Source organism: Xanthomonas pisi DSM 18956 (genome assembly GCF_001010415.1).
GTDB lineage: Bacteria > Pseudomonadota > Gammaproteobacteria > Xanthomonadales > Xanthomonadaceae > Xanthomonas > Xanthomonas pisi.
In genome coordinates this window covers 115344-173014 of the sequence record NZ_JPLE01000017.1, presented here as the reverse complement: position 1 = coordinate 173014, position 57671 = coordinate 115344, and the positions used below count along the sequence as shown (strand labels likewise).

Below are 57671 nucleotides of genomic sequence, written 5' to 3'. Positions count from 1 at the left end.
CATCCATGCGCTGTATCTGGCGCGGCACTCGTCCGGTAACCGGATCGAAAGCAATACGTTCATCGACGTCAACGGCGATGCAGTGCGTACGCGCGATGCGTCCGATCGGACCTATGTCAGCGGCAACCACTTCCTCAGGGCCGGCAAGTACGCGGCGTTTTCGGACTGGTTCAAGGCCGATGGAGAGTGCCCCTCGCAGGGCGGCCAGTTCGTTGGCAATACCGTGGGCATCGGGTATTACCGCGCCATCGCTGCGACCAGGACCACCGGCGCAGACGATGCGTGTGGCGCGCTGAAACGACCGCGCATTGCAGAGCGCGGCACGCTGAAATCCGATTGATGGCGCCGTGGCGGCAGGGCCAGTGTGCGTGTTCTTGCACTCGGTGTCCGCGCCTCGGGTGGTCTTGCCGGGTCTGGCGAGCGATCAGTGAGCTGCGGCGGACGAGGCGTTCGACGTGTTGAACGTGTCTGACTACGCAGCCGATGCCGACGGCAGCAACAAGGTCACGCACAGGCCGCCTTGCTCGCGGTTGTGCAGCGAAATACGCCCGCCATGCGCTTCGGCGATCTCGCGGGTGAGCGCAAGCCCCAGCCCGGTTCCGTTGCGTTTGGTCGAATAGAATGGCATCAGTGCGTTGTGCAGCACCGCTTCGTTCATGCCATTGCCGCGGTCGAGCACCTCGATTCGCAGCCACTGCGGCAAGCGTGTCACGCGTACTGCAACCTCGTTATTGGGCGGCTGCGCTTCGCTGCAGGCCTCGTGCGCGTTCTTGAGCAGATTGAGCATGGCCTGTTCGACCTGCGCTGCATCGATGCGGCTGCTGACATTGCTGATCTCGCCTTGCAACTGGAACGGGATCTGTTGGCGCAGTCGTTCGAGAAACGGCGCCCATTCGATGGTCTGCAACTGCGGCTGCGGCAATTTGGCAAAGCGCGCGTAGCCGCGAATAAAGCCTTCCAGATGACGCGCGCGTTCTTCGATGGTTTCGAAGACCGTGCCCAGACGGTCGGTGCGCTCGCGGCGCAGCAGCTCGGCGCCGGAATGCGCCAGTGAGGCGATCGGTGCGAGCGAGTTGTTCAATTCGTGGCTGATCACACGGATCACCTTTTTCCAGGTCTGCACTTCCTGCCGTCGCAACTCGGTGGTCAGGGTGCGGATCAGCAACAACTCGTGGCTACGGCCATTGAGGTGGAAGCTGCGCCGCGACAGGTGATAGATCTGCTCGTCGTCCTCCTCATCACCGTCCTCGCGCACCGCGAACAGGCAGTCGCCGCCGCGCGCCAGCGCATCGCGCAGTTCGCCTGGCATGCGTTCGAGCACATCGTCCAGATGCTGGCCTTCGAGCTTGCGTCCGTCATGCAATAGCTTGCGCGCGGCGTTGTTGGAGAACCCGATGCGGCGTAGGCCATCGCCGCCGGCCACCACCAGCAGCATCGCCACAGGGGTGTTCTGCAGCATGGTGTCGAGCATCAACTCGCGTTGCACCAGGTCGCGTCGCTGCGCGCGCAGCACATCGCCCAGTTCTGAATGTGCCTGCACCAGTTGCGCCAATTCGTCGGTGCCGCGCCAGTACACGCCGAAGTTGTACTCGCCATCGCGGTAGCTGCTGGTGGTGCCGGCCAGCGCACGGAACAGCGAGCGCATCGGTGCGGTGGCACGGTTGAGGCTGAACCACATCGCGGCCAGCACAACGACGACCGACATTGCAGCGACCTGCCAGCCGTGGTCCAGCCAGTACGCCATGAACCACGGCAGGGCGGCGGCCAGTGCAAGTACCGGCAACAGCCTGAGAAACAGGGTGAACGTGAAGGAGCGATGCCACATGCGCGGAGTCATTCCGATCTGATGCCGTAACGGTCCATACGCCGGTAGAGCGCCTGTCGGCTCATTCCCAGTTCGGCGGCGGCCTGTGCGATCACGCCTTGCGCGCGCGCCAAGGCCTGTTCGATGCGTGCGCGATCCGGCTCGCCGGCGACAGCCGCCGCCGGCCGCGGCGCGGGGGCGCGCGGAAGGTTCAGATCGCTGGCTTCGATACGCGCGCCTTGTGCGAGCAGCGCCGCACGTTGCAGCACGTTGCGCAGCTCGCGCACATTGCCCGGCCAGGCGTGTCGCTGCAGCGCATCGCGCGCCTGTGCAGACAGGGGCTTGCCGCCCGCCAGGAAGTGATCGGCCAATGGCGCGATATCGCCCGGACGCTCGGCCAGGGCAGGCAGCGCGATTTCCACCGTGTTGAGACGGTAGTACAGATCCTCGCGGAAGCTGCCGTCGCGGATCATCGATGGCAGGTCGGCATTGGTGGCGCTGATCACGCGCACCTTGGCGTGACGCTCGCGGTTGGAGCCCAGCCGCTCGTAGCGACCGGTTTCCAGCACGCGCAGCAGTTTCATCTGGCCCGCCAGCGGCAGGTTGCCGATTTCGTCCAGGAACAGGGTGCCGCCATCGGCCGCTTCGAACTTGCCTTCGCGCGCCTTGTTGGCACCGGTGTAGGCGCCCGCTTCGGCACCGAACAATTCCGCCTCGATCAATTCACCCGGCAGGGCGCCGCAGTTGAGCGCGATGAAGGGGCCACGCTTGTTGGCCGAATTGGCCTGGATGATCTCGGCGATCTTCTCCTTGCCGCTGCCGTTGGGGCCGGTGATCAGGACCGGCAACTCCGAGCGTGCGACCTGACAGGCGAGCGCGATGGCCCGTTCGCTGGCAGGGTCGGCGAACACCGCACCGCGCAGATCGTAGCGCTGTGTCAGTTGCTCGCGACCACGGTGCTCGCGTTCGCGGCGGCGCGCGAGCTCGCGCCGCGCTTCGGACAGTTCCAGCAGGTTGTTGACCGTGGTGAGCAGCTTGGTGTCGTCCCACGGTTTGGCGATGTAATCGGCGGCGCCGGCCTTGACCAGACCCACCGCGCTGCCCAGGTGGGTCCATGCGGTGAGCAGGATCACCGGCAGGTCGGGGTGGCGCTGGCGGATCTGGGTGAACAGCGCCTCGCCTTCTTCGCCGGAGGTGGTGTCGGCAGTGAAGTTCATGTCCTGGATCACCAGGTCGAACACCTGCTCGTCCAGCAGCGTCAATCCGGCCTGCGGCGACGACGCATGCCGCGCGTCGATGTCGTGCAGGGAAAACAGCACCTCCAGCGCGGTGGCCACGGCGGTGTTGTCGTCGATGATCAGGATTTGCGGCATCGCGGTGCTCGGAAGGCGAAAGGTGTCGGGGGAGAAAGCGCTCGCCACAGCATACGGCGCAAGCCGGTGTCGATGGCAACGGACATTGCGGCTGCGCAGTGCTCCGGCGTAGTGGGTGCTCGTGCGACAGGCCAGCATGTACTCCGGTCGCAAGCGAGGGCTACCGCACCCGTTGTGGCGAGGCGGGTGGCGCAGGCGCCAATGGCGGAACCAGCGGCGCATACGTCGGTGCGGTCCAGGTCAGGCCCATCCGTGCCTGCCCGCGTGCCACCTGGACCTGCACTGGTCGGCCGGCCGCAGCGCGCAGGACGTGCAGCAGATCTTCCACGGTTGCGATGCTACGGCCATCGGCTGCGCGCAGCTGGTCGCCCTTGCGCAGCTGCAGTGCCGGTATGTCGCTGGCCTGCGTGACCAGCACGCCGGCGGCTGTGGCGGTCAGCACCAGCGTCTGTGCGTTGTGGCGCCAGCGCAGTTGATGATCGTCGATGCGCAGCACGGTGCGCTCGGTCACCTCGCTAGTGGTCTGCGTGGCAGCGCGCGCGCAGGCGCTACTGCCGGCATGCAGCGTACCGATCATCGCAGCGATGGCGAATACACCGGCGACGCTGCGGGGATGGACGATCGAACGCATAGGGAGAAGGTCCTTGGGAGGGAAGCATCGCGGTTTGTCGGCATGCGCAGCGGACCAGCGCCCGGCAGCGCCGGCCCCCAGGGTGTGGTGGGCTTGAGGCAGCGTCCCATGGCCAGCTCAGGCGCTGCGCGTGGCGACTGCCGGCGGTACCAGCGCCGCGCGACGTGCGGGCCAGAACACCGCGATCTGGCCCAGCATCCACAGCGTGAGCGCGCCGATCGGCAGGTAGATCACCGGCAGGCGCGGCAATTCGTAGCGGGCCATCAGCCAGATATTGATCGAGTAAGCCAGCAGCATGCCCAGCACGATACCGACCGAGGCGAGCAGAAAGTTCTCGATCTGGAAATAGCGCAGGATCTGGCCGCGTGTGGCGCCCAGTGCGCGGCGAATGCCGATCTGCTTGGTACGCTGCTGCACCCAGAAGCTGGCCAAGCCGACGATGCCCAGTGCGGTGACGATCAGTAGCGCGATGCACACTGCGCCAAGCAGCCAGATCATTGCGCGATCGTTCTGGAAATACTCGTTGCGAATTTCCTCGTAGGTCTGCTGCTTCAGCACCAGCCGGCTGTTGTCCAGCTTCATCAAGGCCGCAACTGCCGCCTGCAGCACTTCCTGCCGCCGCAACGGATCGGTCACGCGCAGGATGTACTGGCCCTCGTTATAAGGAGGACGGATCGGCAGCATCATCGAATAATCCTTTTGATCCAGCCCATTGACGTTGTTCGGGCGCGCCAGTGTCTGCACGATCCCAACGACCCGTAACGGGACGTCACCGGAGTAGATGGTCTTGCCGAGCGCACTGTGGTCCGGGAACATCTTGTCTGCAGCAGCTTGCGTCAAAATGATAGCGGCGCCTTTCTTGCGGACGTTGTCGTCGTTGTCTGCCTTTTCCTGGCTGATGTATTCGTCGGGGGTGAAGTCGCGTCCGGCAATCAGCTGAAGGCCAAGTGTTTTGATGCCACCGTCGCTGACCAGATACTGCGCGGCGTTGAGCGTCGGGCGCTCCTGTTCTGCGGTCAAGGTCAGTCCGGTGTTGGACGAGTAGCTGACGAACGGAACCTGATTGGTGATGGCCGCGCTGCGCACACCGGGAACAGCGCGCAGTGCCGCAAGGTCCTCCTGGGTACGGACGTCTGCATTTGTCTGCGTCCCGATGCCGTCCAGCCTGATGCTGAGCAATTCCTGTTCTGCGATGCCGCTGGCGCGGTGGAGGGTTTCCACACGGTTGCCGATCAGGAACAGCGAATTGCAGATGATGGCGCAGGCCAGGGCGATCTCCAGCACGATCAGTGCGGCTGCGGTCTTGTGGCGGCGGAGGGTGGAAACGATAGGGCGGATGTCCATGGGGCTGACCTTCGATGGATGGGCGTGGCGCTCCGCATTGCGGAGGGCAAAAGGATCAGGAAGATTTGAGCTGTAACGCGGGGGCGACCTGGATGGCGCGCCACGACGGCAATATTCCGGCGATCAGGCTCGCGGCGAGGGCGATCGCGAACGTCAGCAGCAACATGCTGATGTCCAGGTGCGCCAGTGCCGCATAGTCCACCGGCTGCTGGCGTACGGCCCACAACCCCAGCCACGCCAACGCCAGTCCGCAGATGCCGCCGACCAGGCCGATGGTTCCCGCCTCCACCAGGCATTGCGCAAAGATCGCGCCTCGCGATGCTCCGAGTGCACGCCGCACCCCGATCTCTCCGCTGCGGCGCAGGAACTTCGCCAACAGCAGCCCCACGGTGTTGAGCAGACACACCAGCAGAAAGCCCATCGCCAGCCAAAGCTGCAGGCGGACATCGCTGGGAACGACCTTGTTGTGATCCAGCCACTCCATCACATTGCGCAGGCGCACATTGTTCGGCCGCGTGAAACGTCCGGAGGCGCGTTGCTGATCGGAGTAGTTCTCCAGGTAGGCCTTGTAGTCGCTTGCCTGCTTGGCGCTCTCAAGCTCCACCCAATACTGCACCCAGCTGCAGGGCGCATTGAGTGCGGTGGAATCGCCGCCCTCGACCTTGCCGTAGCAGTTGGTTCCGCCGGCGTGGGTCATCTTCAGGTCCATCGCAACGCTGAAGGGCGCGTAGAGTTGTTCGTTGGAACCATAGGTATCGGTGATGTCGTAAAAACGTGGATTGATCTTCCATGTATCCAGGACGCCGACGATCCGGAAGGTGTTCTTGTCGACGCGCAGGTCGCGTCCGACGCTATTACCTCCGTCAAACAGCTTGTCGTTCAGCGACTTGCTGATTACCACAACGCGTTCATGTCGCTCGTCGCTGGCACTTGACCAGCCCTGGCCGTAAAGAAACGGTGTGTCGAACATTGGGAAGAAATCTGCTGACGTGAAACGCGATTCCAGCTTGAACGGGCTCAGCCCACTTCGCTGTGGTTCGATCGCCACGTTCCCGCCTGTCATCATCGCCTGGCGCATGGCGCGCTTTTCGCGCAGCAGTGTTTCAGCGTCGAAGCGAGTGGACTGGTAATCGGGTTCTTCTCCGGGCTGGAATCCGGATTTCGGTTCGGCGTCGACCTGCACATAAAACAACCGGTCGCTCTTCTGTGGAATCGGATCGCCCGATAGCACATAGAACACCGTCAACGTGGTCATGCTGGCGCCGATGCCGAGCGCGATGGCCAGCACCATCAACGCGGTGAGTACCTTGTTGCGACGGAAGCTGCGTAACGCAAGATTGAAGTAGTAGCCGAACATGGAGGCGCCTCTTACTCGGCCAGGGTGGGTGCGCTGTCGCGCGAGCGCATCAGGGCGGGATTGCGTTCCAGGTCGGTGGCCTGGCCGTCGACGATATGCACGTTGCGCTGCGCGCGTGCGGCCAGTTCCGGGTCGTGGGTGACCATCACGATGGTGGTGCCCTGGCTGTTGATTTCCTCCAGCAGTTCCATCACCCCGCGTGCCATCTGCGAGTCGAGGTTGCCGGTGGGTTCGTCGGCCAGCAGCAAACGTGGACTGCCAGCCAATGCACGCGCAATGGCGGCGCGCTGCTGTTGACCGCCGGACAATTCGGTGGGGTAGTGCTTCAGGCGCGAGCCCAGGCCGACCTTGGTCAGTGCCTCTTCGATGCGCTGCTTGCGCTCGGCTGCGGCCATGCCGCGATAGCGCAGCGGCACATCGACGTTGTCGAACAGGTTGAGGTCGGGAATCAGATTGAAGCCCTGGAAGATGAAACCGATCTTCCGGTTGCGCAGGCGCGAACGCGCATCGTCGGACAGATGGCTGACGTCCTCGCCGTCGAGCAGGTACTGCCCGCTGGTGAAGGTCTCCAGCAGTCCGGCCAGGTTGAGGAAGGTGGTCTTGCCCGAGCCGGAGGGGCCGGTGACCGCGACGAATTCGCCCTCGCGTACATGCAGGTCCAGCGAGCGCAGCGCGTGCGTTTCTACCTGTTCGGTGCGGAAGACCTTGGAGACCGATTGCATCTTGAGCATTGCCGATTCCTTTGCGAGAGAGGTGTGCGAAAGAGAGTGAGCGTGACGACTGCAACGTGGCGCGCAGTCGTCGGGAGCGTGGAAGCTGCGGAGCTATCGTCTCTAGTGAACGGTGACGCGCGGTGCATCGCCAAAGTTGTCTGCGCCGGACACCACCACGCGGTCGCCGACCTGCAGCCCGGACAGCACCTGCACCTCGCCCAGACTGCTGACGCCCATGCGCACGGGGCGGCGCACCGCGGTGTTGCCGTCCATCACGTAGGCGTAGCTGCCGCCGGATTGTTCGACGAACGGGCCGCGTTCGACCTTGAGCACATTGCGACGCGTGTCCATCACCACACGTGCGCTCATGCGTTGGCTCTGGCGCAGACCCGGCGGCTGCTTGTCGGTGAAGCGGATGCGCGCGGTGACTTCGCCGTTGACCACTTCCGGCGACACCGCCGAGATGGCACCCGGGAACGGTTCGCCGCTGCCGCTGGTGAGCTGGGCCGGCATGCCGATCGCCAGATCGCGCGCAAAGCTTTCCGGTACCTTGATTTCGACTTCGAATTTGGACAGATCCACCACGCCCAGGATCGGCGCGTTCGCCGCGACCTGGGTGTGCTGCACCGCCTGCACCTGGCCGACCTGGCCGTCGAACGGTGCCAGCAGGGTGAGCGCATCCACCTGGCGCTGCACCTCGGCCACCACCGCACGCTGGCGGTCGGCCAGCAGGCGCTTGTTGCGCGAATCCAGGTCTGCACCCTGGCTCTTCAACGACGCGTCGCGCTCGGCGTGTTGCAGGTCGATGTCGGTCTTCTTCAGGGTGTCCTGCGCCTTGGCCAGTTCTACCTGCGGCACTGCGCCGCCATCAAAGCCGCGCTGGTAGCGCTCCAGGTCGCGTGCGGCGGCCTGCTTGTCGATCTTGGCCTGGTCGGTGAGCTTGCTGGCGGTGGCACGCGCCAGGGTCGCATCCAGGGCGGCGCGGCTGGATTCGGCTTCCAGGCCGGCCAGGGTGGCCTGTTCCTGCGCCAGCTTGCTGCGCAGCTCCGGGCTGTCGATGCGCGCCAGCTCCTGGCCCTGCTTGACCACGTCGCCGGCCACCACGCTCAGCGTCACCGTACCGGCCGAGATGGCGTACAGCACGGGGCTGTTGGCGGCGATGACGCGGCCGTCGGCGGCGATGTCGCGTACCAGGTCGCCCTGGCTCACCGTGGCGATCCGTACCCGGCTGGCATCGAAGGAGCGGCTGCCGGCGCTCCACGCACTGATCGCCCAACCGATCCCGGCCAGCACCGCCACGGTGGCGACGCCGGGCCACAGCCAGCGACGCCACGGCGCGTTGCCGGCGGGTGTACGGAGAACCTGGTCCTGGGCAGAAGTGTCACGAATCATGGTCGGCGTGCTCGGTGGCGTCATGCTGACAAAGCAGGCCGCGTGCCAACTTCCAAGTGGCTGATATCAAAGGTATTTGGGCCGATGTGGCGAGTGTCCGCAGTGTCCGCGGACACCCGCGCGGACACGCTGTCCGGGCACGGTCATGCAGTGGACAAGAGCGGACACGCTAAAATGCCGGTCTTCTTTCCTAATGAGCTGTCCCTATGTGCGGCATTGTCGGAGCGATCGCCGGGCGCGATGTGGTCCCGGTCCTGATCGAAGGACTCAAGCGTCTGGAATATCGAGGCTATGACTCTTCCGGCATTGCGGTGCTCGACGGCGACCGGGTCCGCCGCGTGCGTCGCACCGGCCGCGTGGCCGAGATGGCGCAGGCGGCGCAGGCCGAACAGTTCGGCGCGACCCTGGGCATCGGCCACACGCGCTGGGCCACCCACGGCGGCGTCACCGAAGCCAACGCGCACCCGCATATCAGCGCGGGCGTGGCGCTGGTGCATAACGGCATCATCGAAAACCACGAGCAGCAGCGCGAGAAGCTGCGTGCACTCGGCTACACCTTCGAGTCGCAGACCGACACCGAAGTGATCGCCCATCTGATCCATCATCATCTAGCCGACGCCGGCGATCTGCTCGGCGCGCTGCAGCGCACGGTCAAGGAGCTCACCGGCGCCTACGCGCTGGCGGTGATGAGCCAGGCCGAGCCGGAGCGTTTCGTCTGCGCGCGCATGGGCTGCCCGCTGCTGATCGGGGTGGGCGAGGGCGAAAACTTCGTCGCCTCCGATGTGTCGGCCATCGTGCAGGCGACCCGCCAGGTGATCTTCCTGGAAGAGGGCGATACTGCCGAGCTGCGCCGCGATGGCGTGCGCATCTTCGATGCCTACGACGCCCCGGTCGAGCGCCCGCTGCACCTGTCCGATGTCTCGCTGGCGTCGCTGGAGCTTGGGCCGTTCCGCCATTTCATGCAGAAGGAAATCCACGAGCAGCCACGCGCGCTGGCCGACACCATCGAAGCGGCGATCGACGCGAAGGGTTTCCCGGCATCGCTGTTCGGTGCCAATGCAGAAGCGGTGTTGCGCGACATCGAAGGCGTGCAAATCCTGGCCTGCGGCACCAGCTACTACGCCGGCATGACCGCGCGTTACTGGATCGAGGCGATTGCCGGGCTGCCGTGCAGCGTGGAGATCGCTAGCGAATACCGCTACCGCGCCGCGTACGCCAACCCCAGGCACCTGATCGTCACCATTTCGCAATCCGGCGAAACCCTGGACACGATGGAGGCGCTGAAATACGCCAAATCGCTTGGCCACCTGCATACGCTGTCGATCTGCAACGTGCCCGAAAGCGCAATCCCGCGCGCCAGCGAACTGGTCTGCTACACCCGCGCCGGTGCCGAAATCGGCGTGGCCTCGACCAAGGCATTCACGACCCAGCTGGCGGTGCTGTTCCAGCTGACCATGGTGCTGGGCAAGTTGCAGGGCCGCATCGGCGAGGCCGAAGAGGCCGACTATCTGGAGCAGCTGCGCTTCCTGCCGGGCAGCGTGCAGCATGCGCTGAATCTCGAGCCGCAGATCATGGCCTGGGCCGAGCGGTTTTCGCCGAAGGAAAACGCCCTGTTCCTCGGTCGCGGCCTGCATTATCCGATCGCGCTGGAAGGTGCGCTCAAGCTCAAGGAAATCTCGTATATCCACGCCGAAGCGTATCCGGCCGGCGAGTTGAAGCACGGCCCGCTGGCGCTGGTGGACGCAACGATGCCGGTGGTGGTGATCGCACCGAACGACCGGCTGCTGGAAAAGGTCAAATCCAATATGCAGGAGGTGCGCGCCCGCGGCGGCGAGCTGTTCGTGTTCGCCGACCAGGACAGCCATTTCAGCGAATCCGAAGGCGTGCACGTGATCCGCACCCCGCGTCATGCCGGCGTGCTGTCGCCGGTGATCCACACCATCCCGGTGCAGCTGCTGGCATATCACACCGCATTGGCGCGCGGCACCGACGTCGACAAGCCGCGCAACCTGGCCAAGTCGGTGACGGTGGAGTAAGGCCAGCGCTGCGTGCGTGCAGCGCCGGCGTCCATCCAGGAGTCGGCGCTAGCGGTTGAGTACTGCGCAGGTGCTGGCGTCAGTGCTTGTGCAAAGCATGTTGCCGTTGTCAGGGCGGGGCGCATTGATCAAGCGCTGCGGTTCGCCTCCGCCTGCAGTGCGATTGGCGCGGATCAGCGAGTCTTTGACGTTGTCATTCTGGATTCGAAACGCCGGGACGATGTTGTTCTCCAGCAGCGAATTGCTCACCCGATCCCACAGCCCAACGCTGCCGCTCGCACCGGTGGCAAACCGGTTGTTGCGGATGATGGCAGTACTGAGAACGGAGCCGGTGTACGTGCGGTTCTGCAGGCCGCCCTGGCTGATCATCAGATCGCTGCCTTGGACGCTGAACGTTGCGGTCGGGTCTTTCGACGACAATGGATTCGTCGTCGCCTCGACGGTGATCTCATTGCTAAGCATTTGCGAATGCCAGCCGGGTAGCAGCGCCTGGGCAGCGGTGTAAAAACCGTTCGGCTGCACCAGGCTCCCGCCGAAGCGATTAAAACGGTTGTACGCGTGGATCACATCAGCGGAGGGATAGAAGTTGGTGACGGGGCCGGACCCGTTGTAATCGTTGTTGACGAACAGCATCCTGCCATTGGTCGTCACGATGCTCAGATCCGATTGCTGATCCGGGGTGATCTGCCAGGCGCTGTCTACTGTGACTGTGTTGCCGAGAGTCACTGGGTTGCCTGTCAGGTAGCGCTGCTGTCCGGCGCCCTTCCCGGCGACGATCATCGCTGAGTTGCCGTCGGCATCGCAGCGGTACGGCAAATCGATGGCTTGCCTTGCCAATGTCAGTTGCCTCCCCGAGACCGCAGCAGCCTTCCCGAAGTAGTTGCCCGTGCCTTCGTCCATCGTGAGCTGCCACGGTGCGGGCTCGGCGTCGACTGGGTATTGATTGGCGTTGTTGGCGTAATACACATCCCGGCTTGGCGCGCTGAATCCCAGTTCCGACGGTGTACCGTAATAGGGCGCCCCTGCGGAAATGTTCCTGTTGTGGGCGATGAGCGCGTTCTGCGCGTCGTGGTTGAACGCCAGTGCCGTCTCGTGCCAACGCAAGGTATTGCCCTGCACTGTCACGCCATAAACATTGCCGTCCATGAAAATCGGTTTGCTGCTGGTGATATCGTTGCCGGTGATCTGCAAGTTGGATGTGTCGGTGGCCTTGATGCCGGTCGTGTGCGGATCGGTTGCTGTCCGATCTGACGGCCTGCCGAGTGTGATGATGGAGTCGCGTACGAAGGGAATCGAATGCAGGTCTTCTACGGACATGTGTTCGAACAGGATTGCACTGCCTTCGCGCAGCTTTGGCGCGTTGATGGAGAGATCGCGGATGCCGTACACGCCAGCGGCATAATTGATCGGGCGGCCACATTTAGGTTGTTTGGCCGGGTTGTAGGCAGTGGAGCCACCCTTGAAGATCACCGCCGGTGCATCCTTGCTGCCTTCCACCTGCGGAAAGTTCAGCACGGTTGCCTGCTTGCCCGCACCTGCGATGACCGTGTGGTTGGGGATGTTGTCGAAGCCTCGGCCGGACAAGGTGTAGCTGCCCGAAGGAATGGACACCACGCCACCGTTTGCATTGGCCGCGCAGGCGAATGCGGTCGCAAAGCTGGCGTCGTCCGAAGCGCCGTTGCCGATGGGCGGCGCGACGTTGCATCGGGTTTGCGGCCAATTGGTTGCATATCCGATGTTGATACTGGTGATCGTTGTGCGTGGCGCCGTGCGATCCGGCCCGCTGCCGAAATTCTGATAGCGGCTCCACGCGCTTGGGCCACCGGAGCCATTGTGTAGATACAGCTCATAATCGCCTGGCGGCACGTCGGCGGGAACGGCAAAACTCTGCACATACATGCCTTCCTTCGGATTGGAGAGATCTGCGCTCAGGATTCGCTGCACGCTTCCGTTTCTGACCAATGCGATCCGTACCGGTTGGCTCGATGCCGACATCCTGCCCAGTGCCGTGCCGAAGACGTTGAGCCTGCCGCCTGGAGAGGCACCACCGCCGACGTTGCCTTGCACGAACCAGATATCCGGTGCATTCACCAGCGTCGTTGCACCGGTTCCGCTGCCGGTGACGATCCGATACGCATAGACGCCGCGCGCACCATCAGGCAGCTGAAACTTGAGTGATTGCTCGGTGGCCTGGCTCGGCACCACGTTGATCCAACCACTATTGGTGCTGTCGGCGACATCCAACGGGCTGCCGACTGCGCCATCGTCGAGCCGGGTAAGGCGCACTGTGGCGGTTGGGCTGAGATTGCCGCCGCTCACGACGACCGTCTCGTTGCGGTCGACCGGCTGCGATGCCCAGAATGTCATTGCTGTACCTGGCGGCACCTCGTCCGCCCGTGGATAGGCAAGCGATGCAGGAGAAGCCACGCGTCCTGGCGCGTGGTTGGTGCGCAGATCAGGTCGTTGAGATGCGCTGCCATCAGTACTGGAAACGCAAAGCGTGACTGCGATAAAGACCGTAAATGTTGAGGTTTTTACACCCATGTCGGATCACTCCTGATGCGGAAGCGAAGGGCTTCCGGAACGTGCGACCACCACGCGATGCGTTGCGCAAGGATCGTGCAAGACGGTTCAACGGTGGTTGCTGGATGACGACAGCGGTGCATCGCACACGCGCACCCGCCTGCTCAAACCGCAGAGCCAGGGTGCTCAGTGGCGTGGGGCTCGCCGGGCAGCGGCCATCCTAGAGATGCGCAGCTGTTTGAATGCGAACAGATGTCACACAGTCGTGCTCGCTTGGTCTCAATGTCTCGCTGCGGGAGCCATGTCACTTTTTGAGAAGGGTGTCGGCGATGTGAGGAGTCGCGCGCCGCAGCATCGCGCTGCGGAATCGTTCGCTTCCATCTGCTCTCGCGACGCAGTCACCCTGCGATGCGATCGGCAAGGCAGCGATTGTCAGTGGAGCGAGCATTGCAATGGTTGCGCTGTGGTCGCCAGGCGCAGACATCTCAGTTGTTGCGAGTAGCGCGGGTCGACTCGCGGAACGACCCCACTGCCTGCTGGCCGGCAGCAGCTTCGTCAGCGGTTTCTGGCGCTCGACCACAGCCTCTGCCAACGCTTTGGCCCAGCTTATGCATACGCTTCTTGCGAGGATCCACACCACGCAGGAGGACGTATGTACGAGTCTTTCAAACAGGGGGCGCCGGCGGAATTGTGGCAGGCGTTGGTGCGCGAGGCGGGGCAGCGGATCGCACGTCCGCTGGACGAGTCGCGCGAGCATTATCTGGTGTTCGTGTTGCTGCGCTTTCAGCGCGATGCGCATCTGTTGTCGCGCACCCAGGCGCTGGCGTGGCTGCATGCGCAGGATCAGATCGGCAGCGTGCGGGCTGATGCGTTGCGCGATGTCGGCGATGGCTGCCTGCTGATTGCCGGGCTATTCCCCGGCGTGGCGCAGCGCCGTCGTCTCAGCGTTGACTACTTCATCGACCTGGGGCGCGGCGCGTATGCGGAGGTGGCCGACACGCGCTGCAGCGATGCGAGCTTGTTCGCACAGCTGGCCGACAGCTATCGCGAGTTGGTCCGCATCCTGGCCGCATTGCGCACGCCCCGCGATTGGCAGCCTGGGGCGGGCGGGATCTTGCATGCCTGATAGCAGCTAAAGCGACAGCGCAGCCGCCACGCGCGTGCGGCCGGTGCCCGGTGCGGCATCGCCGCCCGTGCACTCAGACGATGAGCGCGCCCCGTCCGCGTCCACCTGACGGCATGCGCGCGACGTATCGTCAGCCGGCCTGAACAATGCGCCCTGGCAGGGGCTGTCCCGACACGCGTCGGGCCCGCCCCGACTGCCATCGCCCGCGTCTGCGCGCACACTAGCCCCGCAGGCAGATCCGCCGGGTGAGTGCCATTACCCGACGATCGGGACCCTGCATTGTTGATCGTTGCAGCGTCGGTTCACTGCGGCGCATCGCGCGCGCAGCATGGGGGACATGCTGCGCGTCGCAACCATCCAGAGGGACATGGATTCATGAAGACGTGTATCGCGGTGGTGCTGTTGGCACTGCCCGGGCTTGCTGTTGCACAAGACCTGCCGCCGGGCTATGCCGGTCAGGGCGGAATGACGCTGCAGGAGATCGACCCCGCCATCTATGCGTATCACTACGACCACGGATTCGTGGGCGAAGATGCGCTGGGCTGGGATCCTGCATTGCAGTTCGCCTGGTCGCGGATCGCCGCTGCCGAGGTTTGCGCACAGCAACCGCCATCGGATGCACTGATCGCCAAGCTGGTGGAGCAGTACGGCAAGGATGCCGTGGTGCACCAGACAAACGGTATCGGTTTCCATGCAGCGCAGATGCGTGCCGCCAGCACGTTCTGTACCCCGACGCGTCATGCAGACGCAGTCGCGGTACTGCCTGCGTTTGCGGGCGGCGACTTTTCTACTGCAACCGCCTATGCCGCCGCTGCCGAGGCGGGGACGGTGGTGGTAGCAGCAGAGAATCAGCCTATGGCCATGAGTGGTGGGGATGCAGCGACCGCGCCATCGCTATCTGCGGACTGGGCATTGATGCTGCCGCTACAGCCGCGCATGATCGTCGCAGCCAATGGTCAGCCTGCCGGCGATGAGATGTTGCACGTGATCCGGCGAGGTCATACCGGCGCGGTCATCGCGGGGCAGGTTGCTGGAAATGTAATTACCGGTGTCCTCCTGGGCAGGATGGGTGGATTCACCTTTGACAAACGCCAGTTGACGGGTGAGGAGATCAAAAGCATCGGCAACCCGGGGTATGCGCTACAGCGCGATGCGATCAACATGCAGTTGAAGCGCTATTTCACCGCCAAGCCCGGCGCGATGCCGATCGATGCTTTTCCGTTGCAGGTGCTCATGTCCGAATGGCGGCTCGTCTACCAGAGCCTGAGCGACGAAGAAACCCCGTACGAACTGCGCTATCGGGTCGGAATTGGCGGTGAATCAAGCGGATTTTTGAAGCGCAAGGCCAGTCCGTACAGCCTGTCGTGCCAGCCTACCCCGCGCACCGCGTCGCTGGAAGAATGGCAAGCAAACGACTACGCTTTGGTCAAAGAGGCTGCGCAGGCCTATAGCGACGAATGTGCTGCAAAACTCGCCGAGCAGTTGCCGCAGTGGTTCCCGGATAGAGCGACTGTTACTGCTTCCAACTGATTGTCGGGTCGTGTGACGTCAGGCATCCGAGCGCTACGGCGATCCATAAAAATCGTCATCAGCGTATCCTTGAACCAGAACGGGCACTGATCCATCGATCAGTGCCCGTTCCGTCTTTCCGGATTGCGGATGCATCAGCCTACTTGGCGTGCCTGGCTACGTTGCTGTTCTTGCTGATCCTGGACCTGCGTTTGCGACTGCGCGTCCTGCCGTACGGCATTGCTGCTTTGCTCCAATGGGCGTTCTGCAGCGCCTGCCTTGTCGGTATAGATCCGCTGGTGCGCCGGGTCGTTTGGCTGACCCTGTACCGCGAACAGTCCGTTGCCGTCCTTGCTCTGCATCACCGCGTCGATGCGTTGCAGACCGCTGACCTTGGCTTCGAACGCCAAGGAACCCGCCGCATTCTCCAACGCGCGACGGTCGGCGAATGCATGCGGACCCAACTGTTCCAGCTTGCTCACCGCCTGGTTGTACAACGGATTATCGGGATTGGTTTTTTCCGACAGCAACGGCGTCTTCTCGGCCTGCTTCAGTGCCTTGAGCGTATCGCCGCCAACGACGCCATCATCCTGCAGTCCGTGTGCACGCTGGAAGGCTTTGACCGCCTCACCCGTTCGCTGGCCATAGGCGCCGTCGGCGCTGAGTTCATTGCCCCTTGCGTCCTTGTAGCCCAACTGCTGCAAGGTCTGCTGCAACTTCAGAACTTCAGCGCCATGCGACTTTTCGCGTAGCACCCCAGATGTTTCTGCCGCAGCCTGCACAGGCGCAGGTTTGTGTGCGTTGCCGTCGTGAGACTGCTGCTTGCTTTGGCTGCGGTCCTGCAGCAACTCGCGCGCCTCGGAAAGCGGGTCGCTGGCATAGAGCTTGACGCCCTTGGCGTGCTTGCGTTCAAGGTAGGCGTCCAGCGAGCTGAGCTCGACACCCTCGCCGCCCCGCGATTGGCTGATCTTGAGCTCGCCATCCTTGGGGTCCCGCACCACCATGGTGATGTGGTCGATGCCCTTGTAGCGCCCCTTGTCCCAACCCAGTGAGCCATTGTCCTCGCCGATGATCATGCCTTCCTTGAGCTTGTCGGCAGTGACGTCCTTGCCCTCGATCAGGACACCAGAACGCTGCTCCGATTTGCGCAGTAACTCAGATGCACTGGTTAAGTTGGGATTGAATTTTTGCTTGTCGGTAAATACTGCTTTGCCGGCCCCCTGATTGATCTCGTCCATGGTGGCGTTCTGCATTTCCACGACCCAACCAGAACAATCGACCTTGCCTTGATTTGGGTCCTTGGAGCCAAAACCGTACTTGACATGGTCATATTTGACGGTGAGATCGTAGGCGGCATTGAGCGCAATGCCCTGTCCATCAGGCTTCTGTTGTTGCGCGGATACCGACTGTGTCGGCGATTGCACCTGCCGATTTTCCGAAACGGGAGCAATGCCTTTTTCAGGAATGCGGATACGGTCCATCTTCGTATCCCAATACTGGACAAACGTTTGCGCCATGTCTTTGTCGGACATACGCTGGAACGTCGCAGCATCCACGCCGGTCAGGGACTTCAGTTCTTTCTCGCCAACATTGTTGAGGATGTTGGCGCGTGTGCTCCCTAGCCCGAAAGATCCCGTGGCGATTGCGGTCTGAAGAGAGCGGTAACCGCTCGCGCCCTGCTGATGGGCCATATACATGTCCAGGCCATCAGGCGCCGATTTACCCGACAGGTAAGGCCGGCCATCGCGTTCGTGTCGGTCGACCAGGGTTGCGCGGTTATCCAGGTACAGCCGCGCGGCTGCATCCGTATTGACCACCGCGTCCAGCTCGCGTCCAGCAATACCGTACTCGCCGGCGGTTCGGGGGGTGAACTGGAATAGTCCTTTTGCACCACTGGCCCCGCGGCTGGCCAACTCGTTGAAGTTGCCGCCGGTCTCTACGTGGGCAAAACGCAGGAAGTCGTCACGTGGGATATTCCGCTCGATCGCTTCGCGTTCGATGATATCGAGCACTTGGGCTCGTGAGTAGTTCGTCGGCATCGCTCAAGATCCTTGATTGAGTGCTGCAGCCACGCGGCTGCAGCGGTAAGCCGCCCGAACCAATTCCTTTGGTCCTGTATTAAGGGGTCGGCAGATACGATTTCTGGGCAGCATCGTACCGGTATACAACCGTTTCGTCACCCCCGCTCGTCGGCGGGCCGGCCGAAACGGTTACTCGCAGCTTGGGCAGGCCGGCTTGCGGAACAAATTCAAGCGTACTGCTGTTCTTGATACAGGGGATTTTCCCAGGCGCGTCCTCGCTACAATCGGCACTATTGTCCTCACCGGCCGGAACGTTGCCGAGATAGGTCCAATGTGTGTCGTCGACGTCCTCGGTTTCCTTCGGGTTGAATACGAGTACGTCGTAGTAAAGGATTCTTACGCCCGACTGCAGACTCCACGTCGGCACGGTCAGGACCAGCCGGCCATCGTCGGTGACAACGGTCTGTGGCTTGCGTGTCGTGTCGACCGTGTTGCCTTTTTCCATTCCGCCGAATTCGCCGATGTACAGCTCTGCGCCGAAAAATTTCCAGGGCGACTTGCTGCCCGGTTCGCTGGTGACGAAGGTGGAGTGGGCCAAGGTCACCTTGGTTTCCGGTGCGGGATAGTGGTTCTCGCGCTCGGCCCCGAACAGCTGGGGGGTCTTCCAGGCAAAGCCGGTGTAGTAACGCGTACCCTCAAGTTGGAACTGCAAGCCGTACCAGAAATGGATCCAGCTGCCATTGGCAATCTCGTAAGACAATGCCCCGTCGCCATCGACGTTGCTGATGAAATACAGCACGCTATCCGGACGGGGCGGCTGGAGCTGTTGGGTGGAACCCTGGGTTGCATCCTGCATGGGAGAAGCGTCCTTGTCTGAGGGTTTGGGGGTGGCGCTGGTCGGGGCGGCGGTTGTCTTCGGAGCTCTGGCGTCCGTTGCCGCCGGTTTGCAGGCGGCGAGCATCGCTAATGCAAGGATCAGCGGAATCTTCCTGACGAGCATTGGGGTGCATCCATTGCGGAGGGCGGCGAAAGTCTACTCCAGCGCGGCGATGTGTCCAGTCGTCGCGCCGGGTCTTGCAGAGCCAGGCTATCTACCGGGCTTGGGGCTTCCAGGCGAGGGGGCGGGGGCTTCGAGTCTGCATTCCTCCTGTTGCATCCCGCATCCGCTGAAGCTTCAGCGTTATCTGGTGGACTGTCTGCTCACGCCAAAGGCGTATTGGAAATGATCTCCACCCAATAGCCGTCCGGGTCCTTGATGAAGGCCAGGTGCTTCATGCGGCCGTCTTCCAGGCGTTTTTGGTAGGTCACGCCGAGGCTGTCGAAGCGTGCGCAGGCGGCGTGGATGTCCGGTACCGAGACGCAGATATGGCCGAAGCCGCGTGGGTCGCTGTTGCCGTCGTGATAGACCGGACCGTCCTGGGTTTCGGTGCCGTGGTTATGGGTGAGTTCCAGCACGCCGGGGATGCCGGCCATCCACAGACGGCGCGCTGCGTCGTCGTCTGGAATCGCGGTGTCCAGCGGCAGCAATGCGAGAAAGTACAGGCTGAATTCCGCCTCGGCGAAGTGGCGCGCATCCAGCAGGCGGAAGCCGAGCACACGCGTGTAGAAATCCAGCGAGCGCTGCGCATCCTTGATGCGCAGCATGGTGTGGTTGAACACGAAACCGCTGGTTTCGGCGGGCGCGGTGCTGGCGCCGGGAACGTGATTGAGATCGGTCAAAGCCATGTTGGGTTCCTCGTAGAACGTCTTGGGGGGACAGGTCGGCGCTGTCGTGGACGCCGATGTTAGCCAGACCATGGTGGTCGGCGTGTCTGCATCGTGCGTGCCGGTGATCTGGACGCCGCGCTGGCGGTCAGCGGTTCATGTCTGCGTCTGCGTGCATGTCGGCCGTGCACTTTGGGATGGGCCGCCACACCGATGCGCGGTGCTGCGGCCAGTTCAAAACCAGATGCGCACGCCGGCGATGAAGCGGCTGTCGCGTGCCGGTTCGTCGTCCAGCGTCGCGCGCGGGGTCCGGTCGCCGAAGCTGCGGTGATGCACCCAGCCGATATAGGGCGCAAACCGGCGCGTGATTTCGTAGCGGATTCGCACGCCTGCTTCGAGCTGGTCCAGCCCGCGGTCGATGCCGCGTTGCCTGTCCTCGCTCAGTGCGATGTCTGCTTCCATGCGCGGTTGCAGGATCAGGCGGTTGGTCAGCAGGACGTCGTATTCGCCTTCCAGTCGCACGACCGCGCGACCGCCGCTACCGACAAAGAGAGTGGCCTCGGTTTCGAACTTGTACGGCGCCAGGCCTTGTACGCCGAACGCTGCCCAACTGCGATGATCGGTGCCGATGTCCTGACGCACGCCCACCAGGACATCCCACCATGGCGAGACGGCATGGCCGTAGAACGCTTCGACCGATGCGTCTTGCGTACGCCCCCGCTGGCGCTCGCCTTCGCTGCGTAACCACACTCGGTCGATATCTCCGCCGATCCACGCGCGCGCCTCCCATTGCTGGCCGCTGGCGCGATCGGTGTCGAAGGCCTCCAGCCGATCGAGCAGCACGTAGCGGTTGACTCCCGTCCCATGCATCGCGTGGCTGTGCAGCGGTGCGAACGCCGCGGCAATGTCCTCGGCGGTTGGCTCTGGGATCGGTTCGCGTGGCAGTGCGGCGCGATGTGGGGAAGCATGCGTTTGCATCGGCATGTCGGCTGCTGCGTCGTGATGCATCCGGGCATGGTCCATGGGTGGGTGCTCCATCGGCGCCTGCTGCGCAGGGCCTGCCGTCATCGATGCGTGATCCATCGCCGCGTGATCCATCGATCCATGGTCCATGCCCGCGTGCGACATGGTGCTGTCAACCGTGGGCGGCGCGAGGTCGGATTCTCGTGTCTCGGCATGGCGCAGTACCGATGCCTCCGTGTGCGTAGCAGGTTTCGCGGCGTCGCGAGCAGGGGCTTCTGCCGGCGTTGGCGTCTGGTCGGCGTGCTGCATGTGCGCGTGGGGCATCTCCATCCCAGGCATGCTGTCCTGTGCAGTTGCCGACGCCGCATCCGGCGCTGCCGCCCTTGGCAAATCTACATCGCCAGCGTTAGAGGTCGTCTGCATCGCATGCGCATGCGCATCGTGCGCCGCGTCGCTACCCGCCGCATCCACGTGCTCCTGCGCAGCCAATGACGCACTCAACACCCACATGCTCACTAACAATGGGCGTAGACCTAACGCGCTCATGCTTCCACCCGCACTTCGCGCATCATGCCTGCTTCCATGTGGTACAGCAGGTGACAGTGGTAGGCCCAACGGCCGAGCGCATCCGCACGCACGCGATAGGTGCGGCGCGTGCCGGGCGGCATGTCGATGGTGTGTTTGCGGACCTGGAAATTGCCGTCGGCATCTTCCAGGTCGCTCCACATGCCGTGCAGGTGGATGGGGTGCTGCATCATGGTGTCGTTGACCAGCACGATGCGTAGCCGCTCGCCGTAGCGCAGCCGCAGTGGGTCGGCCGAGGCGAAGGCGATGCCGTCGAAGGACCAGGCGAATTTTTCCATGTGGCCGGTCAGATGCAGCTCGATCTCGCGACCGGGCGCGCGACCATCCGGATCCTCGAACAGGCTGTGCAGGTCGCCATAACACAGCACGCGACGTCCGTTGTCGCGCAGGCCCACGCCGGGGTCGTGCAGGCGCGGTGCGGTTGCATTGCTGCGCATGTCGATCAAGGCATTGCCATCTTCGCTGGCGTGGTGGTGGGGTGTCTTGTCCGCTGCGCTGTCTTGCGCGTGCTGGGCCGGCATCGGCATCGCATGTGCGGCATGGGGGTCGCCCTGCATCGCTGCGCCGGCGTGCATGGCGTGATCGGCATGCGCCATGCCATCGCCATGTCCCATGTCCTGCATGGTCAGGATCGCGCGTGGGTCCAGTGCGGGAATCGGCGCTCGCAGGCCATGGCGTACGGCCAGCGTGCCGCAGGCGAATCCGGTGCGGCCCATGTCCTGCGCAAACAGCGTGAATGCGTCCTGCCCGGTGGGCTCGACGAGCACATCGAAGGTTTCTGCCGCGGCAATCCGTAGTTCGTCCACGCTGACCGGATGCACGTACTGGCCGTCGGCGGCGACAACGGTCATGCGCAGGCCGGGGATGCGGATGTCGAAGTAGGTCATCGACGAGCCATTGATGAAACGCAGCAACACCTTTTCGCCGGGAGTGAATACCCCGGTCCAGTTGCCGGCCGGCGCCACGCCGTTAAGCAGGTAGGTGTAGGTGTTGGCGTTGACGTCCGACAGGTCGGTGGGCGTCATGCGCATGCGGCCCCACATGCCACGGTCGGCCAGTGTCGCGCGCAGGCCGTCTTCGCGCGCATCGCGCAGGAAGTCGCCCACCGTGCGCTGCGCATAGTTGTCATGGCTGGGCATCTGTTTCAGGCGGCGGAACAACGCCGCCGGGTCGAGATCGGTCCAGTCCGACAACAGCACCACATGCTCACGATCGTGGCGGTACGGCGGCGGTGTCAGCGGGTCGATGACGATGGCGCCATACAGGCCGGCCTGCTCCTGGAACATCGAGTGGCTGTGGTACCAGTAAGTGCCGGATTGGCGCAGTGCGAAGCGGTAGTGATACTCCTGGCCCGGCGCGATGCCATCGAAGCTCATGCCGGGCACGCCGTCCATGTTGGCCGGCAGCAGCAGGCCGTGCCAGTGCACCGAGGTGGGCTGGTCGGTCAGCGCGTTGCGCACGCGCACGCTCACCGTATCGCCCTCGCGCCAGCGCAGCGTGGGCGCAGGCAGGCTCTGGTTGACGGCGATGGCAGGGCGCGTGCGCCCGGTGAAATTGACCGGCAGGCGGCCGATCTGCAGCGACTGGCTGCTACCGCGAAGGACCGGCGTGGTCACCGCGCCGGCCGCACGCGCGTCGGCACGCCACAGCCCGGCACCGGCGGCAAGACCGCCCAGGGCCAGGCTCTGCACGAAACGGCGCCGGCCTGGGGCGGGCGGGGAGGTTGGATCGAACACAGGGGAATCGGAAGACATGTCACCTCCGGCGCGTCTGCAACAGCAGGCAGACGCAGCGCATCGCTGGGAAATCCCGCGTGCAGGGACGCGGGGCGAAGCATGCATGGGAAGGGCCGACAGGCACGGCGCGCGCGCATTGGGCGAGGCATGCGGTGCGCCTGCTGCGCGGGCGCGCGCAGTGACCACCGATGCCGTGCATCGGCGACCCCGCCTGGTGGAGCGCGTCGTGTCGTGTCGGCCGTTAGCCGATGGGAGGTCGAACCGGTTGCTCGTGTGCCGGGCTGCCGCGGCCTGCGTCCAGGGCGGCAGGCACCGCGGAACGACCGGGCATTCCCGTCGGCACCGCAGGCAGGGTCAGCAAGGCCAGGTTGCAGTGTTGCAGGCAGTCGCAGCTGCCCAGCTTGCAGCAGTCGCTGGCGTGCGCGTGCGGGTGTCTGGTCGTGTCGGGCAACCGCGCCGCATCGGCCGCTGGCATGGCCTCATGGCACGGCATCGCAGCCGCCACGTGCGCCTGCACGGTGTGCGTGGCCGCCTGCGGCATGACCCTGTCCGGCATCGCCATGCCCACCGACGCCCACGCGCCGGTGGCCGTATTGGCGACCAGGCACAGGCACAGCAGCAGGCGGAGCAGGCAAGGCAACACGGGCGGTCGGGTTGGTAGATGACGCTGCGAGCATACCACCGGCCTGCAACTGTCCGCCGACTGACCGCCGGCCCCGGCGGTGCGCCTGGCAGCGGTAGAATTGGCGCTTCTTTCGCTTCACGCCCGTGCCCATGTCGCAGCGCCAGTGGGTGGCCGCCGCCATCCAGAAGATCGAGGCCGATTTCAATCGTTCGGCCGACACCCATCTGATCCCGATGGATTTGCCGGGCTATCCAGGCATCGACCTGTACTTCAAGGACGAGTCCAGCCACCCCACCGGCAGCCTCAAGCACCGGCTGGCGCGCTCGCTGTTCCTCTATGCGCTGACCAACGGCTGGTTGGGTGCAGGGCGCCCGGTGATCGAGGCGTCCAGTGGCTCGACCGCGATTTCCGAGGCCTATTTCGCGCGCCTGCTGGGGGTGCCCTTCATCGCGGTGATGCCGGCCTCGACCTCGCCGGAGAAGATTGCCGCGATTCAGTTCCAGGGTGGCCGCTGCCATCTGGTGGAACGCGCCTGCGACCTGGACAGCGCCTCGCACCAGCTCGCGCGCGAGACCGGTGGGCACTTCATGGACCAGTTCACCTATGCCGAGCGCGCCACCGACTGGCGCGCCAACAACAACATCGCCGAATCGATCTTCAAGCAGCTGGCCGAAGAGCCGCACCCCATCCCCGACTGGATCGTCTGCAGCCCTGGCACCGGCGGCACCAGCGCCACATTGGGGCGCTATGTGCGCTATCGCCGGCATCACACCCGCATCCTGTGCGTGGACCCGGAAGTGTCGGTGTTCTTCGACGGCTACTGCCGTGCGGTGGACGGGCAGTGCCCCAAGGAGCTGGCGATCACCGGCGGCTCGCGCATCGAAGGCATCGGCCGGCCGCGGGTGGAATCGAGCTTCATTGCCAGCTGCGTGGATGAAATGATCAAGGTGCCAGACGCCTTGAGCCTGGCGGCGATGCGCCACGTCAGCGCCACCCTGGGCCGTCGCGTGGGCGGTTCCACCGGCACCAACTTCATCGGCGTGCTGCACGCCGCGCAGCGGATGCGCGAGGAAGGCCGGCAGGGCTCCATCGTCACCATTCTGTGCGATGCCGGCGAACGTTACGCGCACAGTTACTACAACCCGGCCTGGTACGTGGAGCGGGCGATCGATGTCACCGACAGCGATGCGGCCATTGCCGACGCGGTCAACGGCGGCGCATTGCCGCAGCTGCCTTGTGCTGCGCTGCAATGATCGCCATATCACAAGCGTGCTGACGCGCCTGGCGTCGGCACCTGCCACCAGACATCTCGTCATCCCTGATCCAGTCCACCGCCGGAGCGCCCCATGACCAACCCGCTGCTCGATCTGTCCGGACTGCCGTCCTTCGATGCGATCCGCCCCGAACACGTGGGCCCGGCGATCGACCAATTGCTCGCCGAGGCCGAGGCGGCGGTGAAGGCGGCCGAACAGGTCAGCCCGGTGCGCTGGGACAGTTTTGTGGTGCCGCTGGACGATGCCACCGAGCGCTTGTGGCGCGCATGGGGCCAGGTCGGCCATCTGCAGGCGGTGATGAACACGCCCGAGCTGCGCGAGGCCTACAACAGCAATCTGCCCAAGGTGAGCCGCTTCGGCAGCGCGCTGGGCCAGAATCTGGCGCTGTATGCGCAGTACAAGGCGCTGGCCGAAGCGCCGGAAGCGGCGCACTACGACGCCGCGCGGCGCAAGGTGCTGGAAAACGCGCTGCGCGATTTCCGCCTGGGCGGCGCCGAGCTCGATGACGACGCCAAGGCGCGCTTTGCGCAAATCCAGGAAGAACTGTCGGCATTGGCGGCCAAGTTTTCGCAGAACGTGCTGGACGCCACTGATGCATGGGCGTACGTGACCGAAGACGAAAACGAACTGTCCGGCCTGCCTGCCGAAGTGGTCGCCGCCGCGCGCGCTGCTGCGGAAAAAGACGGTGTGCCGGGATGGAAGCTCACCTTGCAGATGCCGTGCTATCTGCCGGTGCAGACCGATGCGGACAATCGCGAGGTGCGCGCGCGCCTGTATCGCGCCAATGCCGAGCGCGCCTCCGAATTTGGCGATGCTGCGCTGGACAACAGCGGCAACATCGATCGCATTCTCGCGCTGCGCGCCGAGCTGGCGCAGCTGCTCGGGTTTGCCAGTTATGCGGAGTATTCGGTCGCCACCAAGATGGCGCAAAGCCCCGATGAAGTAATGGGCTTTCTGCGCGATCTGGCCGCGCGCGCCAAGCCGTATGCGCAACGCGACCGTGCCGAGCTGGAAGCCTTCGCCCGCGACGAGCTGGGCTTGGATGAACTGCAGGCGTGGGATCTGTTCTACGTCTCTGAAAAACTCAAGCAGGCGCGTTACAGCTTCTCCGAGCAGGAGGTGAAGCAGTACTTCACCGAGCCGAAAGTGCTGGCGGGTCTGTTCGATGTGATCCACAGCCTGTATGGACTGACCGTCAAACCCGATAGCGCGCCGGTCTGGCATGAGGATGTGCGCTTCTATCGTCTGGAAGATACGCAAGGCGAGCTGGTTGGCCAGTTCTACCTGGATCTGTACGCGCGCGAAGGCAAGCGCGGTGGCGCGTGGATGGACGATTGCCGCAACCGCCGCGAGACCGCCAATGGTACGCAGACGCCGCTGGTGTATCTGGTGTGCAACTTTGGCCGCGGCAGTGGCGAGACACCAGCCACCTTCCGGCATGGCGAGGTCACCACGCTGTTCCATGAAATGGGCCATGGCCTGCATCAGTTGCTCACCCGCATCGGCGAGCTGGGTGTGGCCGGCATCAATGGCGTGGAATGGGACGCGGTGGAGCTGCCCAGCCAGTTCATGGAGAACTTCTGCTGGGAATGGGAGCGCGTGCAGGCGATGACCGCGCACGTGCAGACCGGCGAACCGCTGCCGCGCAACCTGTTCGATCGGCTGCTGGCTGCGCGTAATTTCCAGAGCGGCATGTTCACCGTGCGCCAGCTGGAATTCGCCTTGTTCGACATGCAGCTGCACAGCAGCTTTGATCCAACACAAGATAGCGTGCTGCAACTCATCGAACGCGTGCGCGATGAAGTGGCGGTCAATCGGCCGCCGGCGTGGAATCGCTTCACGCATCAGTTCAGCCACATCTTTGCGGGCGGCTATGCAGCCGGCTATTACAGTTACAAATGGGCCGAAGTCCTCAGTGCCGATGCCTATGCAGCATTCGAAGAGGCGCCCGAACAGGTCGCTGACACCGGCGCACGTTTTCGTCATGAAGTGTTGTCGCGCGGTGGCAGCCGCAGTGCGGCCGACAACTTCCGGGCTTTCCGGGGGCGCGCGCCGAGCATCGACGCATTGCTGCGGCACAACGGCATGGCGGGCTGATGGCGCCCGTTGCGCAGTCGTCACCTGCTACCGGCCGCTACGGCGTTCGCATTGCATTGAGGTGAGCTGTCTTATAAACGCGACGTGACGCCTCTTGGTGAGGCGCAGTGTGCAGTGGAATAGGGCACAAGGAGAGCGCAATGCAGCGACGTTTGTCATGGAGTGTGCTATGGCTGATGGCCGTGGCCCTGCCGGTTTGGGCGCAGCACGCCGGCCACGCCAACGGTCTGGTTGGCCTGCGCGCCGGGCCTGCTGAAGAGTATCGACGTGTGGGCGAAGTTCAGCCCGGTACTGCGATTCAGGTCTATGGTTGTCTCGACAGCGGCACCTGGTGCGACGTGCGTTCACCGGAGGCACGTGGTTGGATTCCTGCGACGTCAATCGTGCTCAATCACGGTGCCCTGACGCGCGTGGTGCCGAAAGTGAAGTTCTCGCTGGACGCCTACTGGGACACGCACTATCGCGGCCGCGAGTGGACGGTCGAGAGCGAACGTGCGTTCTGGCGTGATCACACGCCTGGGGACGCGCTGCCACTGGAGCTCCTGGCACCTGGCGAGGGCGTGCCGGCGGACGGAGTGCAGTCCATGGCAAGACGCGCCAAGGCCCAAACACGGGCAGAGACCGAGCGCACCCAACGCGAGCGCGCCGTGATCGATCGGGCTGCGCTGAATCGGTTGGACGCCGATAGGCGGGACGAAAAAATACATAGATGCGAACGCTCGGGAAGCCAGGACAGTGCCGTGCAGAGTTGTATCTCCCAGGCACGCAGCGACTACGATCAATCGGTCCGGCAACGGTGTGAAAGCTCACCAGGCCAGAACAGTGGCTTACAGAGTTGTATCGACCAGGAACGCATCGACTACGAGCAATCGGTTCGGGAGCGAAAAAGTCGCGACCAGCAAGATCGTTAGCCGGCGGTGCGTCGAACGAGGTCTGGCATGCACTTGGCAGGTCCGTGTGGCGGGCGCCTGGTGGCGGTACGAACCGCGCAAACCTCAGGTTGCCGCGCCTGGCCCGCAGTCTCGCCCGATTGCGTGCAACACCCTGGCCGTCACTGTGTTATCGGCGCGTTTGTGTCATCGCCGCAACCGGTGCCACCGCAGCGTGATCGCGGTGGTGGCACCAGCCATTACACCCGCCCGAACACCAGCGTGCCGTTGGTGCCCCCAAAGCCGAAGCTGTTGGACATCACCGTGTGCAGGCTCGCTTCCTGGGTTTGCCGCAGGATCGGGAAACCTTCGGCGCGCGGATCGAGTTCGTCGATATGCGCCGAGCCGGCCATGAACCCGTCGCGCAACATCAGCAGGCTGTAGATCGCCTCGTGCACGCTGGCTGCGCCCAGCGAATGGCCCGACAGCGCCTTGGTCGACGACAGCGGCGGCACGTTGTCGCCGAACACCTCGCGCACGGCGCCCAGTTCGGTGACATCGCCCAATGGTGTGGAGGTGCCGTGGGTGTTGAGGTAATCGATCGGGCGATCCAGCCCCTGCATGGCCATGTGCATGCAGCGCACCGCACCTTCGCCGCTGGGCGCCACCATGTCGGCACCATCGGAAGTCACGCCATAGCCGAGCAGTTCGGCATGGATGCGTGCGCCGCGTGCGATGGCGTGGTCGTAGTCTTCCAGCACCAGCATGCCGCCGCCGCTGCCGATGACGAAACCGTCGCGCTGCGCATCGTAGGGACGTGAGGCCACTGCCGGGCGATCGTTGAAGCCGGTGGACAGCGCGCCCATCGCATCGAACATCACGCTCATGGTCCAGTGCAGTTCTTCGCCGCCGCCGGCGAACATCACATCCTGCGCGCCGTGCCGGATCAGATCCGCGGCCGCGCCGATGCAATGCGCCGAGGTCGCACAGGCGGCCGACAGCGAATAGCTCAGGCCGCGGATCTTGAACGCAGTGGCCAGCGAGGCGGAGACCGCCGAACACATCGTGCGCGGCACCATGTACGGGCCCACCTTGCGCACGCCACGGTTGCGCAGCAGGTCGGCGGTTTCCACCTGCCATTGACTGGACCCGCCACCAGAGCCGGCAATCACCCCGGTGCGCAAATCGCTGACCTGTTCGGCGCTCAGGCCCGCATCGGCGATGGCATCGCGCATGGCCAGATACGCGTACGCGCAGGCATCGCCCATGAAGCGTTTGAGCTTGCGGTCGATCAGGCTGTCCAGATCCAGCGCCACCGCGCCGCCCACCTGGCTGCGCAGACCGGCGTCGGCGTGATCGGGCAATGCAGTGATGCCCGAGCGGCTCTCACGCAATGCGGTGGAGACGGTGTCCAGATCGTTGCCCAGACACGAATTGATGCCCATTCCGGTGACGACGACACGACGCATCAGAAGTTCTCCGTCGAAGTGAACATGCCCACGCGCAGATCCTTGGCGGTGTAGATCTCGCGCCCGTCCACCAGCATGCGTGCATCGCTTTGCGCCATCACCAGCTTGCGGTTGATCACGCGGCTGACATCGATCTCGTAGCTCACCAGTTTGGCGCTCGGCAATACCTGACCGGTGAACTTGACCTCCCCGCAACCCAGCGCGCGTCCGCGACCGGGCGCGCCGATCCAGGTCAGGAAAAAGCCGGTCAGCTGCCACATCGCATCCAGCCCCAGGCAGCCGGGCATCACCGGGTCGCCGATGAAGTGGCAACCGAAGAACCACAGGTCCGGGCGAACATCCAGCTCGGCGCGGATCACGCCCTTGCCATGCGCGCCGCCGCTGTCGTTGATCTCGGTGATGCGGTCGAACATCAGCATCGGGTCGTTCGGCAGCCGGCCGCTGTCGGGCCCGAACAATTCCCCGCGCGCGCTGGCCAGCAATTGGTCGCGCGAATACGCACTTTGACGAGTCATCACAAACGTGTCCTGCAAGGAGCGAATGGCGAAGCCGGCAAGGGTGCATGAGCCGGCGCGGTTCAATCAAACGTTTTATCCGTACGCATGCGTGCTGTTTTCAGGCGATTGCAGGGTGCGGTGCACACTGTGGAGGCTCGGTAGCTCGCGCCTTTGCACGCCATCCGGTCATGGCCAACGGCCGGATGAGGTGCAAAAGCGTGGTGGTCCAGGGCTGAAGGCAATGTCCATGCCGGCGGCGGTCGCGCCCGTTTCGCGCCGCTTTCCCGTTGCTACTGGATCATGGCGTGAGACGCGGCTGCTTTATCATGGCCGCATCCTGAGTGGAGAGACGCCAGCTTGATGCGCAAGATCGTGCACGTGGACATGGATGCGTTCTACGCGTCCGTGGAGCAACGTGACGATCCCGGCCTGCGCGGCAAGCCGGTGGTGGTGGCCTGGCGCGGCGCGCGCTCGGTGGTCTGCGCCGCCTCCTACGAGGCACGTACCTTCGGCATTCGCTCGGCGATGCCGGCGTTGCGCGCCGAGCGGCTCTGCCCGGATGCGGTGTTCGTGCCGCCGGATTTTGCGCGCTACAAGGCGGTGTCGCGACAGGTGCGCGAGATCTTTCATCGGCATACCGATCTGGTCGAGCCGCTGTCCCTGGACGAAGCCTATCTGGATGTCACCCAAGCCAAGACCGGCATGCAGCTGGCCACCGAAATCGCGCAGCTGATCCGCAGCCAGATCCGCGACGAAACCCAGCTCACTGCATCGGCCGGCATCGCGCCGAACAAGTTCCTGGCCAAGATCGCCTCCGACTGGCGCAAGCCAGATGGCCAGTTCGTCATCGCACCCAGTCGCGTGGATGCGTTCCTGCTGCCGCTCAAGGTCAATCGCATTCCCGGCGTGGGCAAGGTGATGGACGGCAAGCTGGCGGCGTTGGGCATCGTCACCGTGGCCGATCTGCGACTGCGCCCGCTGGAAGAATTGCAGGCGCATTTCGGCAGCTTCGGACATAGCCTGTATCGCCGCGCGCGCGGCATCGACGAACGCCCGGTGGAACCGGATCAGGAAGTGCAGTCGGTGTCCTCGGAGGACACCTTCAGCGAGGATCTGGCGCTCGATGCACTGGATCCGCACATCCTGCGCCTGGCCGAAAAAACCTGGCTTGCCACGCGGCGCACCGAACGGATCGGGCGCACGGTGGTGCTGAAGCTGAAGACCTCGCACTTTCGCATCCTGACCCGCTCCTACACACCGGAGCAGCCGCCCGCGTCGCTGGACGCATTGGCGCAGATTGCATTGGCGCTGACCCGACGCGTGGAGCTGCCCGACGAGACGCGCTATCGCCTGGTCGGCGTGGGGCTGAGCGGTTTCAGCGATGCCGACGAAGGCGCGGTGCAGGGAGAGTTGTTCGGCGAGATGCCGCCGGCGCAGTGAATGCGGCCTCATGCCCGAGGTGCCGTGTGGTAGAGCGGCTCACGTAACGATTGTGTCCACCGCCAGGCGGGCATGTCCGGTGCTCGCTGCTGCATGTATCACTCGTGGACCGCGGTTCTAAGCGCACCGTCCACACCCACCAGATGGCTGCTCGCTACGTTTGGTTGGCCGCTCTTGGCCTGTTGCATGCAGCATCTCCACCGCGCACGCTGACGCGCTCTGAATCCTGCCGCTCTTACACTGCAGGCCGCTCCCCAACGAGACTGTGCGCATGTTTCCGTATCCGCTGGTGATCTTCGACCTGGATGGCACGCTGGTGGACAGCGCACCCAATATCGCCGAAGCGCTCAATGCCACCTTGCAGGAACTCGGGCTGCAGCAGTTCAGCGAGGCGACGATCCGCGGCTGGATCGGCGAAGGCGTGCACGTGCTGCTCGCCACCGCCCTGCGCGAAGCCGGCGGTACCCATGACGCCGATACCGAGATGCCGGTGATGATGCGTCATTACGAAGCCTGCCTGCTGCATAACCCGCAGCTCTATTCCGGTGTCGGCGAGGCATTGACCGGGTTGCGCGAGGCCGGCGCCACGCTCGCGTTGTGCACCAACAAGCCGTCGCGGTTTATCGCGCCGCTGCTGGAGCATCTGGGCATCGCATCGCAGTTCAGCAGCGTGCTCGGAGGCGATTCGCTGGCGCAGCGCAAACCCGATCCGGCACCGCTGCTGCAGCTGGCCAGGCAATTCCAGCACACACCGCAGCAGTGCCTGATGGTCGGCGATTCGGCCACGGATGCGGCTGCCGCACACGCAGCGGCAATGCCCCTGGCGATGGTGCGCTACGGCTATCTGCGCGGCTTCGATGTGCAGACCGCCGGCGCGGTGGCGGTCATGGATGACATGCGCGAGCTGCTTGCGTTGAAGTAAACCGTGCGAGGGAGTCGGCAGCGGTTGCAGGCGGCCTCCATCATCGATTGCAGCACCAGCGCCGCCGTCGGTTTGCCGCGCTGGATGAACATCGCACGCACGAGAACCGCACCGGCAGACAGCTGGCACGCGCACTGACCTGAAAGCGGTGCACACCGCGTGGCGACAATGCGTGCGCTGCTCCTGTCCCGCGAGAGCCGCATGGGGCTTCGCAGGCGCAGGCATTCTATTTGAGAATGAATCGCATCTGTGTAGAATGTGCGGACAGTCCTGACTGCGTCAGCGCCTGGCAAGCGCATCGTGCGCCTGCTGCACGCAGCACTCCCCCACGTATCACCTCAAGCCGTCGCCAGAGGTCCATCTCCTGTCGAGAGGTTTGAGAATGTCCGCATCACGCCGGCCATGGATGTCTGCGCCTGCACGTCGTCCCGTGTTGTCCCACCGTCAGCTGGTGCTGGCCATTGCGGTCGGTTGCAGCAGCTGCGTTTGTAGCGCATCAGCCGAAGACGCCGCGGCCGATCCGCAATCGCTGGACACCGTGCACGTCACCGCCGCGCAGATCGCACGCCAGGCCTTGGGGTCATCGGTGATCACCGCCGAAGACATCGAACGGCGCCCGCCGGTCAACGATCTGTCGCAGTTGCTGCGCACCATGCCGGGCGTCAACCTCACCGGCAACAGCGCCTCCGGCCAGTACGGCAATAACCGCCAGATCGATTTGCGCGGCATGGGCCCGGAAAATACGTTGATTCTGGTCGATGGCAAGCCGGTGGGATCGCGCGATGCGGTGCGCATGGGCCGCAGCGGCGAGCGCAATACGCGCGGTGACACCAACTGGGTGCCGGCCGAAGCGGTAGAACGCATCGAAGTGCTGCGCGGCCCGGCGGCGGCGCGTTACGGCTCCGGTGCCTCCGGTGGCGTGGTCAACATCATCACCAAGAAGCCCACCGGCGACCTGACCGGCTCGATGACGGTATTCGGTCTGGTACCGCAGCACGGTGCCGAAGGTGGTGGCCAGCGTGCCGGGTTCCAGCTCAGCGGGCCGTTGACCGATACGTTCTCGTTTCGCCTGTATGGAAACCTCAACAAGACCGATCCGGATGCGCTGGAGCTCAATCGCCGCTTTGCCAGCAGCGCCACCGCGGTTCCGCCGGCCGGGCGCGAGGGTGTGCGCAACAAGGACATCAACGGCCTGCTGCGCTGGGATCCCATGGAAGGCCAGGTGATCGAACTCGATGCCGGCTTCAGCCGCCAGGGCAATCTGTACGCCGGTGATCGTGCGGTCAGCGCCGATGGCCTGGCCGGTGCCGATCTGGGCGCACTGTTCGGCAGCGAAACCAACACCATGATCCGCCGTACCGCCTCGCTGACCCATCGCGGCACCTGGGCGCTCGGCAGCTCGCGCCTCACCGCCGCCTATGAAGGCACCGACAATACCCGCCTCAACGAAGGCCTGGCCGGCGGGCCGGAAGGCTCCATTGCCGCCAGCCTGCTCGATTCCACCGCCACGCTCGACAACCTCACTATCGATGGCGAGTTCAACATGCCGTTGCAGGCCTGGGCCGAGCAGGTGCTCACGCTGGGCTTCGAGCGCCGCCAGAGCCGCCTCAGCGATGCGTATTCGATGTCGCAGACGGTGAGCGCCGGCGGCGGCTTTCCCGGTCTTGCCAACGGCACGCGCAGCCCGCGCAGCGAGGCCACGCTCAGCGCGGTGTATCTGGAAGACAACATCTACGCCAGCGAGCGGCTGACGCTCACGCCCGGTGTGCGACTGGATCACCACAGCCAGTTCGGCAACAACCTCAGCCCCAGCCTCAACGTGCAGTACAAACTCGGCGAAGACTGGTTGCTCAAGGGCGGTGTCGCGCGCGCCTTCAAGGCGCCCAACCTGTATCAGTCCAACGCCAATTACCTGTACTACACGCGCGGCAATGGCTGCCCGGTGCTGTTCCCCAATCTCGGCTCGGGCTGCTATATCCAGGGCAACGACAACCTCGATCCGGAGACCAGCATCAACAAGGAGATCGGCATCGAGTGGGCGCCGCAGAGCGGCCACCATGCGTCGCTGACGTACTTCCACAATGCCTACGACGGCAAGATCGTCGCCGGTATGACGCCGGTCGGTATCACCGTCGACCGGCGCGGGCAGGTATTCCAGTGGACCAACGCATCGGAAGCGATCGTGCAGGGCGTGGAAGGCAATCTCACGTTGCCGCTGCTGGGCGAGCAGGGCGGCATGCTGAAGTGGAACACTAACGTCACCTACATGATCGAGAACAAGAACACCGCGACCGATCAGCCGCTGTCGGTGATCCCGGAATACACGGTCAACACCACGCTGGATTGGCAGCCGACCCAGGCGGTGTCGCTGCTGCTCACCGGGACCTTCTACGGCAAGCAGGAATCGGCCACGCAATCGAGCACCAGCGGCGGTGCCATCGCCCCCGACACGCGCGACCCCTACGATCTGTGGGGCGTCAGTGCGCGTTACCGGATCACCCGCAAGGTCAGCGTGGGCGTCGGTGTGGACAATCTGTTCGACACCCGGTTGTTCCGCGAAGGCACCAACAACACCGGCGGTGCGGCGGGTGCAGCCACCTACAACGAACCCGGTCGCGCGTATTGGGCGAGCCTGAGTTTCGGTTTCTGACAGCGTTGCGGCGCTGCGTGCGAACGTGCGCGCCGCAACAAGGAGAGTGCAATGACGCGACAGCATCGTTGGCGGCTTGCGTGTGCCGGTGTCCTGATGTGGATCGTCGGCGCTATGCCGGCGTTCGCACAGCCGGATCTGAGCCGCACGATCGGCAGCACCGTCGCCGATCGTCCCAGTGCCTCGTATGACTTCAGCGCGTTGCGCCTGGACTCGGCCGACGGTCGACGCCATTACCGCGTGCGCATCGCCACACCCAAGGCTGCGCCGCCCGTCGCCGGTTATCCGGTGGTGTATCTGCTCGATGGCAACGCCGCACTGATGGAGCTGGATGAGCGCCTGCTCGACAGCCTCTCGACTGACGGCGATGCGCCGGTGCTGGTGTTCATCGCCGACGACAGCGCGTTGCGCATCGATGCGGTGGGGCGCAGCCTGGATTACACGCCTGCGCGATTTGGCGATGGCCGGGTGGAAACCGATCCCCTGAACCCGCAGCGCAGAACCGGCGGTGCGGCGGCGTTCGCGCAGCTGATTGCAACGGGCATTCGCCCGCAGGTGGAAGCGCGCGTGGCGGTGAACCGTCAGCGGCAGACGCTATGGGGTCATTCGTATGGTGGGCTGTTCGTGCTGCAGGTGTTGCTGACGCAGCCGCAGCTGTTCCAGCACTACGTCGCGGTCGATCCGTCGCTGTGGTGGGGCGATGGGTTTCTCGTCCGGCAGGCGCAGCGCCTGGTCGATGACGCACACGCAGCTTCTGCGAGCACTCGGCCAGACAAGCGCCGTCTGACACTGATGGCGGGCGAGGGCGGCACGCCGGCCAACGCTACAAAACCGGAGCGTCCCGGGCGGCCACGGGCAGATCCACATGCGGCAAAGAATCTCGTCACCCTGCTGTCGTCGTTACCCGGCCTCACCGCGGACTATCAACCGCTGCCAGGCCTCAGCCATGGTCAGACGCTGGGCGCATCGCTTGCGCCAACGTTGCGGGACGCAGCGGCGCGTTGATGACGCCAGATCAAGCAAACGCTCGAAATACATCGATCTAGAAAGCAACAAGCACGCTATTGCCGGGCGCCGCGCGAGCGCCATGCGCGCACGCGCACACGCCTGCGGCATCTCGGCGCAAGCATTCAATCCTCGCGCGTCTGGCTCAGGTCCGCAGCGTCATCGTCTGCTTGGAGCATCTCGCCATGCGTATCGTCGTTGTCGGCCCGCGCGTAGTGCACGGTTTCCACCGGCCCGGCGACCGCGCGGCCGCGCACCGGCAATAGCGCACTGGCCGCCTCGTATTCGGCCAGCAAGGCATGCCGCCGCGCTTCCGGCACGTCCTGCCAATGGCAATCGGTCAAGGCGCCTTCCAGCGAATACAGCAGATTGAGGCTGGGCTTGAAACCGGCGCGGCGGACTTTGACGAATGCGCCTACCGCACCCACCGCCTGCAGATCCTGCTGCGTGCGCAGGCCGACCTGACGCAGCCACGCCGCACTTTTCGGGCCGATATTGCGCAGCCGTTCGGTGGTCACGTCAGCGCGCCGACGAAGACTTGCGCGATGGCTTCCAGGCCGCGCTGATCGTCCGCATCGAAGCGATCCAGCTCCGGACTGTCCAGATCCAGCACGCCGATCAAGGTATCGCCCTTGACCAGCGGGATCACCAGTTCCGAGCGCGACGCTGAATCGCAGGCGATATGCCCGGGAAACGCGTCCACGTCGGCAATGCGCTGGCTTTGCCGGGTGCTGGCGGCCGCGCCGCACACGCCCTTGTCCAGCGGAATGCGCACGCAGGCCGGCAAGCCCTGGAAGGGACCAACCACCAGCTCGCGGCCATCGTAGAAATAGAAGCCGGCCCAGTTGAGCGACGGCAGCGAATTGAAGATCAGTGCGGCCAGATTGGCGGCATTGGCGATCCGGTCCGGCTCGCCGTGCACCAGGGCCTGGGCCTGGGCGGTGAGCTGGGCATATTGTTCCGGCTTGCTGCCGGTCAGCGAAGAGGTGGCGAACATGGCCGAAGTTTAGCAGCGGCCATCCGCAGCGGCATTGCGACTCAGCCGCGCGTCCGGATCCGCGCGTTATGCTGCGCGCCCTCCCGGCAAACGGCGGCGCGGCCGCAGGATCGAACGTATGCAGCATCCGGCGTTGTATGTCACCGGCACCGACACCGGCATCGGCAAGACCATGGGCAGTACGGCGCTGCTGCACGCGCTACGCGGACGCGGGCATACCGCAGTGGGGATGAAGCCGGTCGCCAGTGGCTGCGAACAGACGCCGGATGGCTGGCGCAATGAAGACGCGCTGGCGCTGCAGGCGGCCAGCGTCCCGCAGCCGGACTACGCCACCCTGAACCCCTACGCCTTGCCCGCACCGCTGGCACCGGAGCTGGCCGCCGCCGATGTCGGCGTCACCCTGTCGCTGGACCCGATCGCCCGCGCCTTCGCGCAATTGCGTCGCCAGGCCGATGTGGTGGTGGTCGAAGGTGTCGGTGGCTGGGCCGCGCCGCTCAGCGCCGATCTGGACCAGGCCGATCTGGTCCGCGCGCTGCAATTGCCGGTGGTGCTGGTGGTCGGCGTGCGGCTGGGCTGCATCAACCACGCCCGCCTGACCGCCGCCGCCATCGCCGCCGACGGACTGGAGTGCATCGGCTGGATCGCCAACGAGGTGGACCCGCAGATGGAGCGCGTCGAAGCAAACATCCAGATGCTGCACCAGCGTCTGGGGATGCCGTGCTGGGGGCGGATCCGTTGGCGCCCGGGCGCCGATGCCGCCAGCCAGGCGCAGGAGCTGCGGCTACCGATCTAGCCGCGCCGGCTGCAACCGCGCCAGTGCCGATCGCCGCGCGCAAGCCGCGGCGATCGGCCGCCCGGCAAACGCACAATAAAAAAGCCCGACAGAGGGAGGGATCTGTCGGGCCGGATTGCACGGGGGGAGGGACCCATGCAAAGACGCTGAATTTTGGTGGCCGTTACTTGCGCCGTGTCCTGCCTGTTGCGCCGGCGTGTTCGCTGCCGGTATCGAACTGCTGCTTGGCGAACTGCCCAAGCTCGCTGGACATCTTCAATCCCATCCCGACCACTTCCTGATTGGCCGAAGCCAGCCGTTCCAGGTTGTCGCGGGCCAGTTGCAGGCCTTTCGGCCAGAGCGTCTGGTAGGACCCCAGGTCGCGTGCCTGCGCAAACTCACCGAAGAACGTGGTGGTTGCGTTGACGTTCTGCTCCAGCGTGTCCAATGCCAACTGATTGGCACGTGCTGCGGCAGAGGCGAACTGACTGGTGAAGCTGTTATCGAACTGCGCCGACATTGCGAACCCCTTGGGGAAAGCCGTGACCGTTTGTTGCGTTGCAGCATACGCGGATATTGGTGCGATGCAACACGTTTCCTGAAGTTTTCCCAAACTTTGTTCAAATCCATTTGAATTCAAACGGTTGGCGATGCGTCAGAAACGACGAAGCCGCCTGGCAGGCGGCTTCGGATCGAACATTGCGCACGCGGTCAACCGCGGTAGCGGCAGCCGGACGTGCAGGTTTCATGCACCACGATTTCGCTCAACTGCGGCAGCGCCGGCTTGAGCTGCTGCCAGATCCAGATCGCCAGCCGCTCGCTGGTCGGGTTCTCCAGCCCCTCGATGTCATTGAGGTAGTGATGGTCCAGGCGGTCGTAGATCGGCTTGAAGGCCGCCTTGATGTCGCCGAAATCCATGATCCAGCCGCTGTCGGCATCCGGTTCGCCGCTGACGTGCAGCTCGACCCGGAACGAATGCCCATGCAGCCGGGCGCACTTGTGGCCGGGCGGCACATTGGGAAGCCGATGCGCGGCTTCGAGCGTAAAGACTTTGAAGATATCCATGCGCGACATTGTAAGTGCGCCGGTGCCTGCCGGGCTGCCCCGAGCATGGCGATACGGCGCATCTTCGCCCTCGCATCGCACCCGACACGCGTCGGCCGCGTCTCACCGGACGCACGCAGTCCGACGTGCGGCTTAGCGCGTCCGGCCGCCGGTATGTGTCACAGCGCGTCATATCTCTATGCAGATCTGTAATTTTTGTTAATCGATTGCGCATGGCCCACTGCAAAACCCCCATTCATGGATGCCGTGCGTGAAGCGCCCGATGCCTTATCTGCTGTCTGCTGCCGTTCTGTCGGCGCTGATTCCCCTTGCCCATGCCGACGACGCGACACCCGACACGGGCAAGACCCTGGCCACCGTCAGCGTCACCGGCTCCAACATCAAGCGCACCGACAGCGAAGGCCCGAACCCGGTCCAGGTGATCGACCGCCAGCAGCTGGAGCAGTCCGGCAAGGTCACCGTCGCCGACGCGCTGCGCTCGATCTCGGCCAACACCGGCAACGCCACCAACGAAACCACCAACAACGGCTGGGCGTCCGGCTCGGCGGGCATCGGCCTGCGCGGGCTGTCGCAGAAGAACACCCTGGTGCTGCTCAACGGACGCCGCCTGGCCAACTACGGCTTTCCCGCCAATGGCCTGGGCGACACCTTCGTCAACCTCAATGCATTGCCGCTGGTGGCAGTGGAGCGCATCGAAGTGCTCAAGGACGGCGCCTCGGCCGTGTACGGCTCCGATGCGGTGGCCGGGGTGGTCAACATCATCACTCGCCAGGATTTCCAGGGTGCCGAGCTGGGCTTGAGCGGCGGCACCTCCGACCAGGGCGGCATGGATACCCAGCGTGCCACCTTCATCGGCGGCATTGGTGACCTGGACCGCGATGGCTACAACATCCTTTTCAGTGTCGATGCCTACAACCGCGATCGGCTGGATCAGGATCAGCGCGCGCTGACCCGCTCGGGCATCTACACCGACCTGCCCGGCGGGCGCTGGAACGGCTGGTCGGCCAAGGGCGCGCGCTACCTGGTCGGCGGCCGCTCGGTGCCGATGCTGGATGCGCAAGGCAACTGCCCCACCGGCACCGTGCTGACCGCCAGCGCGCCGATCGACGGCCTGGCCGGCGATACCTGCGGCTTCAACCAGGCACCGTTCACCACGCTGATTCCCTCGACCAAGCGCTATCAGGCCTATACCAACGCCACCTTCCGGCTCAGCGACAGCGTCGAGGCGTTCGGCGAGGCGCTCTACAGCGAGGTCAAGGGCGTATCGATCTTCGGCTCCAGCCCGTACTTCACACTGGAAGGCGGCCGCTTCGCCTTGAACGCCACCAGCGGGCTGGCCGAGCCGGTGTCCAACCTGTTGCCGGCCTCCAGCCCGTACAACCCGTACGGCACTGCGGTGCCGATCGAATACACCTTCTTCGACCTGGGCCAGACGGTCAAAACCAATCGCTCGCAGTCCTACCGCTTTCTCGGCGGCGTGCGCGGCAAGACCGAACGCTGGGATTGGGAGGCGGCTGCGTTCGCCGCACGCAGCACCGAGCACGAGACCGTCTCCGGTGGCTTCGCCAACCGCTTCGCGCTGGCGCAGGCGCTGGCTGACGGCAGCTACAACCTGCTCGACCCGTCCGCCACGCCGCAGTCGGTGATCGACGGCATCAACCTCAGCACGCTGCGCCCGGCACAATCGACGCTGCGCGGCGTCGATGCCAAGGTGTCCGGCAACCTGCTCGAACTGCCGGCCGGCAGCGTCGGGTTCGCCGCCGGCGCCGAGTGGCGGCAGGAGGAGCTGGTCTCGCGCAATCCCTGGCAGATCGACCAGGGCCTGCAGATCCGCCCCGCCATTGCCGCGGTGGACGGCGAGCGCAGGGTGTCGGCGCTGTATGCCGAGGTCAACCTGCCGCTGCTGCGATCGCTAGAACTGCAGCTGGCCGGGCGCGGCGATCACTACAGCGATTTCGGCGAGGCGTTTTCGCCCAAGGCCAGCCTGCGCTGGCAACCGCTGGACGCCGTGCTGGTCCGCGCGGCCGCCTCGCGCGGCTTTCGCGCACCGTCGTTGTCGGAGAATGCGGCCAGCACCAACATCTCCTACGGCTCGGTGGTCGACCCGTTCGATCCGGACGTGCCGGGCTCGCGCCAGAACCCGACCTTCTTCACCGTCGGCAACACCGCGCTCGAACCCGAGCGCACGCGCAGCTACAACCTGGGCGTGGTGCTGTCGCCGTGGGCAGACACCAGCCTGAGCGTGGACTGGTACAAGATCGAACTGGAGCATCTGGTCGGCACCGGCAACAACGCCACCATCGTGCAGAACAACGACCCGGCCGACGTGATCCGCAACGAGCGCGGCACGCTGGTAGCGGTATACAACCGTTATCAAAATCTCAGCGAGCTGACGACCTCCGGTCTCGATGTCGAACTGCGCCAGCGCTGGCGCACCGAAGCGGCCGGCAACTTCGGTCTCAATACCGCTTACACCCATGTGCGCGATTACCGTCGCCCCACCGTGGTCGGTGGCCCGTTGCAGGATTACGCCGGCAGCAATCTCGGCCCGTCGCTGCCACGCAACAAGGCCACCACCACGCTGGACTGGAACCTGGGCACGGTGAGCGCCGCGCTGACCTGGTACTACACCGGCGGCTACGACCAGAAGGCCAGCGCGGCGGCCAGTGCCGTGCAGTCGCGCGTGGGCGACTACAACCAGTTCGACCTGTATCTGGGTTACACCGGCATCGACAAGCTGACCCTGTACGCCAAGGTCGAGAACCTGGCCGACAAGCAACCGCCGGTCGACGCCTCGTTCCCGGGCATTCGTGCGCCCTACGACTTCACCCAGTACGACCTGCGCGGGCGTTATTTCACCGTGGGGCTGGACTATCGATTCTGATCGGCACACGCACGCCCGTGCGATGGGGCGTACGTGCTCCAGCGTCCTGTCTCAACCCAATCGCCGTTCGCCCCCGGACACTTTCAAGGAACCCCGATGATGTCTTCGCCGCATGCCTGGCTGCTCGCCCTGGCCTTTGTCGCACCTTCCCTCGCCGCCCAACCTGCGGCCCAACCTGTTGCGCTTCCGGGTTATGACGCCGCTGCCGCACAGGCGCAGCGCGCGCTGGAAGCGCGTTTCGATAGCGGTCTGAAGGACGCCGATTATCGCGGCTGGTTGAAGCAATGGGCGTCGGCGCCCAACCATGTCGGCGCGCCGCACAACCTCGAAAACGCCCGCGATCTGCAAAGCCGCCTGCGCGGCTATGGGTGGGATGCGCGCATCGAAACCTTCCAGGTGCTGTGGCCCTCGCCCAGGAGCTCGCAGCTGGAATTGCTCGGGGCCAAGCCGTATGTCGCCCGTCTCAAGGAGCCGCCGCTGCCGGGCGACAGCACCTCCACCCAGACCGAAAACGTGCTGCCGCCGTATGTGATCTACGGCGGCAATGGCGATGTCACCGGCGATCTGGTCTACGTCAATTACGGCATCGCCGAAGACTACGAAGCGCTGGCGCGCAACGGCGTGGATGTGCGCGGCAAGGTCGTCATCGCCCGCTACGGCAAGGGCTGGCGCGGGCTCAAGCCGCGCTTGGCGCAGGAGCATGGCGCGATCGGCGCGATCATCTACTCCGATCCGCGCGACGACGGTTATTTTCAGGATCGGGCGTATCCGGATGGCCCGGCGCGCAACCAGTGGAGCGTGCAACGCGGCTCGGTCGCCAATTTCGCGATCTATCCCGGCGATCCGCTCACCCCGGGCGTTGGCGCAAGCAAAGGCGCCAAACGCCTGAAGATCGACCAGGCCGGCAGCGTGTTGAAGATCCCGACCCTGCCGATCAGTTGGGGCGACGCGCAGCCATTCCTGGCCGCGCTGGGCGGGCCGGTGGCACCGGAAGACTGGCGCGGCGCGCTGCCGATCACCTACCGCATCGGCGGCGACGGCACCGCGCGCGTGCATCTGAAAGTGGATGCGGAATGGGGCAGCAAGACCATCTACAACGTCATCGCCACCCTGCGTGGCAGCGAATATCCGGATCAGTGGGTGGTGCGCGGCAATCACCGCGACGGCTGGGTATTCGGTGCGGCCGATCCGCTCTCGGGCACCACCGCCTTGCTGGCCGAAGCCAAGGCGATCGGCGAGCTGGCCAAGCAGGGCCAGCGTCCCAAGCGCACGCTCGTCTACGCCAGCTGGGATGGCGAAGAAGCCGGCTTGCTCGGCTCTACCGAATGGGCCGAGCAACACGCCGATGAGTTGCGCCGCAAGGCGGTGCTGTACGTCAACACCGACGGCAACGGGCGCGGCTTTCTCAATGCCGGCGGCAGTCACGCGTTGCAACGGTTGGTCAACAGCGTGGCGGCCGATGTGCAGGATCCGGACAGCGGCGTGAGCGTGCTCGAACGGCAACGCGCCCGTGCCCGCATCGACGCATTGGCAACCACCGCCAAGCCCGCACAGAAAGACATTGCCAAGCAGGCCGCGGCCGGCGGCGACGTGCCGCTCAAGGCGCTGGGCTCGGGCAGCGACTACAGCCCGTTCCTGCAGCATCTGGGGCTAGCCACTTTGGATCTGGGCTATGGCGGGCAGGGCGGCGGTAGCGGTGTCTATCACTCGCTGTACGACTCCTACGATTACTTCGCGCGCTACATCGACCCGGATTTCAGCTATCTGCCGCTGTTGTCGCAGACGGTCGGCCGCACGGTGTTGCGCGTCGCCAACGCACCGGTATTGCCGCAGCGCTTCGGCGACTTCGCCGATGCGGTGTCCGGCTACGCGCAGGAACTCAAACAACAGGCCGACAGCGATCGTACTGCCGCACGCACGCAGGCCGAGTTGTTGCAGGCCGGTGCCTACGCGGCAGTCGACAATCCCAATCGCCCGCAACGTGCCCCGGAGCCGAAAGTGGCGGTGCCGGAGATCGATTTCACCGCATTGGATCAAGCCATCGCCCGCCTGCAAACCAGTGCCAAACGCTATGACCAAGCCCTGGTATCGCGCGGCGGCAGGCTTGATGTAGGTGTGCGCGTCAAGCTCAACGTCTCGCTGCAGCGCATCGATCAGACCCTGTTGGCCGAGGGCGGTTTGCCGGGGCGGCCGTGGTACCGCAATCTGATCTACGCCCCCGGCCTGGCCACCGGCTACGAGGTCAAGACCCTGCCCGGCATCCGCGAAGCGCTGGAAGACCGGCGTTGGGACGATCTGAGCGCCTACATCGTGCAGACCGCCGCAGTGCTGGATCGCTACCGCGAGGCAATCGATCGCAACACCGCATTGATCGAAGGCTAGGCGGCGAGGACGCGGTCTGACAGGTGTCATCCCGGTGCAAGCAAGCTGCGTCGTACGCCTCTGGCATGCGCCGTTAGCGACACGCCACATTGCCCGGCATGCACCAACAAAAAAGCCGCCCCGAAGGGCGGCTTTTTTTATTACCTCGTGTCTTTGCGCCGGTGACCCGGCGCGCGGCATTCAGCGGCTACCGCTACCGCTCGGACGCTGACCGCCACGGCCACCATCGCGACGGCCTGCACCAGCACCGGCATTGGCCTGACGCGGACCGCTGCTGCGCTGGCCACCCGGCTTCTTCGGGCCGGCATGCGCATGCGCCTGACGCGGTGCATCGCCATGCGGACGACGGGCGTGGCTCTTGCGCGGGGCGCGATCGCCACCCGGCTGCTCGGCACGGCCCGGGGCGCTGTTGCCCCAGCGGATCGGGGTCTGCGGCTCGTAACCGGGCACGTCGCGGATTTCCACGTCGCGGCCCAGCATGCGCACGATCTGGCGCAGCAGCTTGGCTTCGTCCTGGGCCACCAGCGAGATCGCCTCGCCGGTCGAACCGTTACGGCCGGTGCGGCCGATGCGGTGCACGTAATCCTCGGCCACCATCGGCAGGTCGTAGTTGATGACCTTGGGCAACTGGTCGATGTCGATGCCGCGCGCGGCGATATCGGTGGCCACCAGCACGGTCACGCGGCCGGCCTTGAAGTCGCTCAACGCGCGCATGCGCTGGCCCTGGCTCTTGTTGCCATGGATCGCCGCGGTCTTGATGCCGGACTTCTCCAGGAACAGCGCCAGCTTGTCGCTGCCGTGCTTGGTGCGGGCGAACACCAGGGTCTGCTCGCGGCTGTCCTGCGCCAGCAGGTGCAGCAGCAGATCGCGCTTGCGCGCGCCATCGACCGGGTGCACGCGGTGGGTGATGCTCTCGGCCACGGTGTTGCTCGGGGTGACCTGGATCTGCATCGGGTTGCGCATGAACTCCAGCGCCAGTTGCTTGATGTTCTCCTCGAAGGTGGCCGAGAACAGCAGGGTCTGACGGTCCTGGCGCGGCAGCTTGGTCAGGATGCGCTTGATCGACGGCAGGAAGCCCATGTCGAGCATGCGATCGGCTTCGTCCAGGATCAGCACTTCGATGCCGGACAGATCCACGCTGCGGCGCTCGATATGGTCGATCAGCCGGCCCGGGCAGGCGATCAGCAGGTCCACGCCGCGACGCAGGGTATCGAGCTGGTTGCCCATGCCGACGCCGCCGTAGATCACGGCGCTGGGAATGCGCAGGTACTTGCTGTAACCGCGCAGGCTGTCGTGCACCTGGGTGGCCAGCTCGCGGGTGGGGGTCAGGATCAGCGCGCGCGGCTTGCGCGGACCGTTGACCGGCTGCGGGCTGGTGCCCAGGTGCTGCAGCAGCGGCAGGCCGAACGCGGCAGTCTTGCCGGTGCCGGTCTGCGCGCCGGCCAGCAGGTCATGACCGGCCAGCACCAGCGGGATCGCCTGCTGCTGGATCGCAGTGGGGGTTTCATAGCCCTGCTCGGCCAACGCGCGCAGCAGGAAGGGCGCCAGGCCCAGGGATTCAAAAGACATCAGGAAGCTCCAAGTAAAGCGTCGCCACCAGGCCAGGCCCGGAGCGCAAACGCATTGCAGATGCAAAAAGTGAGGCTCGGAGCGTTCCCGTGAACCGCGCTGCGAGATGGTGGAACAACCCAATCAAGAAGCGATGGGTTTGTCGGCACCACGAAAGGCGTCGGGTGGGGCGGGCGAGCGGATCGAGCGATCCTGGCCTCGCCGGCGGTCCCAAAGGGAAACGGACGGCCGCATGCAGACCCGGCAAGTGTACGCGCCTTTGGCGCGCTGCACAAAATTCCGGCACCGCGTTGTGCTCCGGGTCAGCTGTTTCAGGCGCAACCATTGCTGCGCCAGGTCGTACAATCGGCGCATCAGCCACAGCACAGGATGGTCATGAAGCTAGGTTCCCTGAAGGAAGGCGGCCGCGATGGCAGCCTGATCGTGGTCTCGCGCGACCTGAGCAAGGCCGTGCATGCCACCGGCATCGCGCCGACGCTGCAGCGCGCGCTGGAAGACTGGAGCAACGTCGCGCCACGGTTGAACGCCCTGTCTGCCGCGCTCGACGAGGGCAGCGCCGATGGCGTCTTCGATCTGGATCAGCAGGCACTGGCCGCGCCGCTCCCGCGCGCATACGAGTTCGTCGATGGCAGCGCGTACCTGCCGCATGTCGAGCGCGTGCGGCGCGCGCGCAACGCCGAGGTGCCGGAGAGCTTCTACACCGACCCGCTGATGTACCAGGCCACCAGCGCCGGCTTCTACGGCCCGCGCGACGCCATCAAGGTGATCAGCGAGGAGTACGGCATCGATCTGGAAGCGGAGATCGTGGTGATCACCGACGACGTGCCGATGGGCGCATCGCCCGAACAGGCGGCCGCGCATATCCAGCTGATCGGCCTGGTCAATGATGTCTCGCTGCGCAACCTGATCCCGGCCGAGCTCGCCAAGGGGTTTGGGTTCGTGCAGTCCAAGCCGCGCTCGGCGCTGTCGCCGGTGTTCGTCACCCCCGACGAGCTGGGCGATGCCTGGCGCGACAGCAAGGTCCATCTGCCGCTGGTGACCCATGTCAACGGCGCCTGGTTCGGTGCGCCGGAGGCGGGCAACGACATGCAGTTCGATTTCGCCCAGCTGATCGCCCATGCCGCCAAGACCCGCCCGTTGTCGGCCGGCACGATCGTCGGGTCCGGCACCATCGCCAACGAAGACACCACGCTGGGCGCGTCGTGCTTCGCCGAACAGCGCGTGGTCGAGACCTTGCGCGATGGCAAGCCGAGCACGCCGTTCATGGCGTTCGGCGATGTGGTGCGGATCGAGATGTTCGATGCCGGCGGCGCCAGCGTCTTCGGTGCGATCGAGCAGCGCGTCGAACGGCAGCCCTTGCCATGACGCGCAGCGTCCTGCCGGCGGGCGCGGTCACCGGCGGGCGGGCATGAGCGCGGCGCTGGAGCTGTTTTCGTACTGGCGTTCGAGCGCGGCGTATCGCGTGCGCATCGGGCTGCATCTGAAGTCGCTGGCCTATGTCACCCATCCGGTGCATCTGGTGCGCGACGGCGGGGAGCAGCATGCTGCAAGCTATGCGCAGCTCAACCCGCAGCAGCTGGTACCAACGCTGCGCCACGGCGCGGTGGTGATTCCGCAGTCGCTGGCGATTCTGGACTATCTGGAAGAGGCCTTTGCGGACAGCGCGCAGCTATTGCCGGCAGCCCCGGCCGACCGCGCCCGCGTGCGCGCGCTGGCCCAGGTCATTGCCTGCGATGTGCATCCGCTCAACAATCTGCGCGTCACCCAGTTCCTCGAACGCACCTGGCAAGTGGATGCCGCGCAACGCCAGGACTGGACGCAGCATTGGATGCGGCATGGCTTTGCGGCGCTGGAATCCCGATTGGCCAGCGATCCGCACACCGGCACGTTCTGTCATGGCGACACGCCGGGCCTGGCCGATTGCGTGCTGATCCCGCAGCTCTACAACGCGCATCGGTTCGACGTCGATCTGGCGCCGTATCCGACCCTGCGACGCATCGAGCAGGCCTGCCTGGCGTTACCGGCCTTCGATGCGGCACGGCCTGAAATGCAGGTCGATGCGGTGGCGTGAGGGTAAACACGCTGCAGCCCTCATCCGCCCTTCGGGCACCTTCTCCCGTGGTACGGGAGAAGGGCAATCAACCTTCGGGCACCTTCTAGCGTGGTATGGGAGAAAGGCAGCCGCCCATCCACTCTTTGGGCAGCTTCTCCCGTGGTACGGGAGAAGGGCAATCAGCCACCCATCCGCTCCTGGCGGATATCGCCACGCCAGGCAGCGGTCGTAATGCAAGTTTGAAGGGTTCGGAGCCGGCACCCCAGAAGCATCGCACGGCCGCCGACCTGCCTTCTCCCGCAAGCGGGAGGCCGTCAATCATCCTTCTCCCGCAAGCGGGAGAAGGTGGCGCGCAGCGCCGGATGAGGGAGCTTGTGCCAGCGGCAACACGCTGGGAACACGTAGCGCCGACAGCCAGGGCTGATCCGTGCGGCCGCCTGGCGTTTCTGGCGACCCGACCGATCAGATGAACCCGTGACTGATCTTCGGGGCCGAGGCCACTTCGTAATCCGCATACGGGTCGTGCTCGCCGGAGCCGCCTTCGGACAGCCGGAACTTCAGCGCCAGGCCGTCGCGCGAGTCGGCGGCGCGCAGCGCTTCCTCCTGCTCGATTTCCCCCGATTTGACCATGCGGAACAGACATTGGTCGAAGGTCTGCATGCCTTCCTCCAGCGATTCTTCCATCGCCGCCTTGACCTCGTGTACCTGGCCGCGACGCAGCAGGTCGCGGATCATCGGGGTATTGAGCAGCACTTCGGTGGCCGGGCGACGGCGACCATCCACGCCCTTGACCAGGCGCTGCGAGACCACTGCGCGCAGATTCAGCGCCAGGTTCATCAGCACGTTCTTGTGCGCGCTTTCCGGAAAGAAATTGAGGATGCGTTCGATGGTCTGGTCAGCGTTGTTGGAGTGCAACGTGGCCAGGCATAGGTGGCCGGTCTCGGCGAAGGCGATCGCCGCCTCCATGGTCTCGGCATCCAGGATTTCGCCGATCAGGATCACGTCCGGCGCTTCGCGCATCGCGTTCTTCAGCGCGCTCTGGAAGGCGTGCGTGTCCAGGCCCACCTCGCGCTGGTTCACGATCGACATCTTGTGCTTGTGCAGATATTCGATCGGGTCCTCGATGGTGAGGATGTGCCCGGTGGTGGTGCTGTTGCGGTGGTCGATCATCGAGGCCAGCGAGGTCGACTTGCCGGAGCCGGTCGAACCGACCACCAGCACCAGCCCGCGCGGGGTCATGATGACGTCCTTGAGTACCTGCGGCAGGTTGAGCTCTTCGATGCTCGGGATCCGGCTGCGGATGGCGCGGATCACCATGCCCACCTCGCCGCGCTGCTTGAACACGTTCACGCGGAAGCGGCCGGCGTCGGGCAGGGCGATGGCCATGTTGAGCTCGAGCTCGCGCTCGAACTGCGGTACCTGGCCTTCGTCCATCAATGAGTAAGCGATTTTCTTGACCATCCCCGGCGGCAACCCCGTATTGCCGAGCGGGTAGAGCTTGCCTTCGATCTTGATGTACACCGGCGCGCCGGTGGTCAAGAACATGTCCGAGGCATTCTTTTCGGTCATCAGCTTCAGGAAGTAGCCGATATCCATGCGCAATGGTTCCCCAACAAACAGCAGCGTCTCGTTGCAAGTCCGCCGCAGGCTTCCGACAATGGCCGTGCTCGAGACTTCCTCGCTACGGCTCCCCTAATGACGGCTAGCTTCGCATACTTGCGGCGATCCCTGTATGGCATCGCCTGTTTCATGGTTCTTTCCTCTCCGGCCGCCGCCCAGGTGGCACCGGAGCTCACCGCCGCCGAACAGGCCGTGCAACGCGCCACCCAGGCCGATGCCGACCAATACGCCCCGGATCTGGTCAACCTGGCCCGCCAGGAACTGATGCAGGCCCAGCAGGCACAGCTGGACAAGCGCCAGCGCAAGCAGGTCCCGCAGATCGCCCTGCGCGCCGCCGCCGATGCCGATCTGGCCAAGGCGCGCAGCGAAGAGGCCGTGGTCAGCGCCCAGCTGGAGCAACGGCGCAAGGAAGTGGCGCAGCTGCAGAACAGCCTCAACACCGGGGAGAGCGGCCGATGAAATTGCGCCCCTTCCTTTATATCGGTGTGCTGAGCCTGGCCACGCTGCCGTCGCTGGCGATGGCGGCCAAGGACGACCCGCAGGCCGACGCGCTCAATCGGCGCCTGGCGGCGCTGCAGAACGACCCGCAGACCGGCGACCTGGCCCGCTACGAGCGCCTGCAGGCCCAACAGACCGTGGCCGCGCTGGCCGAGGCCAAGCGGCGCGACCGCGATGAGCTGGTGTTTCTGGCCGACCGCCGGGTCGAGATCGCCGAGCTCACCGCCCGCACCGCGCTGGCACGGCGCGAGCTCGACCGCCTGGAAGGCACCCGCAACGACCTGCTGATCGAAGCCAGCCGCCGTGACGCCTCGCGCGCCCGGCAGGAGGCCGAGCGTCTGCGTGTGCAGGCGCAGATTCAGGCCGAGGAGGCCGAGCGCATGCGTCAGGCCGCCGAACAGGAAACCCTGGCCCGCCAGGATGCCGAGCTGGCGCTGACCAATGTGGCCGGCAAGCAGACGGCCAAGCTCAACGCCGCCCAGCAGAAGGCGCTCCAGCTGGCGCACGAGGAGGCCGAACTGGTGGCAGGGGCCAAGCTGCCGTCGTCCAAGGTGGACAGCCGCGGCGAAGTGTTCTCGCTGGGTAGTGGTGCGTTCGGCGGCAAGGCGGCGTTGTCTGGCGATGCCGCCGGGCAGGCCAAGGCGCTGGCCGAGTATCTCAACATCGGCAAGAAGGGCCGGGTCAGCATCGTGGGCTTCGACAGCGATGCAGGCGTGGCCAAGAAGCGTGCCGAGGCGCTTCGCGATGCGTTGGTCGCCGGCGGCGTTGCGGGATCGCGGTTGCAGGTCAGTGGCAGCAAGGGTGCCGCCAGCAAGACGCGCGCGGCCGAGGTCGTTGTCGCTCCATAATGCAAGTGGTTGGAAGTTAAGGCCTTTTAACCCGGGCATGACGCCCGGTTGAACCGCGGTCACTGATTGACGCAAGGAACGGCAAAAGCAGCCGTTCCGGCCTTGAACCCCCTCCGCGACCGGCGTAGGGTCGTACCTCCGGGCAGCAACTCCGCCGCCCGGAAAGTACGGAGGGCCGGGTCAGTGACGCAAGGGCACGCAGCGACGCACGCAGTTGCAACAGGTAGTGGGTTTACCAGTGCGTCTACCGTGATGACCTTTGCCAACGCGACTCGCGGGTCTTCCATTCCCAAGCAGCGCCCTGTGCCGTTCGCGGCCGGGGCGTTCTTGTTTTAAGTGAAGGAGGTAACGCCATGTTCGAAGGGCAACCGCAGACCGAAATCGACGCATTGATCAAGTCCGATCCCGAGTTCAAGCAGCTGTACCAACGCCACAAGCTCTTGAACAAGAAATGCATGGATGCCGAACTTGGGGTACTCCCCATCGACGATGTGACCTTGGGCCAGATGAAACGCGAAAAATTGCAGGCCAAGGAAAAGCTCACCCGGATGTACGACCAGCTCACGCACTGATCCTTCCCCACCGTCAGAACAAGTTCACCGTCGCGGGCGGTGGCGGCCTCCTCGTCGGCTTGCCACCGTCCGCGTCCTTGTTTTGACCGATGCCCGCGCCGCCACGCGCCAGTGTTTTGAGCAGTTGAGCACGCTCGTTCATAGGCGAGCACGATCGTTTCCCGCCTGGATGAGCATTCCCCGGCGGTTCGTCGGATAATGACCGGTCTAGCCCGCGCGGCGCAGCGACGATATCCCGATGGCGATTCATTCCTCCGTACTCGAACTGATTGGCAACACGCCGATCGTCAAGGCCCAGCGCCTGGACACCGGTGTCTGCGAGCTGTTCCTCAAGCTGGAGGCGAACAATCCCGGCGGATCGATCAAGGATCGCATCGGCCTGTCGATGATCGAAGCGGCCGAACGGCGCGGCGATCTCAAGCCCGGCGCCACACTCGTGGAAGGCACCGCCGGCAACACCGGCCTGGGTCTGGCCCTGGTGGCGCAGCAGAAGGGCTACCAGCTGATCCTGGTGGTGCCGGACAAGATGAGCCGCGAGAAGATCTTCAATCTCAAGGCCATGGGCGCCAATGTGGTGCTGACCCGGTCGGACGTGGCCAAGGGCCACCCGGAGTATTACCAGGACCTGGCCGCCAAGATCGCCGCCGAGACTCCTGGCGCGTATTTCATCAATCAGTTCGGCAACCCGGACAACCCGGCCGCGCACGAATTCGGGACCGGTCCGGAAATCCTGGCGCAGATGGACGGCCAGCTGGACGCGATCGTGTTCGGCTGCGGCAGCTCCGGCACCATGACCGGCCTGTCGCGCGCCTTTGCGACCGCTTCGCCGCACACCGAGCTGGTATTGGCCGACCCGGTGGGTTCGATCCTGACCCAGTACATCGAGGAAGGGACGGTCAGCGAGAAGTCCGGCAGCTGGCTGGTCGAAGGCATCGGTGAAGATTTTCTGCCGGACATCTCTGACTTCACCCGGGTCAAGAAGGCCTATTCGATCAGCGATGCCGAAAGCTTCCACACCGCGCGCGAGCTGCTGGCCAAGGAGGGCGTCCTCGGCGGCTCGTCCACCGGCACCTTGCTGGCTGCGGCGCTGAAGTATTGCCGCGAGCAGACAACGCCCAAGCGCGTGCTGGTGTTCGTCTGCGATACCGGCAACAAGTATCTGTCGAAGATGTACAACGACTACTGGATGCTCGACAACGGCTTCCTGGAACGCCCGCAACACGGCGACCTGCGCGACCTGATCCTGCGCCCGTACAACAAGCGCGATACCGTGGTGGTAGGCCCGAAGGACCTGCTGACCACCGCCTATCAGCGCATGAAGCTGTATGACGTGTCGCAGCTGCCGGTGATCGACGACGGCGAACTGGTCGGCATCGTCGACGAGAGCGACGTGCTGCTGCATGTGTACGGCGATGAAGCGCGTTTTCGCGATCCGATTTCTACCGCAATGGTCAGCAAGCTCGACCGCCTGGATGTCGCATCGCCGATCGAAGCGCTGCTGCCGGTGTTCGATCGCGGCCAGGTCGCCATCGTCATGGATGGCAAGCAGTTCCTCGGCCTGATCACCCGCATCGACCTGCTCAACTATCTGCGCCGCCGCGTGCAGTGACCGCGCAATGCCGCGCGCTGCTGAGGCGCGCGGCATTGGCCGTTCAGACCCGCTTGATACAATCGCCCACTTTTTCCGGGAACCTCCATGTCCAACAGCACGACCAAAGGCCACGATGGCGAGCGCGCATTGGCGCATGCAACGCTGGCGATCCATGGAGGGCAGTCGCCAGATCCCAGCACCGGCGCAGTGATGCCGCCGATCTATGCGACGTCCACCTACGCGCAGTCCAGCCCCGGCGAACATCAGGGCTTCGAGTATTCGCGCACGCATAATCCGACGCGCTTTGCCTACGAGCGCTGCGTTGCCGCGCTGGAAGGCGGCACGCGCGCGTTCGCGTTTGCCTCGGGCATGGCCGCCACGTCCACCGTGATGGAACTGCTGGATGCCGGCAGCCATGTCGTGGCGATGGACGACCTGTATGGCGGCACCTTCCGCCTGTTCGAGCGCGTGCGTCGCCGCACCGCCGGCCTGGATTTCAGCTTCGTCGACCTGACCGACCCGGGCGCTTTCGAAGCCGCAATTCGTCCCGATACCAAGATGGTCTGGATCGAAACCCCGACCAACCCGATGCTCAAGCTGGTCGACATCGCGGCGATTGCCGCCATCGCCCGCAAGCACGGCCTGCTGATCGTGGTCGACAACACCTTCGCCTCGCCGATGCTGCAGCGCCCGCTCGGCCTTGGTGCGGACATCGTCGTGCATTCGGCCACCAAGTACCTCAACGGCCACTCGGACATGGTCGGCGGCATCGCGGTCGTTGGCGATAATGCCGAGCTTGCCGAACAGATGGCGTTCCTGCAGAACTCCATCGGCGGCGTCCAAGGCCCGTTCGACAGCTTCCTCGCCTTGCGCGGATTGAAGACCTTGCCGCTGCGCATGCGCGCGCACTGCGAGAACGCCCTGGCTCTGGCGCAGTGGCTGGAAACCCACCCTGCGATTGAAAAGGTTATCTATCCGGGCCTTGCCTCGCACCCGCAGCATGCGCTTGCGAAAAGCCAGATGTCCGGCTTCGGCGGCATCGTCTCGATCGTGCTCAAGGGCGGGTTTGAGGCAGCCAAGCGCTTCTGCGAAAAGACCGAACTGTTCACCCTGGCCGAATCGCTCGGCGGTGTGGAAAGCCTGGTGAACCATCCCGCCGTCATGACCCACGCCTCGATTCCCGTGGCTCGCCGCGAACAGCTTGGTATCAGCGATGCGCTGGTGCGGCTGAGTGTGGGGGTTGAGGATTTGGGGGATTTGCGGGGGGATTTGGAGCGGGCGCTTGGCGCGGCCGAAAAGGGAACGGCCGAAAATGCGTAATCCCTTGTCCGTCCTGTCGGCTGTCCATAGTCTGCGACAGCACCGAAAGCTTATTTACCAATTGGCAAAGCGCGAGGTGCTGGGGCGTTACCGTGGCTCCATCGTCGGACTAGCTTGGTCATTTTTTAATCCGTTGCTGATGCTCGCGGTGTACACCTTCGTTTTCTCTTATGTGTTCAATGCACGCTGGGCAGGATCGGCGCAAGGTAGTAGGTCCGAGTTCGCGGTGGTTCTGTTTGCAGGCATCATGGTCCATGCTTTTCTTTCCGAGTGCATCAGTAAGGCGCCAAATTTGGTGCTGGGTAACGCGAGCTACGTAAAGAAGGTGGTGTTTCCACTGGAAATCCTGACCTGGTCTGCAGTGGCATCGGCATTCTTCCACATGCTGATTACCCTGGCAGTGCTGCTTATTGCGCAATATTTCCTGCTCGGGCGACTACCGCTGACCGTGTTGTATTTCCCGCTCGTCATTTTCCCGTTGGTGTTGGTCTCAACCGGCGTCACTTGGTTCTTTGCGGCACTAGGCGTGTACTACCGTGATATCGGGCAGATCACCGGACTACTGGCAACCGTGTTGTTGTTCATGAGTCCCGCGTTGTATCCAGTCTCTTCATTGCCGCCAAGCATGCAGAAGCTGATTTACCTCAATCCGCTCACTTTCATCATCGAGCAATCGCGCAACGTGTTGATGTGGGGCTTGCCGCCAGATTGGTCGGGGCTATTGAAGTACTTCATCGGAAGCGTGGTGCTTGCCTACCTTGGTTACTACTGGTTCCAACTGGTCCGTCGCGGATTCGCGGACGTTGTTTGACAGTGGTATCCACATTCGACACTGAACTAAGGGCTCCCCCAATGCCAGAGTTGGCAATCCAGGTTTCTGGCGTTTCCAAGTGTTATCAGGTCTACGACAAACCACACGACCGGATTAAGCAGGCTGTCGTGCCGCGCATGCATCGCGCGCTCGGCCTAGAGTCCCGGCGCTATTTCAAAGAGTTCTGGGCGCTGCATGACCTTTCTTTCGAGGTCCGCAAGGGCGATACAGTCGGCATTATCGGGCGGAATGGTTCGGGCAAGTCGACGCTGCTGCAGATGATCTGCGGCACGCTCACTCCCAGTACTGGTGACATCAAAGTAAAAGGACGGGTTGCTGCGTTACTGGAACTCGGCGCGGGTTTCAATCCCGAATTCACTGGGCGCGAAAACGTGTTCATGAGTGCAGCCATCCTTGGTCTGAGCCACGAGCAGGTCGTCGAGCGCTTTGATCGGATCGTGGCCTTCGCCGATATCGGCGATTTCGTCGATCAGCCGGTCAAGGTGTATTCCAGTGGTATGTACGTGCGTCTGGCGTTTGCGGTGATCGCGCATGTCGATGCAGACATCCTGGTGGTCGACGAAGCGCTAGCTGTAGGAGACGCGGTGTTCGTGCAAAAATGCATGCGCTTTCTGCGTTCTTTCCGCGAGCGCGGTACGTTGTTGTTCGTCAGTCATGACACCAACTCGGTCCTGAGCTTTTGCCAGTCCGCGATTTGGCTGGACAAAGGCGTAATGCGCATGCACTCCAGTGCGCAGGAAACCACCCAGGCTTACATCGAGTATTGCGCCCAGGAAAGTTATGGCGATGAGGTGAAACTGCAGGCGCTGGATCGCCGGCAGATCAAAGGCAGCATATCCCCGAGTGGACGGGCGCCGATCAAGCCTGTCGAAGAAGTCACTTTGGAGATGTTCGACAACATCGCCCATTCGGATGGATGGAAGTCAGGCGAGGCAAGCATTGAAAAAGTCTCGTTGACCAACATTGACGATCCCTCGCGGCCTTTTTTCTATGGTGGCGAGCATGTTCTGCTGCGGATTTCGGCACAGGTTCACCGTGACATGAATAGCCCGATTATCGGGTTTTTCGTCAAAGACAGTCTTGGGCAGTCTTTGTTCGGTGAACATACCTATACCCATGTGCAGCCACCAATGGAGTTGAAAGCTGGACAGGCAGTGGAGGCCGAGTTCGAGTTTTACCTGCCATTGCTGCCGAATGGCGACTACTCAATGACGGTGTCCATCGCAGAGGGCGACCCGGTGACTAACACTCAGCATCATTGGCTGCACGATGCGGTGATCTTGAAAGTTTCCTCGCCGACCTTGCGTTACGGACTAGTCGGCATTCCTTTCGACCGAGTACAGATGCAGATGGTGAATAAGCCGTGAGCGGATACGCAAGCCAGATCGCTCCGTTGCTTAGCCATGATCCACGTGTGGAGGTCGGTCGCTTTACCTACGGCAATCCGCAATTCAAGGTGTGGGGCGATGACGAGTCGGTGAGTGTCGGGGCATTTTGCTCGATCGCGGAAGAAGTCGTCATCTTCGGTGGTGGCGAGCATCGCAGCGAATGGGTGACGACCTTTCCGTTACGCATTGCATTTGGTGATGCTCTCGCCGGACGCGACGGCCATCCGGCGACCAAGGGGCCGACGCGGATCGGCAACGATGTATGGATCGGCTATGGCGCGACCATTCTTTCCGGTGTGACTGTGGGCGATGGCGCGATCATTGGTGCGCGCGCTGTGGTTACGCGCGACGTAGCGCCGTATTCGGTAGTGACGGGCAACCCTGCACGCCAGGTGAAGATGCGTTTCACGCCCGAACAGGTCGACGCGTTGATGCGTATCTGCTGGTGGGATTGGCCGATCGAGGAGATCCATGCGCGGCAGTCCGATCTTTGTGGCGGTAGCGTGGAAGCGTTCGTCCAGCGATTTCGTTAAACCAGACGGCACATAGGCCATCGGCCTTGTTGCTCCAGACAAGATTTATGAGGCCATGATGATCAGCTTCACCATCAACAATTCGATGTTCATGCAGCCGCGCAACACGCCCGAAAGCGCGTGGTTGGGGCATATCCCGTTTGCAGCCTGGCTGGTTGAACTCGTGCGCCCAGATATTCTTGTAGAGTTGGGAACGCATCGTGGCGCTTCTTACCTGGCTTTCTGTCAGGCTGTCCAGACTTGCGCGGCTCCGACACGATGCTATGCGGTCGACACGTGGCAAGGTGATGAGCATGCTGGCGAATACGGCGATGAAGTGTTTCTGCCACTGTTGGATTATCACGAGCGCAACTATGCAGATTTCTCCCGTCTCATGCGTATGCGCTTCGAGGAAGCCGTCGAATATTTTGATGACGGTACTGTTGATGTATTGCATATCGATGGCCTGCACACGTATGAAGCGGTTCGAAACGATTTCGAGACATGGCAGGCAAAGCTTTCCAGGCGCGCAGTCGTCCTGTTCCATGACATCAACGTCCGGGAGCGTGGCTTTGGTGTTTGGAAGTATTGGGACGAGATGCGAGTCCAGTATCCATCATTCGCTTTCACGCACACTCACGGCTTGGGGGTATTGCTTGTTGGCCCCGAACAGCCCCAGCCGTTGTTAGATCTGTGTCGTCTGGACGATGCTAATGGAGATGCAGTGCTTGGTAATAGGTTGTTCGATCAGCTCGGTAAGCTGATCGACGCCAATATCGACATAGTAACTCTGGCTCGAGAGCAGGGTCGCCTTATTGGCTTGGTTAACGAGCATGAAACTGCCCGCCAGGCGCTTAGTCAGGAGGTCGTCGATCTCAAGACAGGTCTTGAGCAGCGGATAGATGCTCTGCACAAAGCAGCCTTGAAGATGGATGAGCTGACATCCTCTTTAGATGCCGCTGATTTGTTGCTTCGCGAACAGCTGAGTCACAGTCAGGCAATTCTTGCTTCTCGTGAGAAGGAAAACCAAGATTTAAATGCATCGTTGCTGTCCATCACAAGAGAATTGGAGCGGGTGCGGGGATCGTTGAGTTGGCGTTTGA

Annotated in this window: 48 protein-coding genes and 1 other RNA gene (2 of these 49 cut by a window edge); 26 read left to right on the top strand and 23 right to left on the bottom strand. The window is 64.1% G+C overall.

From position 1 onward, the window contains the following. Positions 1-340, top strand: the 3' portion of a protein-coding gene (locus Y887_RS05440) for a right-handed parallel beta-helix repeat-containing protein (protein ID WP_245879410.1). Its footprint begins 608 nt before the window's first position; the window shows 340 of its 948 coding nt (coding positions 609-948); its start codon lies off the left edge, out of view; it ends in the stop codon at positions 338-340. Between the two features lie 132 nt (positions 341-472). Here Y887_RS05440 and Y887_RS05435 read toward each other — a convergent pair whose 3' ends face one another. The 7 genes from Y887_RS05435 to Y887_RS05405 form a co-directional block, all read right to left on the bottom strand. Then, on the bottom strand, positions 473-1825 hold the full coding sequence (locus Y887_RS05435; protein ID WP_046963365.1) for a sensor histidine kinase: 1353 nt from the start codon (positions 1823-1825) through the stop codon (positions 473-475). Between the two features lie 8 nt (positions 1826-1833). Next, positions 1834-3177: a sigma-54-dependent transcriptional regulator gene (locus Y887_RS05430; RefSeq protein WP_046963364.1), complete on the bottom strand. Its 1344-nt coding sequence runs from the start codon at positions 3175-3177 to the stop codon at positions 1834-1836. 160 nt (positions 3178-3337) lie between these two features. After that, positions 3338-3808, bottom strand: a complete 471-nt coding sequence (locus Y887_RS05425; protein ID WP_245879411.1) for a PDZ domain-containing protein — start codon at positions 3806-3808, stop codon at positions 3338-3340. Between the two features lie 117 nt (positions 3809-3925). After that, positions 3926-5152: an ABC transporter permease gene (locus Y887_RS05420; protein WP_046963363.1), complete on the bottom strand. Its 1227-nt coding sequence runs from the start codon at positions 5150-5152 to the stop codon at positions 3926-3928. A gap of 55 nt (positions 5153-5207) precedes the next feature. Further along, complete coding sequence (locus Y887_RS05415) at positions 5208-6509, bottom strand: ABC transporter permease (protein WP_046963362.1); 1302 nt, start codon at positions 6507-6509, stop codon at positions 5208-5210. Between the two features lie 11 nt (positions 6510-6520). Continuing rightward, positions 6521-7240, bottom strand: a complete 720-nt coding sequence (locus Y887_RS05410; RefSeq protein WP_046963361.1) for an ABC transporter ATP-binding protein — start codon at positions 7238-7240, stop codon at positions 6521-6523. Between the two features lie 102 nt (positions 7241-7342). Beyond that, positions 7343-8614, bottom strand: coding sequence for an efflux RND transporter periplasmic adaptor subunit (locus Y887_RS05405; protein WP_046963360.1), 1272 nt, complete (start codon positions 8612-8614; stop codon positions 7343-7345). Between the two features lie 206 nt (positions 8615-8820). Between Y887_RS05405 and glmS the strand changes: the two genes are divergently transcribed. Further along, the gene (gene glmS, locus Y887_RS05400) at positions 8821-10650 is read left to right on the top strand and encodes a glutamine--fructose-6-phosphate transaminase (isomerizing) (RefSeq protein WP_046963359.1); all 1830 of its coding nucleotides are present in this window, start codon (positions 8821-8823) and stop codon (positions 10648-10650) included. Between the two features lie 48 nt (positions 10651-10698). On the opposite strand, the gene Y887_RS05395 is transcribed toward glmS, so the two are convergent. Then, positions 10699-13194, bottom strand: a complete 2496-nt coding sequence (locus Y887_RS05395) for a hypothetical protein (RefSeq protein WP_146093402.1) — start codon at positions 13192-13194, stop codon at positions 10699-10701. A 631-nt stretch (positions 13195-13825) separates the two neighbouring features. Here Y887_RS05395 and Y887_RS05390 point away from each other — a divergent pair. Continuing rightward, positions 13826-14299 carry a hypothetical protein gene (locus Y887_RS05390; RefSeq protein ID WP_046963357.1) on the top strand — a complete coding sequence of 158 codons (474 nt, stop codon included), beginning with the start codon at positions 13826-13828 and terminating at the stop codon, positions 14297-14299. 375 nt (positions 14300-14674) lie between these two features. Beyond that, entirely contained in the window at positions 14675-15829 is a 1155-nt protein-coding gene (locus Y887_RS20650) for a hypothetical protein (protein WP_046963356.1), read from the top strand. 134 nt (positions 15830-15963) lie between these two features. Here Y887_RS20650 and Y887_RS05380 read toward each other — a convergent pair whose 3' ends face one another. The 6 genes from Y887_RS05380 to Y887_RS05355 form a co-directional block, all read right to left on the bottom strand. Beyond that, on the bottom strand, positions 15964-17820 hold the full coding sequence (locus tag Y887_RS05380; protein WP_046963355.1) for an XVIPCD domain-containing protein: 1857 nt from the start codon (positions 17818-17820) through the stop codon (positions 15964-15966). Between the two features lie 106 nt (positions 17821-17926). Beyond that, a complete protein-coding gene (locus tag Y887_RS05375; protein ID WP_046963390.1) occupies positions 17927-18685 on the bottom strand; it encodes a hypothetical protein in 759 nt (252 codons plus the stop codon). A 344-nt stretch (positions 18686-19029) separates the two neighbouring features. After that, positions 19030-19554, bottom strand: coding sequence for a lactoylglutathione lyase (gene gloA, locus Y887_RS05370; RefSeq protein ID WP_046963354.1), 525 nt, complete (start codon positions 19552-19554; stop codon positions 19030-19032). A 213-nt stretch (positions 19555-19767) separates the two neighbouring features. After that, complete coding sequence (locus Y887_RS05365; RefSeq protein ID WP_425445624.1) at positions 19768-20919, bottom strand: copper resistance protein B; 1152 nt, start codon at positions 20917-20919, stop codon at positions 19768-19770. A 119-nt stretch (positions 20920-21038) separates the two neighbouring features. Beyond that, entirely contained in the window at positions 21039-22835 is a 1797-nt protein-coding gene (locus tag Y887_RS05360; protein ID WP_046963352.1) for a copper resistance system multicopper oxidase, read from the bottom strand. A gap of 223 nt (positions 22836-23058) precedes the next feature. Beyond that, positions 23059-23499, bottom strand: a complete 441-nt coding sequence (locus Y887_RS05355; RefSeq protein ID WP_425445623.1) for a CopL family metal-binding regulatory protein — start codon at positions 23497-23499, stop codon at positions 23059-23061. Positions 23500-23591: 92 nt separating this feature from the next. Between Y887_RS05355 and Y887_RS05350 the strand changes: the two genes are divergently transcribed. The 3 genes from Y887_RS05350 to Y887_RS05340 all read left to right on the top strand — a co-directional run bounded on the left by Y887_RS05350 (position 23592) and on the right by Y887_RS05340 (position 27724). Further along, the gene (locus tag Y887_RS05350) at positions 23592-24695 is read left to right on the top strand and encodes a PLP-dependent cysteine synthase family protein (RefSeq protein ID WP_046963350.1); all 1104 of its coding nucleotides are present in this window, start codon (positions 23592-23594) and stop codon (positions 24693-24695) included. A 93-nt stretch (positions 24696-24788) separates the two neighbouring features. Beyond that, positions 24789-26813: a M3 family metallopeptidase gene (locus tag Y887_RS05345; RefSeq protein ID WP_046963349.1), complete on the top strand. Its 2025-nt coding sequence runs from the start codon at positions 24789-24791 to the stop codon at positions 26811-26813. A 140-nt stretch (positions 26814-26953) separates the two neighbouring features. Further along, a complete protein-coding gene (locus tag Y887_RS05340; RefSeq protein ID WP_084725928.1) occupies positions 26954-27724 on the top strand; it encodes an SH3 domain-containing protein in 771 nt (256 codons plus the stop codon). Positions 27725-27942: 218 nt separating this feature from the next. On the opposite strand, the gene fabB is transcribed toward Y887_RS05340, so the two are convergent. Together fabB and fabA are read right to left on the bottom strand one after the other, a co-directional pair. Further along, on the bottom strand, positions 27943-29151 hold the full coding sequence (fabB, locus tag Y887_RS05335; RefSeq protein ID WP_046963347.1) for a beta-ketoacyl-ACP synthase I: 1209 nt from the start codon (positions 29149-29151) through the stop codon (positions 27943-27945). Next, positions 29151-29666: a 3-hydroxyacyl-[acyl-carrier-protein] dehydratase FabA gene (gene fabA / locus Y887_RS05330; RefSeq protein ID WP_046963389.1), complete on the bottom strand. Its 516-nt coding sequence runs from the start codon at positions 29664-29666 to the stop codon at positions 29151-29153. Before fabA ends, fabB begins: the two co-directional genes overlap by 1 nt. Before the next feature lie 342 nt (positions 29667-30008). On the opposite strand from fabA, the gene dinB reads away from it, so the two are divergent. From dinB to Y887_RS05310, 5 genes are all read left to right on the top strand, one after another. Then, positions 30009-31088: a DNA polymerase IV gene (gene dinB / locus Y887_RS05325; protein WP_046963346.1), complete on the top strand. Its 1080-nt coding sequence runs from the start codon at positions 30009-30011 to the stop codon at positions 31086-31088. Between the two features lie 93 nt (positions 31089-31181). Then, a non-coding RNA gene (locus Y887_RS18655) (sX9 sRNA) lies at positions 31182-31258 on the top strand. Positions 31259-31359: 101 nt separating this feature from the next. Further along, complete coding sequence (gene gph / locus Y887_RS05320) at positions 31360-32010, top strand: phosphoglycolate phosphatase (RefSeq protein ID WP_046963345.1); 651 nt, start codon at positions 31360-31362, stop codon at positions 32008-32010. 433 nt (positions 32011-32443) lie between these two features. Next, entirely contained in the window at positions 32444-34660 is a 2217-nt protein-coding gene (locus tag Y887_RS05315) for a TonB-dependent siderophore receptor (protein WP_502362099.1), read from the top strand. Between the two features lie 96 nt (positions 34661-34756). After that, positions 34757-35665, top strand: a complete 909-nt coding sequence (locus Y887_RS05310; protein ID WP_046963343.1) for an alpha/beta hydrolase — start codon at positions 34757-34759, stop codon at positions 35663-35665. Positions 35666-35790: 125 nt separating this feature from the next. Here Y887_RS05310 and Y887_RS05305 read toward each other — a convergent pair whose 3' ends face one another. Both Y887_RS05305 and msrC read right to left on the bottom strand, forming a co-directional pair. Beyond that, complete coding sequence (locus Y887_RS05305; RefSeq protein WP_046963342.1) at positions 35791-36183, bottom strand: TfoX/Sxy family protein; 393 nt, start codon at positions 36181-36183, stop codon at positions 35791-35793. After that, the gene (gene msrC / locus Y887_RS05300) at positions 36180-36662 is read right to left on the bottom strand and encodes a free L-methionine (R)-S-oxide reductase MsrC (RefSeq protein WP_046963341.1); all 483 of its coding nucleotides are present in this window, start codon (positions 36660-36662) and stop codon (positions 36180-36182) included. Before msrC ends, Y887_RS05305 begins: the two co-directional genes overlap by 4 nt. Before the next feature lie 118 nt (positions 36663-36780). Between msrC and bioD the strand changes: the two genes are divergently transcribed. Then, positions 36781-37455, top strand: coding sequence for a dethiobiotin synthase (bioD, locus tag Y887_RS05295; RefSeq protein WP_046963340.1), 675 nt, complete (start codon positions 36781-36783; stop codon positions 37453-37455). Between the two features lie 163 nt (positions 37456-37618). Here bioD and Y887_RS05290 read toward each other — a convergent pair whose 3' ends face one another. Together Y887_RS05290 and queD are read right to left on the bottom strand one after the other, a co-directional pair. Further along, positions 37619-37954, bottom strand: a complete 336-nt coding sequence (locus Y887_RS05290) for a phasin family protein (RefSeq protein ID WP_046963339.1) — start codon at positions 37952-37954, stop codon at positions 37619-37621. Positions 37955-38145: 191 nt separating this feature from the next. After that, positions 38146-38499: a 6-carboxytetrahydropterin synthase QueD gene (gene queD, locus Y887_RS05285; RefSeq protein WP_046963388.1), complete on the bottom strand. Its 354-nt coding sequence runs from the start codon at positions 38497-38499 to the stop codon at positions 38146-38148. Positions 38500-38761: 262 nt separating this feature from the next. Between queD and Y887_RS05280 the strand changes: the two genes are divergently transcribed. Both Y887_RS05280 and Y887_RS05275 read left to right on the top strand, forming a co-directional pair. Then, on the top strand, positions 38762-41383 hold the full coding sequence (locus Y887_RS05280; protein WP_181113079.1) for a TonB-dependent receptor plug domain-containing protein: 2622 nt from the start codon (positions 38762-38764) through the stop codon (positions 41381-41383). Between the two features lie 96 nt (positions 41384-41479). After that, positions 41480-43765, top strand: coding sequence for a transferrin receptor-like dimerization domain-containing protein (locus Y887_RS05275; RefSeq protein ID WP_046963337.1), 2286 nt, complete (start codon positions 41480-41482; stop codon positions 43763-43765). Positions 43766-43945: 180 nt separating this feature from the next. Here the strand turns inward: Y887_RS05275 and Y887_RS05270 are convergent, their stop codons facing one another. After that, a complete protein-coding gene (locus Y887_RS05270) occupies positions 43946-45334 on the bottom strand; it encodes a DEAD/DEAH box helicase (protein ID WP_046963336.1) in 1389 nt (462 codons plus the stop codon). 306 nt (positions 45335-45640) lie between these two features. Between Y887_RS05270 and Y887_RS05265 the strand changes: the two genes are divergently transcribed. Next, the gene (locus Y887_RS05265; RefSeq protein ID WP_181113097.1) at positions 45641-46699 is read left to right on the top strand and encodes a fumarylacetoacetate hydrolase family protein; all 1059 of its coding nucleotides are present in this window, start codon (positions 45641-45643) and stop codon (positions 46697-46699) included. Positions 46700-46742: 43 nt separating this feature from the next. Next, entirely contained in the window at positions 46743-47405 is a 663-nt protein-coding gene (maiA, locus tag Y887_RS05260) for a maleylacetoacetate isomerase (RefSeq protein WP_046963334.1), read from the top strand. 444 nt (positions 47406-47849) lie between these two features. Here the strand turns inward: maiA and Y887_RS05255 are convergent, their stop codons facing one another. Further along, complete coding sequence (locus Y887_RS05255) at positions 47850-48983, bottom strand: PilT/PilU family type 4a pilus ATPase (RefSeq protein ID WP_046963333.1); 1134 nt, start codon at positions 48981-48983, stop codon at positions 47850-47852. A gap of 99 nt (positions 48984-49082) precedes the next feature. Between Y887_RS05255 and Y887_RS05250 the strand changes: the two genes are divergently transcribed. The 3 genes from Y887_RS05250 (at position 49083) to Y887_RS05240 (ending at position 50925) form a co-directional block, all read left to right on the top strand. Next, entirely contained in the window at positions 49083-49466 is a 384-nt protein-coding gene (locus tag Y887_RS05250) for a DUF4398 domain-containing protein (RefSeq protein ID WP_046963332.1), read from the top strand. Beyond that, positions 49463-50353, top strand: a complete 891-nt coding sequence (locus Y887_RS05245) for a coiled-coil domain-containing protein (protein ID WP_046963331.1) — start codon at positions 49463-49465, stop codon at positions 50351-50353. Before Y887_RS05250 ends, Y887_RS05245 begins: the two co-directional genes overlap by 4 nt. A 353-nt stretch (positions 50354-50706) precedes the next feature. Next, positions 50707-50925 carry an HP1242/YdcH family protein gene (locus Y887_RS05240; protein WP_005991804.1) on the top strand — a complete coding sequence of 73 codons (219 nt, stop codon included), beginning with the start codon at positions 50707-50709 and terminating at the stop codon, positions 50923-50925. Between the two features lie 13 nt (positions 50926-50938). Here Y887_RS05240 and Y887_RS21415 read toward each other — a convergent pair whose 3' ends face one another. Continuing rightward, positions 50939-51067 (bottom strand): hypothetical protein, encoded by a 129-nt coding sequence (locus Y887_RS21415; RefSeq protein ID WP_281256855.1) that lies wholly within the window; start codon positions 51065-51067, stop codon positions 50939-50941. A gap of 96 nt (positions 51068-51163) precedes the next feature. On the opposite strand from Y887_RS21415, the gene Y887_RS05235 reads away from it, so the two are divergent. The 6 genes from Y887_RS05235 to Y887_RS05210 form a co-directional block, all read left to right on the top strand. After that, positions 51164-52534 carry a pyridoxal-phosphate dependent enzyme gene (locus Y887_RS05235; protein WP_046963330.1) on the top strand — a complete coding sequence of 457 codons (1371 nt, stop codon included), beginning with the start codon at positions 51164-51166 and terminating at the stop codon, positions 52532-52534. Positions 52535-52621: 87 nt separating this feature from the next. Continuing rightward, positions 52622-53836 carry a cystathionine gamma-synthase gene (locus Y887_RS05230; protein WP_046963329.1) on the top strand — a complete coding sequence of 405 codons (1215 nt, stop codon included), beginning with the start codon at positions 52622-52624 and terminating at the stop codon, positions 53834-53836. Continuing rightward, positions 53829-54647 (top strand): ABC transporter permease, encoded by an 819-nt coding sequence (locus Y887_RS05225; RefSeq protein ID WP_046963328.1) that lies wholly within the window; start codon positions 53829-53831, stop codon positions 54645-54647. Before Y887_RS05230 ends, Y887_RS05225 begins: the two co-directional genes overlap by 8 nt. A 41-nt stretch (positions 54648-54688) precedes the next feature. Further along, the gene (locus Y887_RS05220) at positions 54689-56035 is read left to right on the top strand and encodes an ABC transporter ATP-binding protein (protein WP_046963327.1); all 1347 of its coding nucleotides are present in this window, start codon (positions 54689-54691) and stop codon (positions 56033-56035) included. Further along, on the top strand, positions 56032-56589 hold the full coding sequence (locus Y887_RS05215; RefSeq protein WP_052764936.1) for a CatB-related O-acetyltransferase: 558 nt from the start codon (positions 56032-56034) through the stop codon (positions 56587-56589). The genes Y887_RS05220 and Y887_RS05215 overlap by 4 nt, the downstream gene beginning before the upstream one ends. Before the next feature lie 58 nt (positions 56590-56647). Further along, a protein-coding gene (locus Y887_RS05210) for a class I SAM-dependent methyltransferase (RefSeq protein WP_084725930.1) crosses the window boundary here: on the top strand, positions 56648-57671 show its 5' portion. It continues 38 nt past the right edge of the window; the window shows 1024 of its 1062 coding nt (coding positions 1-1024); it begins with the start codon at positions 56648-56650; the stop codon falls past the right edge of the window.

Coding starts and splice junctions, on each gene's coding strand:
- Y887_RS05435 (WP_046963365.1), bottom strand. CDS start 1,825: ATGTGGCATCGCTCCTTCACGTTCACCCTGTTTCTCAGGCTGTTGCCG.
- Y887_RS05430 (WP_046963364.1), bottom strand. CDS start 3,177: ATGCCGCAAATCCTGATCATCGACGACAACACCGCCGTGGCCACCGCG.
- Y887_RS05425 (WP_245879411.1), bottom strand. CDS start 3,808: ATGCGTTCGATCGTCCATCCCCGCAGCGTCGCCGGTGTATTCGCCATC.
- Y887_RS05420 (WP_046963363.1), bottom strand. CDS start 5,152: ATGGACATCCGCCCTATCGTTTCCACCCTCCGCCGCCACAAGACCGCA.
- Y887_RS05415 (WP_046963362.1), bottom strand. CDS start 6,509: ATGTTCGGCTACTACTTCAATCTTGCGTTACGCAGCTTCCGTCGCAAC.
- Y887_RS05410 (WP_046963361.1), bottom strand. CDS start 7,240: ATGCTCAAGATGCAATCGGTCTCCAAGGTCTTCCGCACCGAACAGGTA.
- Y887_RS05405 (WP_046963360.1), bottom strand. CDS start 8,614: ATGATTCGTGACACTTCTGCCCAGGACCAGGTTCTCCGTACACCCGCC.
- glmS (WP_046963359.1), top strand. CDS start 8,821: ATGTGCGGCATTGTCGGAGCGATCGCCGGGCGCGATGTGGTCCCGGTC.
- Y887_RS05395 (WP_146093402.1), bottom strand. CDS start 13,194: ATGGGTGTAAAAACCTCAACATTTACGGTCTTTATCGCAGTCACGCTT.
- Y887_RS05390 (WP_046963357.1), top strand. CDS start 13,826: ATGTACGAGTCTTTCAAACAGGGGGCGCCGGCGGAATTGTGGCAGGCG.
- Y887_RS20650 (WP_046963356.1), top strand. CDS start 14,675: ATGAAGACGTGTATCGCGGTGGTGCTGTTGGCACTGCCCGGGCTTGCT.
- Y887_RS05375 (WP_046963390.1), bottom strand. CDS start 18,685: ATGCAGGATGCAACCCAGGGTTCCACCCAACAGCTCCAGCCGCCCCGT.
- gloA (WP_046963354.1), bottom strand. CDS start 19,554: ATGGCTTTGACCGATCTCAATCACGTTCCCGGCGCCAGCACCGCGCCC.
- Y887_RS05365 (WP_425445624.1), bottom strand. CDS start 20,919: ATGCAGACGACCTCTAACGCTGGCGATGTAGATTTGCCAAGGGCGGCA.
- Y887_RS05360 (WP_046963352.1), bottom strand. CDS start 22,835: ATGTCTTCCGATTCCCCTGTGTTCGATCCAACCTCCCCGCCCGCCCCA.
- Y887_RS05350 (WP_046963350.1), top strand. CDS start 23,592: ATGTCGCAGCGCCAGTGGGTGGCCGCCGCCATCCAGAAGATCGAGGCC.
- Y887_RS05345 (WP_046963349.1), top strand. CDS start 24,789: ATGACCAACCCGCTGCTCGATCTGTCCGGACTGCCGTCCTTCGATGCG.
- Y887_RS05340 (WP_084725928.1), top strand. CDS start 26,954: ATGCAGCGACGTTTGTCATGGAGTGTGCTATGGCTGATGGCCGTGGCC.
- fabB (WP_046963347.1), bottom strand. CDS start 29,151: ATGCGTCGTGTCGTCGTCACCGGAATGGGCATCAATTCGTGTCTGGGC.
- fabA (WP_046963389.1), bottom strand. CDS start 29,666: ATGACTCGTCAAAGTGCGTATTCGCGCGACCAATTGCTGGCCAGCGCG.
- dinB (WP_046963346.1), top strand. CDS start 30,009: ATGCGCAAGATCGTGCACGTGGACATGGATGCGTTCTACGCGTCCGTG.
- gph (WP_046963345.1), top strand. CDS start 31,360: ATGTTTCCGTATCCGCTGGTGATCTTCGACCTGGATGGCACGCTGGTG.
- Y887_RS05310 (WP_046963343.1), top strand. CDS start 34,757: ATGTGGATCGTCGGCGCTATGCCGGCGTTCGCACAGCCGGATCTGAGC.
- msrC (WP_046963341.1), bottom strand. CDS start 36,662: ATGTTCGCCACCTCTTCGCTGACCGGCAGCAAGCCGGAACAATATGCC.
- bioD (WP_046963340.1), top strand. CDS start 36,781: ATGCAGCATCCGGCGTTGTATGTCACCGGCACCGACACCGGCATCGGC.
- Y887_RS05290 (WP_046963339.1), bottom strand. CDS start 37,954: ATGTCGGCGCAGTTCGATAACAGCTTCACCAGTCAGTTCGCCTCTGCC.
- queD (WP_046963388.1), bottom strand. CDS start 38,499: ATGGATATCTTCAAAGTCTTTACGCTCGAAGCCGCGCATCGGCTTCCC.
- Y887_RS05280 (WP_181113079.1), top strand. CDS start 38,762: ATGCCTTATCTGCTGTCTGCTGCCGTTCTGTCGGCGCTGATTCCCCTT.
- Y887_RS05275 (WP_046963337.1), top strand. CDS start 41,480: ATGATGTCTTCGCCGCATGCCTGGCTGCTCGCCCTGGCCTTTGTCGCA.
- Y887_RS05270 (WP_046963336.1), bottom strand. CDS start 45,334: ATGTCTTTTGAATCCCTGGGCCTGGCGCCCTTCCTGCTGCGCGCGTTG.
- maiA (WP_046963334.1), top strand. CDS start 46,743: ATGAGCGCGGCGCTGGAGCTGTTTTCGTACTGGCGTTCGAGCGCGGCG.
- Y887_RS05255 (WP_046963333.1), bottom strand. CDS start 48,983: ATGGATATCGGCTACTTCCTGAAGCTGATGACCGAAAAGAATGCCTCG.
- Y887_RS05250 (WP_046963332.1), top strand. CDS start 49,083: ATGACGGCTAGCTTCGCATACTTGCGGCGATCCCTGTATGGCATCGCC.
- Y887_RS05245 (WP_046963331.1), top strand. CDS start 49,463: ATGAAATTGCGCCCCTTCCTTTATATCGGTGTGCTGAGCCTGGCCACG.
- Y887_RS05240 (WP_005991804.1), top strand. CDS start 50,707: ATGTTCGAAGGGCAACCGCAGACCGAAATCGACGCATTGATCAAGTCC.
- Y887_RS21415 (WP_281256855.1), bottom strand. CDS start 51,067: ATGAACGAGCGTGCTCAACTGCTCAAAACACTGGCGCGTGGCGGCGCG.
- Y887_RS05235 (WP_046963330.1), top strand. CDS start 51,164: ATGGCGATTCATTCCTCCGTACTCGAACTGATTGGCAACACGCCGATC.
- Y887_RS05230 (WP_046963329.1), top strand. CDS start 52,622: ATGTCCAACAGCACGACCAAAGGCCACGATGGCGAGCGCGCATTGGCG.
- Y887_RS05225 (WP_046963328.1), top strand. CDS start 53,829: ATGCGTAATCCCTTGTCCGTCCTGTCGGCTGTCCATAGTCTGCGACAG.
- Y887_RS05220 (WP_046963327.1), top strand. CDS start 54,689: ATGCCAGAGTTGGCAATCCAGGTTTCTGGCGTTTCCAAGTGTTATCAG.